Origin of the sequence: Collimonas sp. OK412 (genome assembly GCF_900112135.1) — a bacterium.
GTDB classification, from domain to species: domain Bacteria; phylum Pseudomonadota; class Gammaproteobacteria; order Burkholderiales; family Burkholderiaceae_D; genus Collimonas; species Collimonas rhizosphaerae.
Map to the genome: position 1 here is coordinate 1 of NZ_FOLC01000033.1, position 42,199 is coordinate 42,199.

Sequence of the window (42,199 nt, forward strand, 5' to 3'; positions counted from 1 at the left end):
CAAGCGTATTTACGCGCGACGCAAGGAAACGGTGGAACGCAGCTTCGCCGACGCCAAGCAATTGCATGGTCATCGCTACGCAAAGATGCGTGGCTTGCGCAAGCTTGCCGAGCAATGTCTACTGGGGGCTGCTTGCCAGAATATGAAGAAGATCGCGCTGCTGCTGGCGCGGCTTTTAGCTTCTTTAAACGTCCATTTCGACCGCACATACGCCTTGATGCGCCATTTCCTCTTGCATGACGCTTTCTTCTGCCGATCGCCTGTTTTTTAAGCCCACGCCTTAATTCGACCCACAAAAAATAAAACCCACCAAAAAATGGTGGGTTCGTCAGCAACCTGAGCCCCGCTCAGTTAATGAGCGGGGCTTTTTCATCATCCAAGCAAAACCAAGGTCTTACTTGGCGTTCACCAGTGCAACCGTGGTGTCCAGCATGCGGTTCGAGAAACCCCACTCGTTGTCGTACCAGCTCGACACCTTCACCAGGCGGCCGGAAACCTTGGTCAGCGTGGAGTCGAAATTCGACGACGCCGGGTTGTGGTTGAAATCGACCGACACCAGCGGCTCGACGTTGTAAGTCAGCAGGCCCTTCAAGGCGCCGTTTTCCGAGGCATCTTTCATGATCGCGTTGACTTCATCGACAGTCGTGTCGCGCGCGGCGACAAACGACAGGTCGACCAGCGAAACGTTGATGGTCGGCACGCGGATCGCGAAACCGTCCAGCTTGCCGTTCAGCTCAGGCAGCACCAGGCCGACCGCTGCCGCAGCGCCGGTCTTGGCCGGGATCATGCTCATGGTGGCGGAACGGGCGCGGCGCAAGTCTTCGTGATAGACGTCGGTCAGCACCTGGTCGTTGGTGTAGGAGTGAACGGTAGTCATCAGGCCGTTCAGCACGCCGATCTTGTCGTTCAGCGGCTTGACCAGCGGCGCCAGGCAGTTGGTGGTGCAGGAAGCGTTGGAGATCACGGTGTCGCTGGCTTTCAGCACGCCATGGTTGACGCCGAACACGACGGTGGCGTCGACATCCTTGCCGCCAGGCGCCGAGATGATGACTTTCTTGGCGCCGCCCTTGATGTGGGCGCTGGCCTTTTCCTTGGTGGTGAAGAAGCCGGTGCATTCCAGCACGACGTCAACGCCCAGCTCGCCCCATGGCAGTTCGGCCGGGTTGCGCTGCGCCAGCACCTTGATGCGGTCGCCGTTGACCACGATGAAATCGCCGTCGACCGTGACAGTGCCAGGGAACTTGCCGTGGGCGGTATCGTACTGGGTCAGGTGGGCATTGGTTTTTGAGTCGCCGAGGTCGTTGATGGCGACGATCTCGATGTCATGCTTTTTGCCGCCTTCGTAATGGGCGCGAAGGATGTTGCGGCCGATGCGGCCATAGCCATTGATGGCGACGCGGATAGTCATGCTTTTCTCCTAAGGTATTAACAATGAATTTATTGCAACTACATCACACACGTTTCAACTGACCCTAATGGTACGCCAGCCATAGCCGGCTTCCTGCAAATCCAGGCCGTCCCAGCTGAACGGCTGCTCCACCAGCAGCTCGGCCCCCAGCATTTCGTAAAACTGCCGCGCCTGGCGGTTTTCCGCCAGCACCCACACCAGCATGTTGTTGGCGCCGGCGCTGGCCAGCGTTGCCGCCACGTGGGCCACCAGGCGGCGGCCGATGCCGGCGCGCTGCACCGACGGTTCCAGATAGATGGCAGTCAGCTCGGAGTCGTAGCCGAGCTTGGCTTCCTTGAGCGTCATGCCGGCTGCAAACCCGAGCACCTCGCCATCGACTTCGGCCACGAACACATTGGCCGCACTCGACGTCGCCGACAGGATGCGGCTCCAGATGGCGGTGCTGTCTTCAACCTTCATGCCGTCCAGGTAGTCATCTGGAATGATGCCGCGGTAAGTGGCGCGCCAGCTGTCGATGCGCACTGCCGCGATCACCGACGCATCGGCGACCGTGGCGCGGCGGATGACGACATCGCCAACGATGTTGGTGATGTCGAGACCCTTGGCCTTCTTGACTTCCCTTACATTCATGCCAGTATCAACTTGGTCTTGGCGACGACGTTTTCAACAGTGAAGCCGAAATGCTTGAACAGTACAGGAGCCGGAGCCGATTCGCCGAAGGTGTCGATGCCGACCACCGCGCCTTCCAGGCCGACATACTTGTGCCAGAACGCTGTCACGCCCGCTTCGATCGCCACGCGCGGCAGGCCGCGCTGCAATACGCTGGCCTTGTAGGCCGCTTCCTGGCGGTCGAAGACATCGGCGCAAGGCATGGACACCACGCGCACTGCAATGCCTTCCTGGGCCAGCGCTGCCGCGGATTGCATCGCCAGTTCCACTTCGGAGCCGGTAGCGATCAGGATTGCCTTGGCGTCCGGCGCATCTTTCAAGATGTAAGCGCCGCGCTTGATGGCGGCGATCTGGGCCGCATCGCGTTCCTGGTATTGCAGGTTCTGGCGCGAGAAAATCAGCGTGCTTGGGCCGTTCTTGCGTTTTACCGCCTGCTCCCATGCTACCGCCGATTCAACCGTGTCGCACGGACGCCAGTTGTCCAGCTGCGGAATCAGGCGCAGGCTCGACACGTGTTCGACCGACTGGTGGGTCGGGCCGTCTTCGCCCAGGCCGATCGAATCGTGGGTGAACACGAAGATCGAACGGATCTTCATCAGCGCCGCCATGCGCAGTGCATTGCGGCTGTAGTCGGAGAAGGTCAGGAAGGTAGCGCCGAACGGGATGTAGCCGCCGTGCAGGGCGATGCCGTTGATCATGGCGCTCATGCCGAATTCGCGCACGCCGTAGTTGATGTGGTTGCCCGGCTGGTCGGCACGGACCGGCACCGATTCTTTCCAGTTGGTCAGGTTGGAACCGGTCAGGTCGGCCGAACCGCCGAGGAATTCCGGCAGCACCGGCGCCAGCGCCTGGATTGCGTTCTGGCTGGCTTTGCGGGTAGCGATGGTTTCTTTCTTGGCGACGCAGCTGGCGACATAGTCGCTCGCGACCTGCTCAAAATTGCCCGGCAGCTCGCCCTTCATGCGGCGCGTGAATTCAGCGGCCTGCTGCGGATATTCGGCAGCGTAAGCGGCGAACAGCGCGTTCCAGTCGCCTTCGAACTGCTTGCCTTGCGGCTTGGCGTCCCAGGCGGCGTAGACGTCTTCCGGGATTTCAAACGGCGGGTAAGTCCAGCCCAGGGCTTCGCGCACAGCGGCGATTTCCTTGTCGCCCAATGCCGCGCCGTGCACCTTGTCGGTGCCGGCCAGGTTCGGCGAACCCTTGCCGATCACGGTCTTGCAGCAGATCAGGGTCGGCTTGTCGGACAGCTTGGCCTGGTGGATGGCGGCGCTGACAGCTTCGACATTGTGGCCGTCGACGGCGCGGATCACGTTCCAGCCGTAGGCTTCGAAACGCATCGGGGTGTCGTCCTTGAACCAGCCTTCGACGTGGCCGTCGATCGAGATGCCGTTGTCATCGTAGAGCGCGATCAGTTTCGACAGGCGCAGCGTGCCGGCCAGCGAACAGGCTTCGTGCGAAATGCCTTCCATCAGGCAGCCGTCGCCGACGAACGTGTAGGTGTAATGGTCGACCACCGGGAAATTGGCGCGGTTGAATTCCGCCGACAGCAGTTTTTCCGCCAGCGCCATGCCGACCGCATTGGTCAGGCCCTGGCCGAGCGGACCGGTGGTGGTTTCTATGCCTGGCGTGACGTCGACTTCAGGATGTCCCGGCGTCTTCGAATGCATCTGGCGGAAATTGCGCAGTTCGTCTATCGGCAGGTCGTAGCCGGTCAAGTGCAGCAAGGCGTACTGCAGCATCGAACCATGACCGTTCGACAACACAAACCGGTCACGGTTGAACCAGTGCGGATTGGCCGGATTATGACGGTAGTGCTTGGCCCACAAGGCGACTGCGATTTCTGCCATGCCCATCGGCATGCCGGGATGGCCGGAGTTGGCTTTCTGTACAGCGTCCATTGCCAGCGCGCGGATTGCATTGGCCATCTTGGTAGTCGGGAGTGTGGAAGTCATGGTGTGAGCAGGTAGGCAGCAGTTGAAGATCGGTTGGAAAGCGGTTGACGGGCGAAAAGCAGCGAAACAGCCCACAAAGGCCGATATTTTACCAAAATGCAGTCGATTCCGGTTCAAATCGGCGCATCTCTCCCGTGCTGGGGCGGTAAAATGCTGCCGCACCGCATGAAGCGCGTGACCGCACCGAAGCCGGATCGCGTTGTTTTGTTGCAATTCTCACATCCAATCACCTGTCCCCAATATCTTTCCATTGATCGCACCATGCAAGGTTTACATCTGACGGCTGACTGTTACGACTGCAGCTGCTCCCCGGGCTTGTTGCTAGACCCGATCCAGCTGCGCGAGTTCGTCATGGAACAAACCCTGCGTTCGGGGCTGACCGTGGTCGGAGAAAAATTCCACCCGTTCCAGGCCGCCGACGGCAGCGCCGCCGGCGTTACCTGCGCCCTGCTGCTGGCCGAATCGCACCTGGCGATCCATACCTGGCCCGAACGCCAGGCGGTGACCCTGGACGTGTATGTCTGCAATTTCACGGAAGACAACAGCGCCAAGGCCAGCGGCTTGCTGGACGCCCTGGTCGCCGGCTTCGCGCCGGCCCGCTGGCAAACCCACCGCCTGCAACGCGGCAGCGGCGCCGACAACCAGACCCTGGCGCTGGAGCAGCTCACGCCCCATACCGCCTACGGCACGCAACTGGCGCCGCCGCTGGTGCAACTGCAATCGCCGTTCCAGCGCATAGAAATCGCCGAGTCCGCCGAATTCGGCAAAGTGATGCGGCTGGACGGCGCCTACATGACTTCCGAGCGCGACGAATTTTTCTATCACGAATGCCTGGTCCATCCGGCCGCGCTCAGCCACCCGCACCCGCGCCGCGCCTTGATCGTCGGCGGCGGCGACGGCGGCAGCAGCGAAGAACTGCTCAAGCATCCGTCGATAGAACAGCTGACCTTGTGCGAAATAGATCCTGCGGTGATCCAGGCGGCACGCCAGCACCTGCAATCGGTCCATCGAGGAGCGCTGGACGATGCGCGGCTGCGCCATGTCGCCCAGGACGGTTTTGCCTACGTACAGGAAGCGGCGCTCGCCGCTGCTGCCAACCTGCGTTACGACCTGATCCTGCTTGACCTGACCGATCCGCAAGGCGCCGACGGCGGCGCGCTGGCAGCCGATTGCTACACCCTCGGATTCCTGCATGCCTGCCGCGCCTTGCTCAACCCGGGCGGCGCGCTGGTGATGCACCTGGGCAGCCCGTTCCACCACCCGCAACGATTCGCGTTGCTGCGCCAGCGTCTCGGCAGCGTCTTCAGCAAGGTCCATCCCTATACCGTGCACGTGCCGCTGTATGGCGCGCTGTGGGGCATGGCGATTGCCAGCGACAGCCTCGATCCGCTGCAGCTGGACAGCCGGGCGGCGGCAAGCCGCTTGCGGGAAAGAGCACTGGGCGAACTCCAGTACTACAACGAAAATGTCCATTCGGCACTATTCGCCTTACCCAATTTCGTGCAGAATCTGGGCGCTTAGTGGACTGTAACAGCCGATTCAGGAGTGAAGGGCGCGTACCCGGCACGCAGGGCAAGGCGCACAGCGGAGCAATAGCGAGCTATTGCGAGCATGTGCAACGCCGCCATGCGGGTCGGGTACGTGACAGGCACTTCTGAATTGGTTGTTACAGTTCACTAGCATGTTGCTGCAAATTCATCGTTGCCTGATATGGAGAGCGTCTTGCCAACCACCGGTCTTTTGAAGCAAATCCCCGAAACTGCCGCGCCACCGGCCCGCAAGAGCCGCGCCGTGCCGCTGGTGCTGGCGGCCTCGGCGCTGATCGCAGGCTGCAGTCCACGACAGGCGCGCGACGAATACGCCAGCCAGGACGATTGCAAGAAAGACTGGGGACGTCCCGAGCTGTGCCAGCCGGCATCGGGCGGCAGCTCAGGAGGCAGCCACGGCGGCACTTACTACGGCCGCTACTACGGTCCCAGTTACGACGAAGGCGAACGCGCAAGCGCGCAACGCAGCGCACGCAGCGGCGGCAACAGTTTTGGCTTGACTGGCAGCGGCGGCGAGAGCAACCACTCGGTCGGCCGCAGCGTGTCGCGCGGCGGCTTCGGCGGCGCCCACATCTCCTCCGCCGGCGGCTGAACATGATTCGCGAAAGCCTGACGCCGCGCAGCAACTGGCAAGAACAATTCGAATCGCTCGGCTTTACCTACCACTCGATCGACGACCTGTATTGGGACGAGCGCTACGCCTATCGCTTCACCGCGGCGCAGATCGATGCGGTCGAAGACGCCACCAGCGAATTGCACCAGATGGCGCTGCAGGCGGTCGAGCATGTGATCGCGCACGAACGGCTGGAACAGTTCGCCATTCCGCAGCCGTTCTGGGCGCTGGTCGAAGAAAGCTGGCGCGAAAAAGAATTTTCCCTGTACGGACGCTTCGACTTGTCCTGGGACGGCCGCAGTCCGCCCAAAATGCTGGAGTACAACGCCGATACCCCGACCGGGCTGGTGGAATCCAGCGTGGCGCAATGGTATTGGCTGCAAGACGTGTTCCCGCAAGCGGACCAGTTCAACTCCCTCCATGAAAAACTGATCGCCCAGTGGCAAACCCTGGCCCGCGACCATCACAGCAAAGGCTTACTGCACTTCGCCTGCATCGGCGGCCATGAGGAGGACGAAGGCAACCTGGCTTACCTGCGCGACACCGCAATCCAGGCCGGTTTCGCCACCAAACAGCTAGCCATCGAACATATCGGCTGGGACGACCGGCACGCGGAATTTGTCGACGACTTCGACCTGAAGATAGACAACCTGTTCAAGCTTTATCCGTGGGAATGGCTGTGCCGCGAAGCGTTTGCCGAACACCTGCTGGCGCGGCCGCTGCGCCTGATCGAACCGGCCTGGAAGATGGTGCTGTCCAACAAGGCCATCCTGCCGGTGCTGTGGGAACTGTTTCCCGGCCACCCCAACCTGCTGCCGGCGTTCTTCGACGCCTGGCGCATCAGCGGCGATTTTGTGAAGAAGCCGCTGTATTCGCGCGAGGGCGAAAACATCACGATCTATGCCAGCGGCGAAGTCCACCACCAGCCGGGCCAATATGGCGCCGAGGGCTATATCTACCAGGCATTTGCCGCGCAGCCGAAATTCGACGACGGCATCACGCCAGCCTACACTTCGGTCGGTTCCTGGGTGGTAGGCGACACCCCGGCCGGCATCGGCATCCGCGAAGACGTGTCGCTGATCACCAAGGACACCAGCCGCTTCGTGCCGCATTATTTTGTCGACTGACGATCAAACAGCAAATTTGAAGCACGTTCCCTCCCCTTGATACCAGGAGCACTGATCTTATGAACTTTCTCCCCGTCGGCCTGCCGGCCTTCCTGTCTCACTTCGGACTCGCACTGTTGCTGGTGGCGATATTTTTCGTGGTGTATATTTTCATCACGCCCTATCATGAACTGCGCCTGATCCGCGCCGGCAATCACGCAGCCGCCGCCAGCCTGGCCGGCGCCTTGCTCGGCTATATCGCGGCCTTGGCGTCAGCCATAGCGAACAGCGTCAACCTGCTCGACATGCTGGTGTGGGGTGTGGTGGCCCTGGTGGTGCAGTTGCTGGCTTTCCTGATCGTCAAGCTGCTGCTGCCGACGCTGCTGGCCGATATTCCCGAAAACAAGATCGCATCCGGCGTCTTTCTTGGTACAGTAAGTCTTGGCCTGGGCTTGTTGAATGCCGCCTGCATGACTTATTGATTAAGGATTTTCCGTGCCTCGTTTTTACGTTCCTACCCCGCTCGAAATCGGCCAGCAGCTGGCGTTGCCGGAAGCCGTCGCCCATCACCTGCTGGTGCTGCGGCTGGGGCCGGCGGCGCCCGTCACCCTGTTCAACGGTGAAGGCGGCGAATACACCGCCACCATCAGCAGCATTGAAAAAAAGCGCGTCGGTGTCGAGATCAAGACTTTCTCGCCGCGCGAGGCGGAGCTGCCGTATGCGATCACGCTGGCCCAGGCGCTGCCGGAGTCGTCGAAACTGGACTGGATCATCGAAAAAGCCGTCGAACTCGGGGTCGCGGCAATCCAGCCGCTGGCGGCGCAGCGCTGCGTAGTGCGCCTCAACAGCGAGCGCGCCGAGAAGAAACAGAACCACTGGCAAGCGGTGATCGTCGCCGCCGCCGAACAGAGCGGCCGCAACCGCCTGCCTACCCTGTCCAGCCTCAGTCCTTTCAACGACTGGGTCCAACAGCAGGACCTGCACAAACGCATCCTGCTGTCGCCGCGCGGCGAGCAATCGCTGTCGGACTGGGCGCGCCACCAGCCGCCGCAGGCGCTGGCGCTGCTGATCGGGCCGGAAGGCGGGTTCACGGAAGCCGAAGAAAACCTGGCCTGCAGCCAAGGCGCGCTGATGTTGTCGATGGGACCGCGGATCCTGCGCACCGAAACCGCCGGCCTGGCGGCGCTGGCCGCGATCAACGCGATCTGGGGCGAGATGTAGTTTCGTCAACCCGGCGCTTGCCTCTATCGATCCTACAATTTGTTCTAAGCAAAAATATAAGCGCTGGCTAGAATGGTAAACGCAGTCAAGACACAATCGTTTTCAGTTGCGCAACTACTCAAAGCCCTTAGCCCGTTGTAAGATCGATCTTCTCAACTGCTTTGTATTTACAGAGCAGCAACCTGCCTCGACGGCTGACGTTGTATCACGCGTTCATTATTGACGCATTATTTACTCAGGAGAATATTATGGGATTGCTGGATTCGGTACTTGGCGCAATCGGTGGCGGCGGCCAACAGCAAGCAGGTGGAAATAATACGCAAGCCCTGTTGATCCAGGCTGCATTGCCGATGCTGCTCAAAGCGCTGCAAGGTGGTGGTGCGGGCCAGGCTGCCGGAGCGGACGCCGGTTCCGGCGGCGGCCTGCTCAGTGCATTGGAAGGCGCCGGCCTGGGTTCGGTGGTGCAATCATGGATAGGCACCGGCCAAAACCAGCCTATCTCGCCAGACCAGGTGCAACAGGCGCTGGGCGGCGGCCACCTGCAGGAACTGGCGCAAGCGGCAGGCATTTCGCCAGCAGAAGCAGCCGGCCACCTGTCGGAGATCCTGCCTGGCCTGGTGGACAAGCTGACGCCGCACGGCGAAGCCAGCCCTGCTCCTGGCGGCGTCGATCTCGGCAGTTTGCTGGGCGGCCTCCTGGGCGGCAACAAACCGGCCTAAGCAAAACCAGGCTATCTCTGATTGAGAAAAATCGCCCTCCGGGGCGATTTTTTTTGGCCATGGCAATCCCGGATTCCTGATTCAGTATCCAAAATTCAATAAAATGGCTGTTTTATCAATTAAAAATCGTGCAATCCGCTGCGGTTCGACTTCCGTGCAGGGGCAAGAGGCCGAAAGCATTTATAATGCAGGGTTTTGGCAATAAATATTCCGGTCACTTCAATGAAGGTATTTCGCGGACTTCCCAACGCCGAATCGCGTGCGCCTTGCGCGCTCACTATCGGCAACTTTGACGGCGTGCATCGCGGCCACCAGGTGCTGCTCGCGCACGTCCGCAAGGCTGCCACTGAACTGGGGCTGGATGCCGCGGTCATGACGTTCGAGCCGCATCCACGCGAATTTTTTGCGCAGCGCGCCGGCCAGCCGGGCAATATGCCGACCCGTGTCGCCAACCTGCGCGACAAGCTGCAGTCGCTGTCCCAAGCTGGCATAGACCGCGTGATCGTCGAACATTTCAACGCCAGCTTTGCCGCCATGTCGCCCCAGGATTTCATTGAGAAAGTACTGGTCGAGGGCCTGCATGTGAAATGGCTGATGGTCGGCGAAGATTTCTGCTTCGGCGCCCGCCGCGCCGGCAATATCGCGACCTTGATCGAGGCCGGCAAGAAATACGGCTTCCAGGTCGAGACCCTGCCGACTGTCATGAACGACGGCGCACGGGTATCGTCGTCGGCGGTGCGCGCTGCACTGGCGGCCGGCGATTTCAGCCACGCACGGGCGCTGCTGGGCCATCCGTACTCCATCTCGGGCCATGTGGTGCATGGCAAGAAGCTCGGCCGCACCATCGGCTTCCCGACCCTGAACCTGCGCGTCAACCATAAACTGCCGGCGCTGTCCGGCATCTTCGTGGTCAACGTCCATGGCCTGGCCGACCGGCCTTTGCCGGCGGTCGCCAGCATCGGCATCCGCCCCACCGTGGACGACAGCGGCCGGGTGCTGCTGGAAAGTTATATCCTCGACTTTACCGGCGATTGCTACGGCAAGCTGATACAGGTCGAGTTTTTGCAAAAACTGCGCGACGAAGAGAAATATGTCGATTTGCCGACCCTGACCGCCGCGATTACGCGCGATGTCAGCAATGCACGCGCGTATTTCCGCCAGCACGGCCAGCATGACTTGTCGGCGGTTTCGGCCACCGATCGAATTTGACGCTGTCAGCAATTCCTCGCGCCTTGCCTGCGCTTATGCCTACATATATGCCGGCCCCACAGAATTCCACTGAAGAAAATTATGTCCGACCAGACCAGCAAACCAGAAAACAATAAACCGGCGAAACCGCAAGGCAAGCCGCAAAATAAGCCGCAAAGCAAATACCCGGTCAACATGACCGAGACGCCTTTCCCCATGCGCGGCGATCTCGCCAAGCGCGAGCCGCAATGGGTCAAGCAGTGGCAGGAAAAGAAAGTCTACGAACGGATCCGCAAAGCTTCCAAGGGCCGCCCGAAATTCATCCTGCATGACGGCCCGCCCTACGCCAACGGCGAGATCCACCTGGGCCACGCCGTCAACAAGATCCTCAAGGACATGATCGTCAAGGCCCGCAACATGGCCGGCTTCGATGCGCCTTACGTGCCCGGTTGGGATTGCCACGGCATGCCGATCGAGATCCAGATCGAAAAGAAATACGGCAAGAACCTGCCGGTGGCCGAAGTGCAGTCGAAAGCGCGCGCTTACGCCAATGAACAGATCGACCTGCAAAGAAAAGACTTTATCCGCCTCGGCGTGCTGGGCGAATGGGACAACCCGTATCTGACCATGGCCTTCGGCAATGAGGCCGACGAACTGCGCGCCCTTGGCGCCATCCTGGAAAAAGGTTATGTGTACCGCGGCCTGAAACCGGTCAACTGGTGCTTCGATTGCGGTTCGGCCCTGGCTGAAGCGGAAGTGGAATACCAGGACAAGCGCGATCCGTCGATCGACGTCGGCTTCCCGTTCGCCGAGCCCGAAAAGCTGGCTGCGGCCTTCGGTCTGCCATCGCTGCCGACCAATAAAGGCTACGTGGTGATCTGGACCACCACGCCATGGACCATCCCGTCCAACCAGGCGCTCAACGTCCATCCGGAAGTCGACTACGCGCTGGTGCAGACCGCGCGCAACGGCGAAGCGCTGCTGCTGATCCTGGCGCAGGACCTGGTCGAAGACGCGCTGCAGCGGTTCGGCCTCGAAGGCAAAATCATCGCCACCTGCAAAGGCGAAGCGCTGGCGCTCATCAATTTCAAACATCCGCTGGCCGACAGCGATCCCGGCTACAACCGCCTGTCGCCGGTCTACCTGGGCGACTACGTCACCACCGACAGCGGCACCGGCATCGTGCACTCGGCGCCGGCCTATGGCATCGAAGACTTTATCTCCTGCAAGGCGCATGGCATGAAGGATGACGACATCATCAGCCCGGTCATGGGCGATGGCAAGTTTGCATCCTGGCTGCCGTTCTTTGCCGGCATGACCATCTGGGAAGCGTCCAAGCCGATCTGCGCCAAGCTGGAAGAAGCCGGCGCGCTGTTCAAGCTGGTCATGTTCGACCACAGCTACATGCATTGCTGGCGCCATAAGACGCCGATCATCTACCGCGCCACGTCGCAATGGTTCGCCAGCATGGACAACCTGCCGAAGGACGGCCACCCGAGCCTGCGCGCAACCGCCCTGCAAGCGATCGAGGACACTGCCTTCTTCCCGGCCTGGGGCAAGGCGCGACTGCACGGCATGATCGCCAACCGTCCCGACTGGACCCTGTCGCGCCAGCGCCAATGGGGTGTGCCGATGGCTTTCTTCGTGCACAAGGAAAGCGGCCAGCTGCATCCGCGCACGCCTGAACTGCTGGAACAGATCGCGCAGCGCGTCGAGCAAAGCGGGATCGAAGCCTGGCAGGCGCTGGATCCGAAAGAGCTGCTGGGCGACGACGCCGTCAACTATGTCAAGAACAGGGACACGCTGGATGTCTGGTTCGATTCCGGCTCTACCCACCAGACGGTATTGCGCGGTTCGCACGCCAGCCAGCTGCAGTTCCCGGCCGACCTCTACCTGGAAGGCTCGGACCAGCATCGCGGCTGGTTCCACTCCTCGTTGCTGACCTCGGCCATGTTGAATGGCCGCGCGCCGTACAACGCCCTGCTGACGCACGGCTTCGTGGTCGACGGCGAAGGCCGCAAGATGTCGAAGTCGCTGAAGAACGGCGTCGAGCCGCAAAAGGTGGCCGACTCGCTGGGCGCGGAAATCCTGCGCCTGTGGGTTGCCTCCAGCGACTATTCCGGCGAAATCACCATCTCCGAAGAGATCCTCAAGCGCGTGACGGAATCGTACCGCCGCATCCGCAACACCTTGCGCTTCCTGCTGGCCAACACCTCGGACTTCAATCCGGCAACCGATGCGGTGCCGATCGCCGAGCTGCTGGAAATCGACCGCTATGCGATCGCCAGCATGGCGCAGCTGCAGGCCGACATCCTGAATCACTACGAGACCTACGAATTCCATCCGGTGATCTCGAAGCTGCAGATGTACTGCTCGGAAGATCTCGGCGGCTTCTATCTCGATATCCTGAAAGACCGCCTGTACACCAGCGGCGTCAGTTCGTCGGCGCGCCGCTCCGCGCAAACCGCGATCTGGCATATCACCCAGGCCCTGCTGCGGGTGATGGCGCCGACGCTGTCGTTCACGGCAGAAGAAGCCTGGTCGTTCTTCGCCAGCCCGGAAGCATTTGCCGCCAGCGATGAAACCATTTTCACGCAGACCTATTACACGCTGCCGGAAATCAGCGACGCCGCGGCCCTGATCGAAAAATTCAACGCCATACGCGCGGTGCGCGCAGACGTCACCAAGCAGCTGGAAGAAGTGCGAGTGGCAGGCGGCATCGGTTCTTCGCTGCAGGCGGAGGTGGAAATCAAGGCGGCCCCGGCCAAGCATGCGCTGCTCGGCAGCCTGGGCGACGACCTGAAATTTGTCTTGATCACCTCCAGCGCTACAGTGTCCGAAGTGGCGACGGAAGCCGAAGAAACGATCGTGGTCACGCCGTCGGCGCAGCAGAAATGCGAACGCTGCTGGCATTACCGGGCCGACGTCGGCAGCCACCCGGAACATCCGGGCCTGTGCGGACGCTGCGTCGCCAACCTGTTCGGCGGCGGCGAAGACCGGCATTTTGCTTAAGCGATGAAGTAGGTTAACCAGGCGCGGCTTGCAATCGGCTACAAGCTTGCAGGCTGCGCATTTTGCCACATAGTTAAGAATCGACATGGCCACAAAAAAACGCTCTTCCGCTTCATCTTCTTCCAGCTACGGCCTGGCGCCATGGCTGGCTATCGCCGCGCTGGTGCTGCTGATCGACCAGCTGACCAAGATCACCATCGTGCGCCTGTTCAGCTACGGCGAATCGCAGCCGGTGACTTCCTTCTTCAACCTGGTGCTGGTGTATAACAAGGGTGCCGCGTTCAGCTTCCTGTCCACCGAGTCGGGCTGGCAACGCTACTTTTTCACCGCGCTCGGCATCGCCGCCGCGCTGTTCATCACTTTCCTGCTGAAACGCCATGCCGGACAACGCATGTTCTGCACTGCGCTGGCGCTGATCCTGGGCGGCGCCATCGGCAACGTGGTCGACCGCATCGCCTACGGCCACGTGATCGATTTCCTCGACATCTACGTGCGCAACTGGCACTGGCCGGCTTTCAACATCGCCGATAGCGCGATCTGCGTCGGTGCGGTATTGTTTGTCATTGATGAGCTGCGGCGCGTAAACAAGTAAGCAAGTAGCCAATACATAACGTTTCCAGGAGCAGGCATGGATCTCGCTGGTAAAAAAATCGTGCTGGGACTGACCGGCGGCATCGCCTGCTACAAGGCGGCCGAATTCGCGCGCGCGCTGATCAAGGCCGGCGCTTCGGTGCAAGTGGTGATGACCGCGGCGGCAACCCACTTCATTACCCCGGTCACCATGCAGGGCTTGTCGGGCAAGCCGGTGTTTACCGATCAATGGGATGCGCGCATCGGCAACAACATGCCGCACATCGACCTCACCCGCGACGCCGACGCCATCGTGATCGTGCCCTGCTCCGCCGACTTCATCTTCAAGCTGGCACATGGCGCCTGCGACGACCTGCTGTCGACGCTATGCGTGGCGCGCCAGGCGACGCTGCCCTTGCTGGTGGCCCCGGCCATGAATGTCGAGATGTGGCAAAACGCGGCAACCCAGCGCAACCTGGCGCAACTGCTGGCCGACGGCATACAGCTGCTCGGCCCTGACGCCGGCGAACAGGCTTGCGGCGAAGTCGGCATGGGCCGCATGCTGGAAGCTCATGAGCTGCTGACGGAAGTGATCGCCTCGTTCCAGCCCAAGCTGCTGAAAGGAAAACGGCTGCTGCTGACCGCAGGCCCGACTTTCGAACCGATAGATCCGGTGCGCGGCATCACCAATCTCTCATCCGGGAAAATGGGCTATGCCGTGGCCCGCGCTGCTTACGAGGCGGGAGCCGAAGTCACCCTGGTATCCGGCCCGACCGCGCTCGCCACACCCTACGGCGTGCGCCGCATCAGCGTCCAGACCGCGCAGCAGATGCACGATATCGTGATGGCGCAGCTGGCCGGCGCCGACAGCCGCACCGATGTCTTCGTCGCCGTGGCGGCTGTAGCCGACTGGCGGGTAGCCAACGCCAGCCCGCAGAAACTGAAAAAGAATGCCGACGGCAGCGCGCCTGAACTGGTGTTCGAGCAAAATCCCGATATCCTGGCAGCAGTTGCGGCATTGCCGAAAGCGCCTTACTGTGTCGGTTTTGCGGCCGAATCGGAAAACCTGCTGCAATATGGCGAGGCCAAGCGGCTGCGGAAAAACGTGCCGCTATTGGTGGGCAATATCGGCCATGACACGTTTGGCAAGGACGATAACCAGCTGGTATTGTTTGACGCCAGCGGCCACACCAACCTGCCGCGCGCCGGCAAGCAGCAGCTGGCGCGCCAGCTGATTGCAGCAATCGCCGATCGTCTTGTTTAGCGTCTGCATGCCGCTGCCGGTTTCAACGCCGGCGGCTTGCATCGAAAAATCCGCGGCAGCTTGATGAACACCGGGCAGGATTATTCCTGCCATGCCTGTTGCACCAGCCTCTATCATTTCACTTATAGATTGTTACAAAATTCAATGAATATCATCGACGTCAAAATTCTCGACCCGCGCATGCAAGATCAACTGCCGGCCTACGCCACCGAAGGCAGTGCGGGCCTCGACCTGCGCGCCTGCCTGGATGCCGCGCTGACGATCAAACCCGGTGAAACCCACCTGATCCCGACCGGCCTGGCGATCCACATCGGCGACCCGGCTTACGCGGCGATGATCCTGCCGCGCAGCGGCCTCGGCCATAAACACGGCATCGTGCTGGGGAACCTGGTGGGCCTGATCGACTCTGATTACCAGGGTCAGCTGATGGTTTCTACCTGGAACCGCGGAACGACCGAATTTACCCTTAACCCGATGGACCGGCTGGCGCAATTGATCATCGTGCCTGTAGCACGTGTCCGTTTTAATGTCGTAGCCGATTTCGAGAGCAGCGAACGCGGCGCAGGCGGCTTCGGCAGCACCGGAAAACATTGATGGAGAAATTGATGAGATTGACGCGTAACAATGGATGGCAGGGAGTCATGCGCTGTGCAACGCTAACGCTGCCAGTACTGTTGCTGGCAGCCTGTGCCACGCAGGAGCCTGCCGGCACCCAGCCGCAAACCGTGCCAGTCCCTTCCAAACCCGCTGTGCCTGCGCCGCCGCCGCAACAGGCGGAATTGAAAGCCTTGATCGGCTTGCAGGACCGCTTGTACGACGTCGCCGCGCCTTTGCTGGTGAACAATGCCCTGCTGTGCCGGAACAATGCGCGCAACCTGCTGGGTTTCACCGCCAAGACAAAATATTCCTATACCTCTGAATTCATTGACGCGGCCAGCTCTCTCGGCCTGAGCGACCAGCTGCAAGTGACCGGCGTGCTGGCCGGCAGCGGCGCCGCCAAGGTCGGCCTGCAGCGCGGCGACCTGCTGGTCAGCATCCAGGACAAGCCGGTGCCGACCGGCGCCGACGCCGAGCGCCAGACTGCCTTGCTGCTCGGTCCGCTGGTCAACGGCCGCAACAGCATCAAGGTCACCATTGCGCGCAGCGGCGGCAACCAGGTCCTGAACATCCCTTTGACCCGTGCTTGCGCCTTCGGCATCGAACTCGGCAATACCGAGAATGTGATCAGCTATGCTGACGGCCGGCGTGTGCTGATCAGCAGCGGCATGATGAAATACACCAAGAGCGACGATGAACTGGCGCTGGTGATCGCCAAGGAAATGGCGCACAACACGCTGACCCACCCATCGCGCCAGCGCAATACCGCCACCATGACCGGCGTCATCGACAACCTGATCCGCCTGAAGCCGGATACCGCCGCGCTGAACGGCATGGCCGGCGTCAAGCCGTACCCGCAGCAACTGGATGCGGCGGCCGACAAGCTGTCGCTGTACATGGTTGCGCGCGCCGGCTACAAGGTCGACGATGCCGCGGCTTTCTGGCAGCGGCTGGCGAGCAGCTATCCGGCCAGCGTGCTCAACGGTTATACCGCGATCCATCCCGGCACGGACTATCGCCTGTCGGCGATCCAGCAGGCGGTTTCGGATATCCAGGCCAAGCAGGCGACCGGAACCACCATACAGCCATGACCAGACGCTCCATCGTTGCGGCGATGGAGCGCTGCCCAATGCCGAATGCGGCGGCGACCATAAAAAAAGCCTGAATCACTTGCGTGCATTCAGGCTTTTTTAACATGCCAGGCAAACGCCCGGCAGTATCGGCTTGCTTATTCGACTTCGACAGTTTCTTCAGGGGCCGCAGGCGAGGACGAATCCTTTTCTGCAAAGTCCAGGCTGATCAGGTCCTTGTCGTCAAGATCGACAGTTACGCGGCCACCGGTCACCAGCTTGCCGAACAACAGTTCGTCGGCCAGCGCCTTGCGGATCATGTCCTGGATCAGGCGCGCCATCGGCCGCGCGCCCATCAGCGGGTCGAAGCCCTTCTTGGCCAGGAACTTGCGCAAGTTTTCGGTGAAGATCGCTTCCACCTTCTTCTCGTGCAGCTGCTCTTCCAGCTGCATCAGGAACTTGTCGACCACGCGCAGGATGACTTCTTCGTCCAGTGCATGGAAGCTGATGATGGAATCGATGCGATTACGGAATTCCGGCGTAAACATACGCTTGATATCCGCCATCTCATCGCCGGCTTCTTTCTTGTCGGTAAAGCCGATCGAACGTTTTTGCAGGCTTTCCGCGCCGGCATTGGTGGTCATGATGATGATCACGTTGCGGAAATCCGCCTTGCGTCCGTTATTGTCGGTCAATGCGCCGTGGTCCATCACTTGCAGCAGGATATTGAAAATGTCCGGGTGGGCTTTTTCGATTTCATCCAGCAGCAGCACCGCATGCGGTTTCTTGGTCACGGCCTCGGTCAGCAAACCGCCCTGGTCGAACCCGACATAACCCGGCGGCGCGCCGATCAGGCGGCTCACCGCATGACGCTCCATGTATTCGGACATGTCGAAACGGATCAGGTCGATGCCGAGGATGAACGCCAGCTGCTTGGCCACCTCGGTCTTGCCGACGCCGGTCGGACCGGAGAACAGGAAGGAGCCGATCGGGCGGTCGGTCTTGCCCAGGCCGGCGCGCGCCATCTTGATCGCCGACGCCAGGGCATCGATCGCCGGATCCTGGCCGAACACCACATTGCGCAAATCGCGGTCTATGGTTTGCAGTTTGCTGCGGTCGTCCTGGTTGACCGACTGCGGCGGAATCCGCGCAATCTTGGCGATGATGTCTTCGATCTCGCCCTTGCCGATCGTCTTTTTCTGCTTCGACTTCGGCAGGATGCGCTGCGCCGCACCAGCTTCATCGATCACGTCGATGGCCTTGTCAGGCAGATGGCGGTCGTTGATGAAACGCGCCGCCAGTTCAGCCGCGCTGGTGAGCGCGGAGGCCGAATACTTGACGCCGTGGTGTTCTTCAAAGCGCGATTTCAGGCCGCGCAGGATCTGCACGGTTTGCTCTACCGTCGGTTCGTTGACGTCGATTTTCTGGAAACGGCGCGACAAGGCATGGTCTTTTTCAAACACGCCGCGGAACTCGGTGTAAGTGGTCGCGCCGATGCATTTCAGCTGGCCGCTGGACAAAGCCGGTTTCAGCAGGTTCGAAGCATCCAGCGTGCCGCCCGAGGCAGAACCGGCGCCGATGATGGTGTGGATTTCATCGATGAACAGGATGCCGTTCGGGCTGTCTTTCAGCTGCTTGAGCACCGCTTTCAGGCGCTGCTCGAAATCGCCGCGGTACTTGGTGCCGGCCAGCAGCGAACCCATGTCGAGCGAATAGACGATTGCATTTTGCAGGATTTCAGGAACATCGCCCTGGGTGATGCGCCATGCCAGCCCTTCTGCAATCGCGGTCTTGCCGACACCGGCTTCGCCGACCAGCAGAGGGTTGTTCTTGCGGCGCCGGCACAAGGTCTGGATCACGCGTTCGACCTCGTACTCACGGCCGATCAGCGGATCGATCTTGCCTTCGGTCGCCAGCTTGTTCAGGTTTTGCGTGAACTGGTCAAGCGGACTTTCCTTGGCCTGGCCTTCGGCCTGCACTTCTTCCGCACCTTCGGAAGATTTCTGCGCGTCGGCCTGCTGGTCCTTGCGCACTCCGTGCGAGATGAAATTCACCACGTCGAGCCGCGTCACGCCTTGCTGGTGCAGGTAATACACCGCGTGCGAATCCTTTTCGCCGAAGATGGCGACCAGCACGTTGGCGCCGGTCACTTCCTTCTTGCCGTTGGAAGCCGATTGCACATGCATGATGGCGCGCTGGATCACGCGCTGAAAACCAAGGGTCGGCTGGGTGTCCACTTCATTCGAACCCGGCACCGTCGGTGTGTTGTCGCCAATGAAGATGGTCAGCGTCTTGCGCATATCATCAATGTTGACCGCACACGCACGCAGCACCTCTGCCGCGGACGGGTTGTCTAGCAGAGCCAGCAGCAGGTGTTCAACCGTGATGAACTCGTGCCTTGCTTGTCGTGCCTCGACAAACGCCATGTGCAAACTTACTTCCAGTTCCTGCGCAATCATGCTTCCTCCATCATGCATTGCAGGGGATGCCCTGCTTTGCGTGCGTGCGTTAATACCAGTTCAACCTTGGTGGAAGCGATATCTTTCGGATATACCCCACACATGCCTTTGCCATCGCGATGCACCTTCAACATTATCTGCGTTGCGGCTTCACGATCCTTGTTGAAGTATTCCTGCAGGATGGCGACCACGAACTCCATTGGAGTGTAGTCGTCATTGAGCAAAAATACTTGATACATGGGGGGCGGCTTGAGCTTTTGCTCTTGTCGCGTCGCTACTGTCCCGTCTTCGTGCTTGGTTACCATGCGCCTATTCTAAAACCTTCCGCCAAATGCGCAACGCGCGACACAGAATAAAATATTGCTTATAACGATATTACGCGTTTTCCGATTGCTATGCAGATGACGATAGAAGAGATTAAATCAAGAGCAAAAAAACGGCCGAAACCAGAAAATTAATTGCACAAAGGAAATTACTTGACTTTTTTATTTTTAACGCGAACAATGACATTCATTGATAAGCGTGTTTCAGCTTGTTAATAGAAGTGAGCAAGTTCTAGAAGGGGCAGCGTTACGCGAGGCTTCTTGCTTTTACGGCTCGTGTGATTGTTATTATTTGAAAGACGCTATTTTATGGCAACAGGTACAGTCAAGTGGTTCAACGATTCTAAGGGCTTCGGCTTTATCACTCCGGATGACGGCGGTGAAGATTTGTTTGCACACTTTTCCGCAATCCAGATGAACGGCTTCAAGACCCTCAAAGAAGGTCAAAAAGTCCAGTTCGAAGTCACGCAAGGCCCTAAAGGCAAGCAAGCTTCTAACATCCAAGCTCCTTAATTTCGCTTTGCGTCATTAAGCCGCTTTTGTAAAAAACCTCACCGTGGTGAGGTTTTTTTATAGGTACGGCCCGCAACAGCACGAAAAAAAAGCCAGGACACGTCCTGGCTTTTTTGCAACAACTGACAAAATTACATGTTTTCGATCAGCACTTCGCCGAAACCGGAGCAGGAAACCTGGGTTGCGCCTTCCATCAGGCGGGCAAAGTCGTAGGTGACCTTTTTCGAGGTAATCGACTTTTGCATCGATTCGATGATCAGGTCGGCAGCTTCGACCCAGCCCATGTGGCGCAGCATCATTTCCGCCGACAGGATCAGCGAACCCGGGTTGACATAGTCCTTGCCTGCATACTTAGGCGCTGTACCGTGGGTTGCTTCAAACATTGCAACCGAATCCGACAGGTTGGCGCCCGGCGCGATGCCGATGCCGCCGACTTGTGCCGCCAGGGCGTCGGAAATGTAGTCGCCGTTCAGGTTCAGGGTGGCGATCACGCTGTATTCGTTCGGACGCAGCAGGATTTGTTGCAGGAATGCATCAGCGATCGAATCCTTGACGATGATTTCGCGGCCAGTCTTCGGGTTCTTGAATTTCGCCCATGGGCCGCCGTCGATCAGTTCAGCGCCGAATTCCTTTTGCGCCAGGGCATATGCCCAGTCACGGAAGCCGCCTTCGGTGAACTTCATGATGTTGCCCTTGTGGACAATGGTCACGGATGGCTTGTCGTTGTCGATAGCGTACTGGATCGCCTTGCGCACCAGGCGCTCGGTGCCTTCGCGCGAAACCGGCTTGACGCCGATGCCGGAAGTGTCAGGGAAACGGATCTTCTTGACGCCCATTTCCTTGATCAGGAATTCGATCAGTTTCTTGGCGCCGTCGCTGCCTTCTTGCCATTCGATACCGGCGTAGATGTCTTCCGAGTTTTCGCGGAAAATCACCATGTCGGTCTTTTCCGGCTCACGCACTGGCGAAGGTACGCCCTTGAAATAACGCACCGGGCGCAGGCAGACGTACAGGTCCAGCTCTTGGCGCAGGGCCACGTTCAGGGAACGGATGCCGCCGCCGACTGGCGTGGTCAACGGACCTTTGATCGAAACGACGTAATCCTTGATTGCAGCCAGGGTCTCTTCCGGCAGCCAGACGTCAGGACCATACACTTTGGTCGACTTTTCGCCGGCGAACACTTCCATCCAGCTGATCTTGCGCTTGCCTGCATATGCCTTGGACACCGCGGCGTCCACAACCTTGATCATGACCGGGCTGATATCGACGCCGGTGCCATCGCCTTCGATGTAAGGAATGATTGGATTGTCAGGGACGTTGATCGAAAAATCGGCGTTGACGGTGATTTTTTTGCCTTCAGCAGGCACTTTGATATGTTGGGACATCTGTGTACTCCGGAGTTGAGGAGGTAAAAACTACCAGTGCGGTTGGATTTGAAACACGGTTGGTCTTATATAAGACATAAGACAAGCATTCCATATTATGCACTAGTATTTTACTAGACGCTATGTTTTTGCGACACCGGCACCGTGCTTCCTCCATGGCGAAGCACTATACTAGCGCCATGTCTCTGATTCTGTTCAACAAACCATTTCAAGTGATGTGCCAGTTCTCGGCCCACCCCGGCCGCCCTACGCTGGCCGACTACATCAAGATCCCCGATATCTACCCGGCCGGACGGCTCGATGCCGATAGTGAAGGATTATTGTTACTTACCGATGACGGCCAGCTGCAGCACAACATCAGCCATCCGGCGGTGAAGCAGCCCAAGACTTACATGGCGCAAGTAGAAGGCTTGCCGACCGAGGCCCTGCTGGAGCGCTTGCGGCATGGCGTCGATCTCGGCGACTTCCGCAGCAAGCCGTGCCAGGCGCGCCAGATCGAAGCGCCCGATTGGCTATGGCCGCGCGATCCGCCGATCCGCCAGCGCCACGACAAACCCACCAGCTGGCTGGCGCTGACCCTGACCGAAGGCAAGAACCGCCAGGTGCGGCGCATGACGGCGGCGGTGGGATTGCCGACCTTGCGCCTGGTGCGGGTGGCGATCGGGCAGGTGTCGCTGCAAAGCCATCCGCTGTGGCCGGGCGAGTCGCTGGCGATCGATCCCGCCGATCTGACCACCTTGAGGAAGTAGCAGTCGATACAAATTGATACAAGTTTCTGGTCTTTTTAAAAAAGAGTGTCAACCATACGTTTCCGAGGGTCGTTAATTGCAGTGATTCAAGTGAATCATCGATTGATTAACTCGCTAACTGGATGGATTTGAAAATGAAAAAACTGATCGCTGTTCTGATTGCTGGCCTGTTCGCTTCTTCCGTTTTCGCTGCCGACGCAGCCCCAGCTGCTCCTGCAGCACCTGCTGCCGCCTCCGCTGAAGCATCGGCGCCTGCAGCCAAGAAGACCACACACAAAGTCAAGAAGGCTAAGAAAGCCGCTAAAGCAAAAGCTGCAAAAGCTGAAGCTCCAGCAGCCGACGCTGCTCCTGCTGCCAAGTAATTCGGCATCAGTTTCGACAAAAGGCAGGCACGTCCTGCCTTTTTTTACGTCCTGAAACAATTAATATCAGTAGCCGGCGCCCCTCTGCCGATTTGCCTCTCTGTATAATCTCCCGATCCTAAAGGAGCATTATCGACATGAGAATAATTCGCCCAGCCTACCTCGCAGCCACCGCTGCCATCATCGCAAGCTTTACTGCAGCTGCACTGCCGGCCGCGGCCCAGGAAATCCAGCAGCTCCCGGCCACTCCCCTGAATATCGGCATCCATGTGATCAAGGCCGAAGTGGCGCGCAGCGAAGAACAGCGCGAACAGGGCCTCATGTTCCGCAAGAAAATGGGCGCCAACGAAGGCATGGTGTTTGTGTTCGAGACTCCTGCGGGCATCTGCATGTGGATGAAGAACACCCTGATTCCGCTGTCGGTGGCGTTCATCGACGCCAAAGGCGCGATCCTGAATGTCGAGGAAATGAAGGCGCAGACGCTGGATTCCCATTGCGCCCAAGGCGCGGCATCTTATGCGCTGGAGATGAACAAGGGCTGGTTCAAGGAAAAGAACATCAAGCCCGGCACCGTGATCCAGGGTTTGCCTCAGCTATAAACAAGCGCGAGAGAAGCAGCGGCCGGACGCCGCTGCGAGTGAGCATGGCAAAAACAAAACAGAAAAACCCTGCATGACGACATGCGTCATGCAGGGTTTTTCTTAATCCGGCAACAACTCAGTAAAAAACGCCAGCCTGGCTGACGTTCAATTACCGGCTCTCAGTTACCAGCTTAGGCAGCCAGCGCCTTCAGAGCTGCGTTCAGACGGCTCTTATGGCGTGCAGCCTTGTTCTTGTGGATGATTTTCTTGTCCGCGATACGATCGATAGTCGATACGGAGTTTTGCAAGACCAGCGCCGCTGCAGCCTTGTCGCCGCCAGTGATTGCCTTGCGGGCAGCTTTGATAGCTGTGCGCAGGGTCGAACGCTGGCTGGAGTTGTGCAGGTTTTGCTGAACTGCTTGACGAGCACGCTTACGTGCTTGTGCGGTATTTGCCATTTATATTTCCTAAAACGAGGTCGGGAATGCTAACGCGGCAAACCAGACCGCGGCGCAGAATTCTGTAAAGCCACGGATTATAACCAGTTTTTGACGAACAGGCAAATCCCCCTTGCTTTGAAAGCAATTCTGTCGCAAGAAAGCACCATTATCAGAGTGGCAAGCCGATATTATGATTGCCACGGGAACGATCCTGCCCGGACTTTATCACAGTCAATGTTTGCCGGAAGCAAGCCAAACCCGGTGCCAACTCACGCTTTTCCACCTCCTGAGAAAGCTGCGGCAGGCGATCTGCTCCAGCTATAATGCCGCTCCATGAACTTGCATAAAACGCTTGCCACCGTCTCTGGCATGACCATGGTGTCGCGTGTGACGGGCCTGATTCGCGAAATCCTGTACGCGCGCGCATTCGGCGCCGACGGTTATACAGACGCCTTCGCCATCGCTTTCCGCATTCCCAACCTGTTGCGCCGGCTGTTTGCCGAAGGGGCTTTTTCACAAGCGTTCGTGCCCATCCTGGGCGAATACAAGAACCAGAAAGGCGAAGCCGCGACCAAAGAACTGGTCGACCACGTCGCCACCGTGCTGACCTGGGCCATGCTGTTCACCTGCATCATCGGCATCCTGGCCACCCCGGTGCTAGTGTATTTCATCGCCACCGGCCTGAAAGACAACAAGGAAATATTCGACGCCTCGGTGTTCATGACCCGGATCATGTTCCCTTATATCGGCTTCATGTCCTTTGTAGCGCTGGCCGGCGGCATCCTGAATACCTGGCATGAATTCAAGATCCCGGCCTTCACCTCGGTGCTGCTCAACCTGGCTTTCATCGTCGCCTCGCTGTTCGTTGCGCCTTATATGCAACACCCAATCTATGCAATGGCGTTTGCGGTGCTGGTCGGCGGCGTGCTGCAAGTGGCGATCCAGGTGCCGGCGCTGCTCAAGGTCGGCATGCTGCCGCGGATTGCGCTCAGTCCCATGGTCGGCTTGCGCGACCTGGGCGTGCAGCGGGTGCTGAAAAAAATGGGGCCGGCGGTGTTCGCCGTGTCGGCCGCCCAGCTCAGCCTGCTGATCAACACCAACATCGCCTCGCGCCTGGGACATGGCAGCGTATCTTTATTGACCTACGGCGATCGCCTGATGGAATTTCCGACAGCATTGCTGGGTGTGGCGCTCGGCACCATCCTGCTGCCTAGCCTGTCGAAAGCCAATGCAGACAAAGACCATGGCGAGTATTCATCGCTGCTGGATTGGGGACTGCGCCTCACCTTCCTGCTGGCGCTGCCGTCCGCGGTCGGCCTGGCAACCTTGTCAGTGCCGCTGACGGCGACCCTGTTCCAGCACGGCAAATTCGACGCCGCCTCGGTGGCCGTCACCAGCCAGGTGCTGATTGCCTATGGCGTGGGCCTGATCGGCCTGATCGTGGTGAAAATCCTGGCTCCCGGTTTTTATGCCAAGCAAGATATCCGCACGCCGGTCAAGATTGCCGTCGGCGTATTGATCGCCACACAATTGATGAACTACCTGTTCGTGCCGGTGTTCGCAGTGGCCGGCCTGGCGCTGTCGATCAGTGTCGGCGCCTGCCTCAACGCCGGGTTCCTGCTATGGAGCCTGATGCGGCGCGGCATCTACAAGCCGGAAGCAGGCTGGATCCGCTATTTCATGCGCCTGCTGGGCGCCCTGTTCCTGATGGCCGCCGTTGCGCTGTGGTGCGGCCAGCAATTCGACTGGACCGGACCGCACACCAGCTCACTGGCGCGCATTGCCGCCCTGTCCGTGGTGTTGGCTGCCTGTGGCATTACTTACTTTGGAGCACTATTGGCGATGGGATTCCGATTCCGCGATTTCAAGCGGATTGCGCGTTAACTGGATCGCACAGTAGAAAATAGTTTGCTAGGATAGAGTCATGACGATCACATCCTTAGAGTACTTTACTTCGCTGGTGAAACAAGCCAACGATGTCCCGTTGTTCGAGGCCGCCCTGGCGATCGCGCAGGATGTATATCCGAAGCTGGATTTCGATGCGCCGCAGAACGAGCTGGACCGGCTGGCCAATACCTTGCGGCTGCGCCTGCCGGCGGATGCCTCGGCCATCCAGAAACTGCGCCTGCTGAACCAGTTCTTCTACCAGGAGCTGGGATTCGCGATCAACGTCAATCATTATTACGACACCGACAACAGCTACCTGCACCGGGTGATCGTCAAGCGGCGCGGCATCCCGATATCGCTGGCGCTGGTCTACATGGAACTGGCGCAGCAGATCGGCTTGCCGGTCAAAGGGGTGTCCTTCCCAGGACATTTCCTGATGAAGCTGACAGTGCCCTCGGGCGATATCATGATCGATCCAGCCAACGGCGCCAGCCTGTCGCGCGAGGAACTGGAAGAACGGCTGGAGCCTTACCTGCCGACAGAAAACGACGAGGAAAGAGCGGCCAGCCGGCTATCGCTGATCAGCTACCTGCAAATTGCCCACCCGCACGACATCCTGGTGCGCATACTGCGCAACCTGAAAGCCATCTACCAGCAAAGCAACCACTGGCAGCGGCTGCTGGAAGTGCAGCAACGGATCCTGATCCTGCTGCCGGGCGACGCTGTCGAACGGCGCGACCGCGGACTGGCGTTTGCGCAACTGGATTGCCCGCAAGCAGCCTTGGACGACCTGGAACATTATCTGGCGCAGCGGCCGCTGGCAGCCGATGCGGCCGCCTTGCGCGTGCAGGTGGCGGAACTGCGCGAGGCTTGCAAGCGCTTGAATTGATTAATTGACGTTGGCCGCGGGCCACTCGCTGCGCAACAGCGAGAGCATCAGCATGTCGTGATGCCGGCCACCCCAATGCCCAACCTGGCGCATGCACCCTTCGTCGACAAAACCGAGCTGGCGCAGCAGCTTGAGCGAACCCAGGTTGTCGGGATGGACCATGGCCTCGATACGGTTCAGCGCCATCTCGGCGAAACCCCAGGTCATGACGGCGGTCAGCGTCTCGCGCATGAAGCCCTGTTTCTGGGCCGACGCCGAAAGTTCGTAGCCGATCATGCATTTGCGCCAGTTCCGGTCCCAGCGGAACAAGCCGCACGAACCCAGCAACTGGTTATTTCCCCTGGCTTGGATGCCCCAGCGGGTCCCCGGATTTTCATCCAGGCGGAAACTGGCAAAACGTTTGATCAAACCCCTTGCTGCTTCCAGGTCCTGCAAGGGGTCCACGCCAAACCAGCGCATCAGCTCAGGATCTCCATGCATGGCCAATATCTGTTCTGCATCGCGCTCGATTATCTCGCGCAGGAGCAGGCGTTCGGTCTGGATGACGGGGAAAGCCGGGGCTTCGCTCATTGCTTAACCATGTCCTTCAATGAAAGGTTACGTAGATCTCGAATGAAGGCGCGGCCTTCCCTATCACCACAAAACACCTGCTTATCCCTTGCTGCGCGCCTCGATCACTTCCCACTTCTCCAGGCTCTCCAGCAGCAAACCGTCGATTTCTGCGAAGCGGTCGTTGAGGCGCTTCACTTCGTCCGGCTTCTGCTTGTACAGGTCGGGATCGGCCAGCTGGCTGGAAATGGCTTTCTGTTCCGCTTCCAGCTTGGCGATCAGCAGCGGCAATTCTTTCAGCTCTTGCTGTTCCTTGTAGCTGAGTTTTTTCTGCTTGACGGCAGGCTCTGCCTTGGCTTCCACCTTGGCTTCGCTCTTGGCCTTGGCGATCACCGCCGACTGGCTTGGACGCACGCGCTCCCAGTCGGTGTAGCCGCCCACATATTCGCGCCACATGCCGTCGCCCTCGGCGGCGATCACCTGGGTCACCACGTTGTCGAGGAAGGTGCGGTCATGGCTGACCAGGAACACCGTGCCGCTATAGTCTTCCAGTAATTCTTCCAGCAGTTCCAGCGTATCGATGTCGAGGTCGTTGGTCGGTTCATCCAGCACCAGCACGTTGGCCGGCTTGGCGAACAGGCGCGCCAGCAGCAAGCGGTTGCGTTCGCCGCCGGACAACGATTTGACCGGCGAACGGGCGCGCTCCGGTGCGAACAGGAAATCGTTCAGGTAAGTCATCACGTGCTTGCGCTGGCCGTTGATCTCGACCCAGTCGCTGCCCGGCGCGATGGTGTCGGCCAGGCTCGCGTCTTCGTTCAGCTGCGCGCGCATCTGGTCGAAATACGCGATCTGCAATTTGGTGCCCTGCTTGACCGTGCCGCTGTCGGGCTGGTCTTCGCCCAGGATCAGTTTCAGCAGTGTGGTTTTGCCGGCGCCGTTCTGGCCGATCAGGCCGACCTTGTCGCCACGCATGATGGTAGCGGTGAAATTATTCACGATGACCTTCTCGCCGAACGCCTTGTTGACATCGGTCAGCTCGGCCACGATCTTGCCGGAGCGTTCGCCCGAGGACACGTCCAGCTTGACCTGGCCCTGCTGGTCGCGGCGCGCGCTGCGCGCCAGGCGCAGGGCTTCCAGGCGGCGCACCCGGCCTTCGTCGCGGGTGCGGCGTGCTTGCACGCCCTTGCGGATCCAGATTTCTTCCTGCGCCAGGAATTTATCGAACTTGGCGTTCTCTACCTCTTCGATTTCCAGCTGCTCGGCCTTGCGTACCTGGTAGGCCGTGAAATTGCCTGGGAAGGACAGGATGCGGCCGCGGTCCAGTTCAATGATGCGGGTAGCGACGTTATCCAGGAAACTGCGGTCATGGGTAATGAACAGCACGCTGCCCTTGTAGTCGCGCAGCAAACCCTCGAGCCACATGATCGAGCTGAAATCCAGGTGGTTGGTCGGTTCGTCGAGCAGCAAGACATCAGGCGCGCTGACCAGGGCGCAAGCCAGCGCGACGCGCTTTTGCATGCCGCCCGAAAGCTGCCCCATCAGCAAGTCCTTGTCCAGGTTAAGACGGTCCAGCGTGGTCTCGACCTTATTGGTCAGGCTCCAGGCGTCGGCCGCATCGAGCTTGCTCTGGATCTCGTGCATGCGCTCCATGATGGCGTCGTCGTTATCGCCGCCGAACTGGCCGGTCAGCGCATCGTATTCGTTCAGCAGCGCCTGCATCTCGCCCATGCCGGACGCTACCGCGTCGAACACTGACATCTCGGATTCGAAATGCGGTTCCTGGTCGACGTAGGCGATCTTGATCCCTTGCTGCATCACCATCAGCCCGTCGTCCAGCCTGGACACGCCGGCGATGGTTTTCAGCAGCGACGACTTGCCGGTGCCGTTGCGGCCGATCAAGCCGACCCGCTCTCCCGATTCCAGGGAAAATTCCGCGCGGTCCAGCAGCGCAACGTGACCGAATGCGAGTTGCGCATTGGTGATAGAAATGACAGCCATAATTTGGATGAAACCAGAAAAAGAAAGATCTGCAGCAGCGCTACAACGGCTTTGTGCAGTCAATTGGATGAATGAACCGCACATTGTACCTATACTCGTGCCGCCTAGTCGTACATTTGTCGCAGCCCACCCTTTGCCAAGCCCACTTCATGCCCGTCGCCAGCGGTGATTTCGGCTAGCAGGCCGCATCAATAAAATATTTCCATAAACGTATTGCCGTATAGGAATTTTAACCCTATATTATTTCCACATGGAAATATCCATCCACGAGACGGACACATGCCATGGCGTAATTTATCTGACCCGGTTTTTATAATAACAATGTTGCAAAAACAAGGGCAGAAGCGCCTCGCTTTTGCCTATCACATTCATACGACAGGGAGAAAGCCATGGATCCATTGCTAGGCCAATTATTGGCGCCGAAATATGACGCTGCTCTGGTACTGCTGTCATACATGATTTCATTCTGGGGCGCGCTGCTGGCCTTGCAATGCGCCAAATCCATGTTTCGCAAGGATGGCTCGCTGGACCTCGGCATGACCGTCTGCGCCGCAGCCTCGCTGGGCGGCATCGGTATCTGGTCAATGCACTTCCTGGCCATGCAGGCGTATCGCCTGACCGTGCCGATTGCCTATGACGTGGTGCTGACCGCGGCTTCGCTGCTGGCCGCCATCGTCATTTCCGGCATTGCGCTCTACCTGGCCGGCAGCCACGGCAAATTCAAGGTATCCGGCTGGCTCGCCGGCAGCCTGCTGGCCGGCGTCGGCGTGTGCGTGATGCATTACATGGGGATGTACGCGATGAACCTGCGCGCCACCATGCTGCTCAACCCGACCATCGTCGTGATCTCGATCGCCATCGCCATCGCCGCCGCCTCCGCGGCGTTGTGGCTGGCGTTCAACCTGACACGGCTGCTGCACCGCGTGGTAGCGGCGCTGGTGATGGCGCTGGCGGTGTGCAGCATGCACTACGTCGGCATGTACGCCGCCAACATGATCTGCACCAGCAACGCGCCGCTGATCCCGCTCAAGATCGGCGGCAACTACCTCGACGTGTCGGTCTATGCCGTCGCCGGCCTGCTGTCGCTGTGCATTTTCTGGGTGGTCCTGGGGCGCAGCATGGATGAAAACAAGCTGGCAGAGACGCTGCGCTGAGCAACCAGGGCGGGCTAGAGGTCAAAGCCCTTCATGACGCCGATCGTCATCAGGTCGGCGTCATTCTTGTTCCTGAACGTGACTACGCGGCCGAAACTGGCGAAGCCTCTCAGCTGATGGCCGAGGTCACGCCCGACCTGCAAGCTGACCAGGCCGTTGACTTTCCAGTCGTTCGAGTCGCGTTTATTGACGGCCAGGTAGGGCCCCACGCCGGCGCTGATGTCCCAATGCTCGGCGACAGGCTGCACATACCAGCCCTGAGCGGCAAACCCGTGCCGGTTCACCCGCACGCCATCATCCCCTTCTTCAATCGCGGAAACCGAAGCGGCCCACGGGCCGTAGTATTTCTTTGCTTCCAGCGCATAACTCAGGCGCTTGCCTGGTCCCGACTGGTTGGTCTGGGCGAAACCGCCCAGCGCCGCCAGCCATAAGCCGTGATTGCCGCCATCATCGGGCGCGCTTACGTGGGCTGCGCCGAAGTCCTTGCCGAGGCCGACCAGGAAAGCATCCGAGGAAGGCGCGCCGGGCGTCAATACGTGGTTGTAGGCCAGCCGCAAGCTGAGGCCGGGCGAATACTGGTCGAGATGCGCCAGCAACGCCACGGAAATCAAGCCGCCCAGGCGCGCATCGTCTTTTTCCGTGCCGTTGACGGTGGTCCGGTTCATGCTGAAATACGGGCCCGCCCCCAATTCAAGGTCAAAACTGGGGCGCAAGTTCTGGCGGTAGACCATTTGCATGGCGTAACCGTCGCGGTGATTGTTGTCGGGATGGCCTTCGTTGTAATACACATAGTCCAGCCGGGTGCTGGCGCCTGCCGGCAGGTGGCCGCCGGCCGCCAGTCCGAACAGGTCGAGGGCCGGTCCGAAGCGGATTTCCGCCGCGCGCCAGCGCATCGGCTTCTGGCCGTCCAGGCTGGTGCCGTACAGGATGCCGTTGCCGAGCGCGGCCGAGGCGTAGTAACTATCGCCGGCCGGCGCCAGCGGTGGCAAGGCATCCTCTGCCTGGGTGATGGGATGCCAGCAAAGAAACATGGACGCCAGCGCAAAATTTCGGATTACTCTGTTCTTCTTAGACATGGCAGCCTCCGTTATCGATCAGACATTGTTTTACGGCTTGCTCAAGATTGCCTATATGTGACCAGTAAATAACGCCATCGTTTCATCTCTTGACTTAGGGAATAAATATTCCCATAATCAGCCCATGTCAAATTCCTTATCAAACCCGGTCACTACAGACCGTGTCAATTTTTCGCGCGGCCGCGGCAGGCCGCGCGAATTCGACATGGACCAGGCGCTGGACAAGGCGGTACGGGTATTCAGCGAGCGCGGCTACCACGGCACCACTGTGTGCGACCTGACGCAGGCCATGCAGCTTGCTTCGGGCAGCGTCTACAAGGCGTTCAAGGATAAAAAAAGTGTCTTCCTGGCAGCGCTCGACCATTACAAAACCGTACGCGATACGCAGCTGCGGGCAGTGGTCGGCGCGGGTGCGACGGGAAAAGAGCAGGTGCGCCTGGCCTTGGCTTTTTATGCCGAAGCGTCGCACGGCGCCTGCGGCCTGGAGGGTTGCATGGTGGTTGGCAGCGCAGCGGAACTGGCCACCTTTGACCAGGATGTTGCGCAATGGGTCACCGCAGCGCTGACCAGGAACGAAGTGTTCATCGGCACGCTGATCCGGCACGGCCAGGAAGACGGCTCGATCCCGCAGCAGATCGATGGCACGGCGACCGCCCGCATGATGCTGTGCGTGATCCAGGGCATGCGCGTGGTCGGCAAGACCGGCCGCACCCGGGATGAGATGGCCGTGCTGGTAGATATTGCAATGAAGACACTCGCCTGATTTTTTTATCAATTTAGGAAATGTTTATTCCCTTTTTAAGGATTACCGATGACCACATTTACCGCTAGCGCCGAGACCAGTTCCGATCCGGCAGCCTCGGCCTGGATGATGCTCCTGCTGGCGTTCGCCTGCGGGCTGATTGCCGCCAACCTTTATTACGCCCAGCCCTTGGCCGGACCGATCAGTGTGGCGCTGGGCCTGTCGCCCGGCGCCACCGGACTGATCGTCACCCTGACCCAGATCGGTTATGGCATAGGACTGCTGTTTATCGTCCCGCTCGGCGACCTGCTGGAAACGCGCCGCCTGGTGCTGATCCTGATCGGCCTCGCCATCCTGTCGCTGCTGGCAGCCGCATTGTCGACGCATCCGCTGCCCTTCTTCGCCGCCACGCTGTGCATCGGCCTCGCCTCGGTTGCAGTGCAGGTGCTGGTGCCGTATGCCGCGCACCTGGCGCCGGAAGCGGAACGCGGCCGGGCCGTCGGCAGTGTCGTCAGCGGCTTGATGCTGGGCATCATGCTGGCGCGTCCGGTGTCCAGCTTCATCGCCCAGTTTGCCTCTTGGCACGCGGTGTTTTTCCTATCTGCGGCAGCGATGGCGCTGCTGGCGCTCATGCTCCGCCTGGCGTTGCCGCAGCGCAAACCGGTTTCGACCATTTCCTATGGCAAGCTGCTGGCCTCCATGGTGCATCTGATGCGCAGCACGCCGGTGCTGCGGCGCCGTGCGTTCTATCAAGCCTGCATGTTCGCCGCCTTCAGCCTGTTCTGGACCACTACCCCATTGCTGCTGGCGGGGCCTGAATTCGGGCTATCGCAAGGAGGCATTGCATTGTTCGCCCTCGCGGGCGTGGCCGGCGCCATTGCCTCGCCCATCGCCGGCCGCTTCGCGGACCGCGGCTGGACCAAGGCCGCGACTGCATTCTCAATGCTGGCCGTCGCCGGCGCCTTCCTCATCACGCACATCGGCGCCCACGGTTCGCCGCTTGCCCTGGGCTTGCTGGTAGCCGCCGGCATCCTGCTGGATTTTGGCGCGACCACCAACCTGGTGCTGGGACAGCGCGCCATCTTTGTTTTGGGAGCCGAATATCGCAGCCGCCTCAACGGCCTCTACATGGCGACCTTCTTCGCCGGCGGCGCGCTCGGATCGGCGCTGGGCGGCCTGGCTTTCGCCCATGGCGGATGGGCCATGGCGTCGTGGCTGGGGTTCGCGTTGCCGGTCATTGCATTGCTCTACTTTTTCACCGAGCCGCGCTAGATTTTTCCAAAAGATTTGCTGTCGCCTGCGGTTATTCGCAGCCTACACGGCAATCGCCCAGAAAGTGATGCTGAGACCGGCCTTGGCCCCGGTTTCTTGACGGGAGCGGATCAGGCAAGCGCAGCTTTAACCAGCGTCGCAAGAGTCGTCGTCGGTCGACCGATCAGCCGGCTCAGCTGATGGCCGTCATCAAACAGCCCGCCTTTTGATACCCCGGCATCAGAATCCGACAGTAAACCGGCTACGTGCTCAGGCAAGCCTGCGCCAAGCAGCGCTTCCTTGAAATCGGCCTCCGGCAGGTTTTGGTAGACCACTGCCTTGCCCGACTGGCGAGCGATTTCAGCCGCAAGTTCGGTCAGCGTGTAGGCTTCGTCGCCAGCCAATTCGTACACCTTGCCCGCCTGGCCGGCGCCGGTCAGTACAGCCGCGGCTGCAGCGGCGTAGTCGGCACGTGCCGCCGATGCGATCTTGCCTTCGCCGGCGCTGCCGATGTAGACGCCATGCTGCAAGGCGGTGGGCACGCTGGCCAGGTAGTTTTCCGTATACCAGCCGTTGCGCAGCACTACATGCGGCAGGCCGGATGCCCTCAGCAGCGCTTCAGTTTCCTTGTGTTCGGCAGCCAGGCCCAATGGCGAAGTATCAGCCCGCAAAACGCTGGTATAGGCTACCAAGCCGACACCGGCGCGTTTAGCCGCATCAATCGCATTGCGATGCTGCGGCAGGCGCTGCCCCACTTCGCTGGATGAAATCAGCAGCAGCTGGGCGGCGCCCTTGAATGCAGCGTCGAGCGTCGCTGGCTGGGCATAATCGGCCAGCCGCACTTGCACGCCCAAGGCGGCCAGGTCGGCAACTTTTTCAGGAGTGCGCACCGCGGCAACGATTTCGTTTGCCGGCAGCTTTTTAAGCAGTTCTTTGATGACAAGGCGGCCCAGTTGGCCGGAGGCTCCAGTTACGACGATCATGGTCAAATTCCTTTATGTGCAAGAGAAGAACTGGCACAATATCACTCAAACTTACATTTAGTAAGTACCAACATAAAGGTAAGTATCCTTCCCATGAGCAATGACGCCAACAGCCCGATAGCGGCAACCATACCCCTCTCCGCCCAGATGACGAGAGGCGACTTGTTTACCGGCAAATGCCCGTCACGCGAGGTGCTGACGCACGTCACCAGCCGCTGGGGAGTGCTGATCCTGGTCGCGTTGCTGGGCGGGACCTATCGTTTCAGCGATTTGCGCAGGAAGGTTAACGGCGTCAGCGAAAGGATGCTCGCGCAGACGCTGCAATGGCTGGAAGCCGACGGATTCGTGCTGCGCAAATCCTACCCGGTTGTTCCGCCCCATGTGGAATACAGCCTCACCCCGCTCGGGCTGGAAGTTGGGAAAAAAGTGGAAGCGCTGGCTGACTGGATTGAAGAGAGCTTGCCGCAGATTATGGAGGCTCGGCGGCTCGGCGCCGATGCATAAGGCAAAATCAGATCATCCTGGGCGGCTTCGTCCCACCGATTTCACATTAGTCGAATTTCACCAAATTCAACACCGCCAGCGGACCGCCGGGAAACTGCACTGCCCTTCCTTCGTTGACGCCGCCCAGGTCGATCGGTGCAAAGCCCAGCCGCGCGATCAGGTCGCTTACCGTCTTCTTCGCGTCGGCATCCGGTCCCGACAGGAATAACACGCGGCGGCCGCCATTGGCTTGCGGATCTGCATCCAGCACGGGCGCGACCAGGTGGCCGAAAGCCTTGACCACGCGGGCGCCTGGCGCCAGGTCTGCGACTACTTCGCTTGATGCACGACCGCCCAGGTTGACGGCCTGGAACGACGGCACTTCAACGGCATTGTTGGCATCGACCAGGATGCGGCCGTTCCACGGACCGAGGTCCTTCAGCGCTGCCGGGATGCGGTCCCAATTGACTGCTACGAATACCAGGTCTGCCTGGGCTGCTTCTTTCACGCTGACAGCCTTGATATTCGGACCAAGTTCGTCAGTCAGGGCTTGCAGCGACTGCGGGCCGCGGCTGTTGGCGATGGATGCTTCAATGCCGTTTTGAGCGAGTTTGCGGGCAATGGCTGAGCCGATGGCGCCAGCGCCGATGATTGCGATGTTCATGATGTTTCCTTTGGATGAGGTGGAAAAGTTGTCTTGCTGAGTTGAATCTTAGGTGTTTCCAGTTTATAGCGTTAGTAGATAGTTGCTATAATCAGTTTCAAGCATTACTTGAAAGCTCAATCATGGAAACCCTCGCCAACCTGGAATCCTTCGTACGCAGCGCCGAGACCGGCAGCTTTTCGTCGGCAGCACGCCGGCTGGCGCTGACGCCGGCAGCAGTCAGCCGCAACGTCGCGCAGCTGGAACGCAACCTCGGCATCCGCCTGTTCCAGCGCAGCACGCGCGGCCTGACCCTGAGCGAAGCGGGAGAGCGTTTCCTGCAAACAGTGCAAGGCGGCCTCGACAGCATCCAGGGTGCGATTGCCGATATCACGGTCAATGCCGGGCAACCGGCTGGCGTGCTCAAGCTGAGCGCCGCGCCGGGCTTTGGCATGGACTACCTGTTGCCGCTGATGCCGGCCTTTCTCGAACGCTACCCGGCAGTGACGCCGGACTGGTACTTCGATAACCGTCCGCTGGACCTGATCGCCGGCGGTTTCGACGCGGCTATCGGCGGCGGTTTCGACCTGCCGCCAGGCATGGTGGCGCGTGAGCTGGGAAGGATGCATTTGATTGCCGTGGCATCGCCAGAATTCATGCGAGGCAAACGCCGCCCCAAGGATCCGGCCGGATTGGCAGAACTCGCCGGCATCGTGATGCGTTCACCGCTAAGCGGCCGGGTACGTACCTATGTCATGCGCAACGGCGCCGGCGCTGAAATGGCGGTGGTGCAGAAACCAGTGATGACGGTCAGCGGTCCGGATGCGATCTTCCCCGCTACGCTGTTGGGCCTCGGTGTCGGCATGGTTGCCGTGCCACATGCCCGGCCGCATCTGGAGAGCGGCACGCTGGAGCGGCTGCTTCCGGACTGGTATAGCGACATTGGGCCGATTTCGCTGTATTTCACCAGTCAGAAACTGTTGCCGGCCAAGACGCGCGCTTTTGTCGATTTCGTCACAGAAGCGTTCCGCGCGCAGAAGCTGGCGCAAGTGCTGTCTGTACATGGCCGCAGGTGAAAAAATGGAGCAGCCCAGCCAACAGGTTTCAGAGCCGCCACGCTCATGCATCCGAGCTGGATACTGCTATGATTTCCTTTTTTGGGGTCCTGTTATGCGATCGCTTCATTTTTCGCAAGACGGCACGCTATGAAGACATTTCCGACGATTGCGGTCTTCCTTCGAAGCATGCTCATCCGGCGCCGGCTTGAGGTAGCGCACCCGGTAATCTGCATGTTGTGCCGACGCCTATTGCGTCATGGCGTAACCCAGCGAGCAAAATCCAATGACTACTTTCAGCTTTCTTGACGATTACAGCGAGGGGTGCCACCCCGATATCCTGCAGGCTCTCCTGGAGTCCAATCTCATCCAGCACGCCCCATACGGATCCGACACTTACTCCGAGGAAGCTAAGGCCAGCATCCAAAGCCACTTGGGGGGAGTCAGGGCCGATATCCACTTTGTGGCGAGTGGAACGATGGCGAACATTGTGGCGATTTCCAGTTGCCTGCGTCCCCACGAAGCAGTGATAGCGGTCGGCTCGGGACATATTGTGGTCCGAGAGGCTGGCGCCATCGAGGCGACCGGCCACAAACTCATTGTCGTTCCCGCCGTGAATGGCAAGCTTACGCCAGCCAACATTGAGGCGGCGCTGGCCGGTAATGCGCATTTCCCGCACATGGCCAAGCCTCGGCTACTCTATCTGTCGAATGCGACAGAGACTGGCACGGTCTATACGCTGCCGGAGTTGCGTGCGATTTCCACTTTGGCCAAGCAACGGGGACTCATCCTCTTCGTTGATGGAGCGCGATTGGGCGCGGCTCTCTCGTCGAACAAGAGTGATGCCACGTTGGCCGATATTGCATCCCTGGCCGACATTTTCTGGATTGGCGGAACCAAGGCGGGTGCGCTCCTGGGTGAAGCGCTGGTGGTGTGCAACCCATCTCTCAAAGAAGACTTCGCTTTCCACATGAAGCAGCGCGGCGGCATGTTGGCCAAAGGGCGCCTATTGGGCATCCAGTTTCGCGAGCTTTTCGGGACCAAAAAACTTTTTTTCACTATGGCCCGCCATGCGAACGCCATGGCTGAAAAGCTGGCTGCAGGCATCTCGTCCGCGGGCTACTTGCTAAGCGCCGAATCAGAGACGAACCAGGTATTCCCCATACTGCCGAACTCCGTGATCTCAATGCTGCAAGGGGGCTTTCAGTTCTATGTCTGGGAGGCACAGGGACCGGACAGTTCGGTGATTCGCCTGGTCACTTCGTGGGCAACGGAAGAGCGTCATGTCGATGCGTTTCTATCGAAGCTGCCGCCCGCGTGAAACTGCCAATAATTACGCCCTCTCGCATCACCCTTGATGAAGCGCTTCCATAAACCAGAGGTGAGAAACGTGCTCTTGTCAGGCCGAAGCAATACCTGCCTCTGGCACCACGGTCAAAAAAATGCCCGCCAACCTGTCGGTTGCGGGCATGAAGGTACATCGGGGTTGGGGATACCGTCATGGTAAGTGACGGCCCAAGTATAAAGCGGACTTGATTCAATAACATTAAGACGACATGAAGATGGGCCCAGGCAGGCGACAAAAATATTGTCAGTGTCTTTTTTGCGGAATTTTGCCGAGTTGCGCAAAAAACCGGGGATAACTGACTATAACTGTCCTATCCGACCCTTACTGGGTTTTTCTCCCGCCGACGAAGCATTGATTCGAGATTCCTTGTTGCGCCATCTCGGCGGCTAGTCCTGTAACTTGGCACGAAACAGAATATCTCTAAGGATATGGTCATCGTCGAAAGCGATTTTTAACGCATAGCCTAGCACCGTCAAATTCACTTTTGTTCCGTACGTTGCAAAATGACCGGCGTCGGAATCGAACCTGAATTCGCCCGCTAATTGATGAAACTGTTCCTTAACGATTGCTTGCGCAACTGAGTTCCAGTCGCGACCGTTACCGACCCAGCCTTCCTTCGCTCGTTCCTTAAAAATGGGCGCTTTAGCTTCAAAATCAGGGGCGAACAAGACTAACGCTGTGCAATTGCCTTCAATAAGCATGAATGGCCAAAACGTTGTAATGTCAGCGGACTCTTTTTCTTTTTGTTGTAGACAAACTCTTGCTGACTCTTGGGCCAGGTTGGCTATTGCGTCGATCTTCATTGAACACCTCCACTGGACGTAGCTATCCGGCCCGTCCCTTGCTCTGCTTCACCACCACGGATCAGGCATTGATTCGTGGTGCTTTGTTACGCCATATTGTCAGTGACTTGTAGGTATTGAACTCCCGGGTGTATAGCCGATGTTTACTTCTCCAAGGTTAATGAATGGCAACCAGTGAAGCGGCATATTCGAAAGGCTTTTTGTATTCCGGCAAGCTGTAATGCGCGTCATTGCCCATTTTTGTTAGTCGGCTTTTGAATGCCAAGAGATTCGCCGTCGCATCGGATCGCTGACGAAGGAGGAAATAACATGCTTCGCTGACGACAGATTTAATGGGTGAGTCAACATTTTGTCCGTACAGGGCGAGGACTGCCAGTGCTTGAATTTTATTGACGTATTCGCTAATCATTTCTTCTTCGATATGCACGTCCATAGCGAACTCCCAAAACCGAAACAATAGATAAAATGACATTAATTCATCTTAGTAATCGGAATGAAATTTGTCCATGGTTCTGATCGGCTTTAGTAAAATTTATAAATACCGTACGGTAATGCGGGTCAACTCTCTAGCGGCATCGCGTGACCCCGCACGCGCGCAAAATGCGTCGCCGAAATTGGCAATTCAAAAAAACACATTATTGTGGACGTCATATCCAGACATTTTTAGAAGCGCTGCGTCACCGCGTCCGCCTCCCAGCTAGTAGTCACCAGTTCGCGGCTGACGTATTGGCTGCCGTCGTTACCAGTTGCGTATCGCCGACGGCTCGCCAACTCACGTTGGGCAGCCATCCTCCCAGCTTATTCGAAGCACATCTTGTTTTTAATCACCTTGCATTTTCTGACTATTGATGCATTGTTGTTTTGCGTAAATAGTCGCGTGGGAACTGCGCAACAGCATAGCTAAATGATTTCGATTGTTATCTTTTTTACTAGCTTTTTTTGTCATAGAAGATTTAATATCAAATCGTCTCCATACAAAAAAAAAGAGGTGACGACATGGGATGGTTTAACAAATTGGTGACCAAATATATTCTGACGCCGGAAAAAATGGCGGAAAATGAATTACGCGATACACGCTTGGGGTTGTATCAATCAGAAAGGCAGTTGCTGGAAGCGGAAATGCGAGTCGATTATTATCGCAATGTCCTAAGCTTCCTCGAAGCGATTACCGTCGACGGCGTAGAAAGTGTCGCCGAATCGCAGAGACCCAAACTGTCCTTACAACCGCAAGGACCGCAGCGGCATACACCAGATTTGGGTTCTTATCGCGGCACAGCCTGAGCTCCGGCTCGCACGGGTTTCATGCGGCGCAAACGATCACGCATGGATCGCTGTTCATGTTTATTCGTTTTCGCCGCAACTCGTGTCGCAACTCCCGCGACGGCTGCAATAAAGAACTGATTACGCATATCGAGCAAGCTTGATTGCGGTCGGCCGCTGCCACCCGTTGCGAAACGGTAGCTCGCGTCGTCACGCCTAGGCCCGCACGCCTGCGGCGCGTTAGCATTCCCAAATCAGAAAGCGGCGATGCTCGGAAAAATCGCCTGCAAAAAAATCTCAAAATCGAGCAGGATGAAAACCAGCTGTCGGTCGGATTCTTTGGCCGCATAGCGCGCATCGCCCGCGTGCATCAGGAGAGATTGACGGATACGCAGGAGCGACAAATATCAATCAAGCACGATGTGATTGGCTGGAAGAGCAATTGAAATTGCTGCTCCAATCGACGAAAAAGAAATCGCTCCGCTTGTGATTCTGGACGCCTTACCACCTATCACTTGTGACAGTATTTTGCTCACTCTAACTCTGCTAACGTCGCAAATGTAGCTCTGGCTCCCTGCAGATGAATGTTTTGCCAATGGCGCCGCTGGTAAATCACGCTACAAGTCACGTACGGCGCGAACCATTCAAAATAGGAGTCTCTTATGTCTCGATTCATTCCTGCCGGAAGTTATCAAAAAACAGCCTCACATATCAATTCGAACCTTTATGGCAAAGCGCGGCGTCGCGATCAATCGTGGATTGCATCTGGATTCAATATCTCCAGCCTATCTGGCGGCCTTGTAAATTATGATGGCGCACTGCAATCGGAAAACGATTCTCTCCCCGTCACCGGCTTCATTCCTAACGGCAGCTACCAACAGACCACGGAAAATATCGCCGTCGCGTTAACGGCATATTGCCAAAAAAGAGACGGCAGCTGGCAATGGGCTTCGCTGGACATTACCAGTTACAAGCAGGGCGACGGCGATATTGCGAATATCGATGGCGAGCTGAAGATTCAAAAATAAAGCTCCGTGAGCTATGGTGGGTGGCGCCACCATTTTCAAAAAATACAGAGATAAATTCAGAAAAGTTTCGTCACCACATCTGCATCCTGATAGGTAATAACCAGTTCTTTGTTAGTCCTTGGTTGGCCATGCGTACTGCCAATGCTGTATTTGATATCCAGGCTAATCATCGTAAACCCATCAAACACGCGGCGAATATCGGGATGGCCGTTAATGCTGTGCGACCCGTCCCGTCACATTCTCCGGTAGCATCGCGCAAATTTCGCCAACACACATTACTGTCTCAATAGCGAACAAAAATGCCATCGCCACGGCCGGATTTTTTGTTTGAACCTGCGCACCATCAAAGCCCAGCGCAAAGGCAATTCGATCACTCTCACCAGGTGAAATCAAACGATCGCGGGCGCCAGGACTGATAAGTCTACGAACATTCGTCGAGGGACTGGTTTCCATCCATTGTCACGCTTTGCAGCCCAAGCTGCGGCCAGGGCTTTAGTCGCGATGTATCTGAATCGCGTTGCCCCTGGACGTAGGGCTGAAAGCGGCAAACATTCCCATTTTTCTGAATGATGCCATTTCGCAATTTGTTCGTAAATGGTAACAGCGAACGCAGGAAATTACGGGTTTCCGTGGGAATCGCGAAAGGGAGGAAATCGTCAACAAGCCTTTAAATACGCGGCTTACGGCCAATTACAGGGAGTTGAAGAAAAGGGACTTGGTCCCGCCAACAGGAATCGGACCTGTATCTAGCGCTTAGGAGGCACTCGTTCTATCCATTGAACTATGGCGAGACAACGCGCAGCCGGGACCGGCTGCGGCGAAATTGTATCAGAGCCAGGGCTACTTGGTGTTAATCAAGTGATACAGCCCCCGCTTCGGCAGCTTTCTCAGCCCCTGGCGGCATCGCCGCAAGCCAGTCCCGCACCTGCTCGGCAACCTACGTGCCGGCATCCAGGGTCACCCATTAGCCGCCCCTTGTAAAGGGTACGAATTTAATACTCGCGATGTTCTGCGATAGGTCGATTCAATCGTGCCATCGCTGTGACGTCCGGTCGCTGAATTCGTGCCCTTTGCTTCGTAGTGTGGTTGCGTGAATCGCACCAGTCACCCATATGGATCAAGTGGATGCGTTGTTGCATTGCTCCACCCTGGCAGCGCAGCTGCCCCAGAAGCATCTCGGTACCGTCTTGCTTCCAAATGATGGGCAGATCTATGGCTCCCGCGTAGCGGCTCCAACCCTTGGTGGCTCGCAATCCGGACGACTCATTTCGTAACCGCGTACAACGATGGCAAACGACACAG

General features: G+C 58.6%; 43 protein-coding genes and 1 tRNA gene. 27 read left to right on the forward strand and 17 right to left on the reverse strand.

The features are described 5' to 3' along the window. Window positions 1-271: transposase (locus BM062_RS26040; RefSeq protein WP_254785217.1), on the forward strand; the 271-nt coding region annotated here is incomplete at its 5' end. A 123-nt stretch (window positions 272-394) separates the two neighbouring features. On the opposite strand, the gene gap is transcribed toward BM062_RS26040, so the two are convergent. Genes gap through tkt form a run of 3 tightly spaced genes read right to left on the reverse strand, consistent with a single transcriptional unit; the run spans window position 395 to window position 4,029 of the window. Continuing rightward, on the reverse strand, window positions 395-1,408 hold the full coding sequence (gene gap / locus BM062_RS22460; protein WP_014007231.1) for a type I glyceraldehyde-3-phosphate dehydrogenase: 1,014 nt from the start codon (window positions 1,406-1,408) through the stop codon (window positions 395-397). A gap of 54 nt (window positions 1,409-1,462) precedes the next feature. After that, window positions 1,463-2,038: a GNAT family N-acetyltransferase gene (locus BM062_RS22465; RefSeq protein WP_092401199.1), complete on the reverse strand. Its 576-nt coding sequence runs from the start codon at window positions 2,036-2,038 to the stop codon at window positions 1,463-1,465. Continuing rightward, entirely contained in the window at window positions 2,035-4,029 is a 1,995-nt protein-coding gene (gene tkt, locus BM062_RS22470; protein ID WP_092401202.1) for a transketolase, read from the reverse strand. The genes BM062_RS22465 and tkt overlap by 4 nt, the downstream gene beginning before the upstream one ends. 261 nt (window positions 4,030-4,290) lie before the next feature. Between tkt and speE the strand changes: the two genes are divergently transcribed. The 12 genes from speE to BM062_RS22530 all read left to right on the forward strand — a co-directional run bounded on the left by speE (window position 4,291) and on the right by BM062_RS22530 (window position 16,957). Next, window positions 4,291-5,550, forward strand: coding sequence for a polyamine aminopropyltransferase (gene speE / locus BM062_RS22475; protein ID WP_092401300.1), 1,260 nt, complete (start codon window positions 4,291-4,293; stop codon window positions 5,548-5,550). Window positions 5,551-5,751: 201 nt separating this feature from the next. Further along, window positions 5,752-6,168, forward strand: coding sequence for a hypothetical protein (locus tag BM062_RS22480; RefSeq protein ID WP_139220165.1), 417 nt, complete (start codon window positions 5,752-5,754; stop codon window positions 6,166-6,168). 2 nt (window positions 6,169-6,170) lie between these two features. Further along, window positions 6,171-7,316, forward strand: a complete 1,146-nt coding sequence (locus BM062_RS22485) for a glutathionylspermidine synthase family protein (protein WP_092401208.1) — start codon at window positions 6,171-6,173, stop codon at window positions 7,314-7,316. A gap of 59 nt (window positions 7,317-7,375) precedes the next feature. Then, entirely contained in the window at window positions 7,376-7,777 is a 402-nt protein-coding gene (locus BM062_RS22490) for a DUF350 domain-containing protein (RefSeq protein ID WP_092401211.1), read from the forward strand. 13 nt (window positions 7,778-7,790) lie between these two features. Next, window positions 7,791-8,516 carry a 16S rRNA (uracil(1498)-N(3))-methyltransferase gene (locus BM062_RS22495; protein WP_092401214.1) on the forward strand — a complete coding sequence of 242 codons (726 nt, stop codon included), beginning with the start codon at window positions 7,791-7,793 and terminating at the stop codon, window positions 8,514-8,516. A gap of 248 nt (window positions 8,517-8,764) precedes the next feature. Further along, window positions 8,765-9,235, forward strand: coding sequence for a YidB family protein (locus BM062_RS22500; protein ID WP_092401217.1), 471 nt, complete (start codon window positions 8,765-8,767; stop codon window positions 9,233-9,235). 222 nt (window positions 9,236-9,457) lie between these two features. After that, window positions 9,458-10,444 (forward strand): bifunctional riboflavin kinase/FAD synthetase, encoded by a 987-nt coding sequence (locus BM062_RS22505; RefSeq protein ID WP_092401220.1) that lies wholly within the window; start codon window positions 9,458-9,460, stop codon window positions 10,442-10,444. Window positions 10,445-10,525: 81 nt separating this feature from the next. Continuing rightward, window positions 10,526-13,435, forward strand: a complete 2,910-nt coding sequence (ileS, locus tag BM062_RS22510) for an isoleucine--tRNA ligase (RefSeq protein WP_092401223.1) — start codon at window positions 10,526-10,528, stop codon at window positions 13,433-13,435. Between the two features lie 85 nt (window positions 13,436-13,520). Further along, the gene (gene lspA / locus BM062_RS22515) at window positions 13,521-14,027 is read left to right on the forward strand and encodes a signal peptidase II (protein ID WP_092401226.1); all 507 of its coding nucleotides are present in this window, start codon (window positions 13,521-13,523) and stop codon (window positions 14,025-14,027) included. A 36-nt stretch (window positions 14,028-14,063) separates the two neighbouring features. Next, on the forward strand, window positions 14,064-15,269 hold the full coding sequence (coaBC, locus tag BM062_RS22520; protein ID WP_092401230.1) for a bifunctional phosphopantothenoylcysteine decarboxylase/phosphopantothenate--cysteine ligase CoaBC: 1,206 nt from the start codon (window positions 14,064-14,066) through the stop codon (window positions 15,267-15,269). Window positions 15,270-15,413: 144 nt separating this feature from the next. After that, a complete protein-coding gene (gene dut, locus BM062_RS22525; RefSeq protein ID WP_092401233.1) occupies window positions 15,414-15,863 on the forward strand; it encodes a dUTP diphosphatase in 450 nt (149 codons plus the stop codon). An 11-nt stretch (window positions 15,864-15,874) separates the two neighbouring features. Then, on the forward strand, window positions 15,875-16,957 hold the full coding sequence (locus tag BM062_RS22530) for a M48 family metallopeptidase (protein WP_254785218.1): 1,083 nt from the start codon (window positions 15,875-15,877) through the stop codon (window positions 16,955-16,957). Between the two features lie 137 nt (window positions 16,958-17,094). On the opposite strand, the gene clpA is transcribed toward BM062_RS22530, so the two are convergent. After that, window positions 17,095-19,395, reverse strand: a complete 2,301-nt coding sequence (gene clpA, locus BM062_RS22535) for an ATP-dependent Clp protease ATP-binding subunit ClpA (RefSeq protein ID WP_092401238.1) — start codon at window positions 19,393-19,395, stop codon at window positions 17,095-17,097. Beyond that, window positions 19,392-19,700 carry an ATP-dependent Clp protease adapter ClpS gene (gene clpS / locus BM062_RS22540; protein ID WP_014007243.1) on the reverse strand — a complete coding sequence of 103 codons (309 nt, stop codon included), beginning with the start codon at window positions 19,698-19,700 and terminating at the stop codon, window positions 19,392-19,394. The genes clpA and clpS overlap by 4 nt, the downstream gene beginning before the upstream one ends. A 327-nt stretch (window positions 19,701-20,027) precedes the next feature. Here clpS and BM062_RS22545 point away from each other — a divergent pair, with 327 nt between their 5' ends. Then, window positions 20,028-20,231 carry a transcription antiterminator/RNA stability regulator CspE gene (locus BM062_RS22545; RefSeq protein WP_009665919.1) on the forward strand — a complete coding sequence of 68 codons (204 nt, stop codon included), beginning with the start codon at window positions 20,028-20,030 and terminating at the stop codon, window positions 20,229-20,231. A gap of 131 nt (window positions 20,232-20,362) precedes the next feature. Here the strand turns inward: BM062_RS22545 and icd are convergent, their stop codons facing one another. Next, window positions 20,363-21,616: an NADP-dependent isocitrate dehydrogenase gene (gene icd, locus BM062_RS22550; RefSeq protein ID WP_014007244.1), complete on the reverse strand. Its 1,254-nt coding sequence runs from the start codon at window positions 21,614-21,616 to the stop codon at window positions 20,363-20,365. A 179-nt stretch (window positions 21,617-21,795) separates the two neighbouring features. Here icd and BM062_RS22555 point away from each other — a divergent pair, with 179 nt between their 5' ends. The 3 genes from BM062_RS22555 to BM062_RS22565 all read left to right on the forward strand — a co-directional run bounded on the left by BM062_RS22555 (window position 21,796) and on the right by BM062_RS22565 (window position 23,326). After that, window positions 21,796-22,365: a pseudouridine synthase gene (locus tag BM062_RS22555; RefSeq protein WP_092401241.1), complete on the forward strand. Its 570-nt coding sequence runs from the start codon at window positions 21,796-21,798 to the stop codon at window positions 22,363-22,365. A gap of 134 nt (window positions 22,366-22,499) precedes the next feature. Further along, a complete protein-coding gene (locus BM062_RS22560; RefSeq protein WP_092401303.1) occupies window positions 22,500-22,727 on the forward strand; it encodes a hypothetical protein in 228 nt (75 codons plus the stop codon). A gap of 137 nt (window positions 22,728-22,864) precedes the next feature. Continuing rightward, entirely contained in the window at window positions 22,865-23,326 is a 462-nt protein-coding gene (locus BM062_RS22565; protein ID WP_092401244.1) for a DUF192 domain-containing protein, read from the forward strand. 173 nt (window positions 23,327-23,499) lie between these two features. On the opposite strand, the gene rpsT is transcribed toward BM062_RS22565, so the two are convergent. Next, window positions 23,500-23,766: a 30S ribosomal protein S20 gene (gene rpsT / locus BM062_RS22570; protein ID WP_092401247.1), complete on the reverse strand. Its 267-nt coding sequence runs from the start codon at window positions 23,764-23,766 to the stop codon at window positions 23,500-23,502. A gap of 315 nt (window positions 23,767-24,081) precedes the next feature. Between rpsT and murJ the strand changes: the two genes are divergently transcribed. Further along, window positions 24,082-25,632 carry a murein biosynthesis integral membrane protein MurJ gene (gene murJ / locus BM062_RS22575; RefSeq protein WP_092401250.1) on the forward strand — a complete coding sequence of 517 codons (1,551 nt, stop codon included), beginning with the start codon at window positions 24,082-24,084 and terminating at the stop codon, window positions 25,630-25,632. A gap of 40 nt (window positions 25,633-25,672) precedes the next feature. After that, window positions 25,673-26,524, forward strand: coding sequence for a SirB1 family protein (locus BM062_RS22580; RefSeq protein ID WP_092401253.1), 852 nt, complete (start codon window positions 25,673-25,675; stop codon window positions 26,522-26,524). On the opposite strand, the gene BM062_RS22585 is transcribed toward BM062_RS22580, so the two are convergent. Continuing rightward, window positions 26,525-27,094: a GNAT family N-acetyltransferase gene (locus tag BM062_RS22585; protein WP_092401256.1), complete on the reverse strand. Its 570-nt coding sequence runs from the start codon at window positions 27,092-27,094 to the stop codon at window positions 26,525-26,527. Between the two features lie 81 nt (window positions 27,095-27,175). Next, window positions 27,176-29,071 carry an ATP-binding cassette domain-containing protein gene (locus tag BM062_RS22590; RefSeq protein ID WP_092401259.1) on the reverse strand — a complete coding sequence of 632 codons (1,896 nt, stop codon included), beginning with the start codon at window positions 29,069-29,071 and terminating at the stop codon, window positions 27,176-27,178. 389 nt (window positions 29,072-29,460) lie between these two features. Between BM062_RS22590 and BM062_RS22595 the strand changes: the two genes are divergently transcribed. Continuing rightward, window positions 29,461-30,225 carry an MHYT domain-containing protein gene (locus BM062_RS22595; RefSeq protein WP_092401262.1) on the forward strand — a complete coding sequence of 255 codons (765 nt, stop codon included), beginning with the start codon at window positions 29,461-29,463 and terminating at the stop codon, window positions 30,223-30,225. A gap of 14 nt (window positions 30,226-30,239) precedes the next feature. On the opposite strand, the gene BM062_RS22600 is transcribed toward BM062_RS22595, so the two are convergent. Beyond that, on the reverse strand, window positions 30,240-31,301 hold the full coding sequence (locus tag BM062_RS22600; protein WP_139220166.1) for a hypothetical protein: 1,062 nt from the start codon (window positions 31,299-31,301) through the stop codon (window positions 30,240-30,242). 124 nt (window positions 31,302-31,425) lie between these two features. Here BM062_RS22600 and BM062_RS22605 point away from each other — a divergent pair, with 124 nt between their 5' ends. Both BM062_RS22605 and BM062_RS22610 read left to right on the forward strand, forming a co-directional pair. Continuing rightward, window positions 31,426-32,064: a TetR/AcrR family transcriptional regulator gene (locus BM062_RS22605; RefSeq protein ID WP_092401267.1), complete on the forward strand. Its 639-nt coding sequence runs from the start codon at window positions 31,426-31,428 to the stop codon at window positions 32,062-32,064. Window positions 32,065-32,112: 48 nt separating this feature from the next. Next, window positions 32,113-33,315 carry an MFS transporter gene (locus tag BM062_RS22610; RefSeq protein WP_092401271.1) on the forward strand — a complete coding sequence of 401 codons (1,203 nt, stop codon included), beginning with the start codon at window positions 32,113-32,115 and terminating at the stop codon, window positions 33,313-33,315. Window positions 33,316-33,425: 110 nt separating this feature from the next. Here the strand turns inward: BM062_RS22610 and BM062_RS22615 are convergent, their stop codons facing one another. Further along, entirely contained in the window at window positions 33,426-34,277 is an 852-nt protein-coding gene (locus BM062_RS22615; RefSeq protein ID WP_092401274.1) for an SDR family oxidoreductase, read from the reverse strand. Window positions 34,278-34,370: 93 nt separating this feature from the next. Between BM062_RS22615 and BM062_RS22620 the strand changes: the two genes are divergently transcribed. Next, entirely contained in the window at window positions 34,371-34,781 is a 411-nt protein-coding gene (locus BM062_RS22620) for a winged helix-turn-helix transcriptional regulator (protein WP_092401277.1), read from the forward strand. Between the two features lie 46 nt (window positions 34,782-34,827). On the opposite strand, the gene BM062_RS22625 is transcribed toward BM062_RS22620, so the two are convergent. Next, the gene (locus BM062_RS22625; protein WP_092401280.1) at window positions 34,828-35,424 is read right to left on the reverse strand and encodes an NADPH-dependent F420 reductase; all 597 of its coding nucleotides are present in this window, start codon (window positions 35,422-35,424) and stop codon (window positions 34,828-34,830) included. 122 nt (window positions 35,425-35,546) lie between these two features. On the opposite strand from BM062_RS22625, the gene BM062_RS22630 reads away from it, so the two are divergent. Both BM062_RS22630 and BM062_RS22635 read left to right on the forward strand, forming a co-directional pair. Then, window positions 35,547-36,479 (forward strand): LysR family transcriptional regulator, encoded by a 933-nt coding sequence (locus BM062_RS22630; RefSeq protein WP_092401283.1) that lies wholly within the window; start codon window positions 35,547-35,549, stop codon window positions 36,477-36,479. Between the two features lie 265 nt (window positions 36,480-36,744). Then, window positions 36,745-37,779, forward strand: coding sequence for a threonine aldolase family protein (locus tag BM062_RS22635; RefSeq protein WP_092401285.1), 1,035 nt, complete (start codon window positions 36,745-36,747; stop codon window positions 37,777-37,779). 413 nt (window positions 37,780-38,192) lie between these two features. Here BM062_RS22635 and BM062_RS22640 read toward each other — a convergent pair whose 3' ends face one another. Then, complete coding sequence (locus BM062_RS22640) at window positions 38,193-38,609, reverse strand: Imm51 family immunity protein (RefSeq protein ID WP_092401288.1); 417 nt, start codon at window positions 38,607-38,609, stop codon at window positions 38,193-38,195. A 157-nt stretch (window positions 38,610-38,766) separates the two neighbouring features. Then, entirely contained in the window at window positions 38,767-39,042 is a 276-nt protein-coding gene (locus BM062_RS22645) for a hypothetical protein (RefSeq protein ID WP_139220167.1), read from the reverse strand. A 563-nt stretch (window positions 39,043-39,605) separates the two neighbouring features. Between BM062_RS22645 and BM062_RS22650 the strand changes: the two genes are divergently transcribed. Continuing rightward, the gene (locus BM062_RS22650) at window positions 39,606-39,890 is read left to right on the forward strand and encodes a hypothetical protein (RefSeq protein WP_092401294.1); all 285 of its coding nucleotides are present in this window, start codon (window positions 39,606-39,608) and stop codon (window positions 39,888-39,890) included. Between the two features lie 233 nt (window positions 39,891-40,123). On the opposite strand, the gene BM062_RS25720 is transcribed toward BM062_RS22650, so the two are convergent. Continuing rightward, window positions 40,124-40,273, reverse strand: a complete 150-nt coding sequence (locus BM062_RS25720) for a hypothetical protein (RefSeq protein ID WP_175501130.1) — start codon at window positions 40,271-40,273, stop codon at window positions 40,124-40,126. Window positions 40,274-40,531: 258 nt separating this feature from the next. On the opposite strand from BM062_RS25720, the gene BM062_RS22660 reads away from it, so the two are divergent. Next, the gene (locus tag BM062_RS22660) at window positions 40,532-40,897 is read left to right on the forward strand and encodes a cyanovirin (RefSeq protein WP_092401297.1); all 366 of its coding nucleotides are present in this window, start codon (window positions 40,532-40,534) and stop codon (window positions 40,895-40,897) included. A gap of 210 nt (window positions 40,898-41,107) precedes the next feature. On the opposite strand, the gene BM062_RS25370 is transcribed toward BM062_RS22660, so the two are convergent. Both BM062_RS25370 and BM062_RS22670 read right to left on the reverse strand, forming a co-directional pair. After that, complete coding sequence (locus tag BM062_RS25370; protein WP_139220168.1) at window positions 41,108-41,350, reverse strand: hypothetical protein; 243 nt, start codon at window positions 41,348-41,350, stop codon at window positions 41,108-41,110. Between the two features lie 263 nt (window positions 41,351-41,613). Beyond that, a tRNA-Arg gene (locus BM062_RS22670) sits at window positions 41,614-41,688 on the reverse strand. Window positions 41,689-42,199 lie beyond the last annotated feature (511 nt).

Excerpts from the sequence above, each read along its gene's own strand:
- speE (WP_092401300.1), top strand. The coding sequence starts at position 4,291 with ATGCAAGGTTTACATCTGACGGCTGACTGTTACGACTGCAGCTGCTCC.
- BM062_RS22640 (WP_092401288.1), bottom strand. The coding sequence starts at position 38,609 with ATGAAGATCGACGCAATAGCCAACCTGGCCCAAGAGTCAGCAAGAGTT.
- BM062_RS22625 (WP_092401280.1), bottom strand. The coding sequence starts at position 35,424 with ATGAACATCGCAATCATCGGCGCTGGCGCCATCGGCTCAGCCATTGCC.
- BM062_RS22635 (WP_092401285.1), top strand. The coding sequence starts at position 36,745 with ATGACTACTTTCAGCTTTCTTGACGATTACAGCGAGGGGTGCCACCCC.
- clpS (WP_014007243.1), bottom strand. The coding sequence starts at position 19,700 with ATGGTAACCAAGCACGAAGACGGGACAGTAGCGACGCGACAAGAGCAA.
- ileS (WP_092401223.1), top strand. The coding sequence starts at position 10,526 with ATGTCCGACCAGACCAGCAAACCAGAAAACAATAAACCGGCGAAACCG.
- BM062_RS22605 (WP_092401267.1), top strand. The coding sequence starts at position 31,426 with ATGTCAAATTCCTTATCAAACCCGGTCACTACAGACCGTGTCAATTTT.
- BM062_RS22485 (WP_092401208.1), top strand. The coding sequence starts at position 6,171 with ATGATTCGCGAAAGCCTGACGCCGCGCAGCAACTGGCAAGAACAATTC.
- rpsT (WP_092401247.1), bottom strand. The coding sequence starts at position 23,766 with ATGGCAAATACCGCACAAGCACGTAAGCGTGCTCGTCAAGCAGTTCAG.
- BM062_RS22530 (WP_254785218.1), top strand. The coding sequence starts at position 15,875 with ATGAGATTGACGCGTAACAATGGATGGCAGGGAGTCATGCGCTGTGCA.
- BM062_RS22645 (WP_139220167.1), bottom strand. The coding sequence starts at position 39,042 with ATGGACGTGCATATCGAAGAAGAAATGATTAGCGAATACGTCAATAAA.
- murJ (WP_092401250.1), top strand. The coding sequence starts at position 24,082 with ATGAACTTGCATAAAACGCTTGCCACCGTCTCTGGCATGACCATGGTG.
- BM062_RS22565 (WP_092401244.1), top strand. The coding sequence starts at position 22,865 with ATGAGAATAATTCGCCCAGCCTACCTCGCAGCCACCGCTGCCATCATC.
- BM062_RS22620 (WP_092401277.1), top strand. The coding sequence starts at position 34,371 with ATGAGCAATGACGCCAACAGCCCGATAGCGGCAACCATACCCCTCTCC.
- coaBC (WP_092401230.1), top strand. The coding sequence starts at position 14,064 with ATGGATCTCGCTGGTAAAAAAATCGTGCTGGGACTGACCGGCGGCATC.
- BM062_RS22610 (WP_092401271.1), top strand. The coding sequence starts at position 32,113 with ATGACCACATTTACCGCTAGCGCCGAGACCAGTTCCGATCCGGCAGCC.
- BM062_RS22615 (WP_092401274.1), bottom strand. The coding sequence starts at position 34,277 with ATGATCGTCGTAACTGGAGCCTCCGGCCAACTGGGCCGCCTTGTCATC.
- BM062_RS22500 (WP_092401217.1), top strand. The coding sequence starts at position 8,765 with ATGGGATTGCTGGATTCGGTACTTGGCGCAATCGGTGGCGGCGGCCAA.
- BM062_RS22630 (WP_092401283.1), top strand. The coding sequence starts at position 35,547 with ATGGAAACCCTCGCCAACCTGGAATCCTTCGTACGCAGCGCCGAGACC.
- tkt (WP_092401202.1), bottom strand. The coding sequence starts at position 4,029 with ATGACTTCCACACTCCCGACTACCAAGATGGCCAATGCAATCCGCGCG.
- BM062_RS22660 (WP_092401297.1), top strand. The coding sequence starts at position 40,532 with ATGTCTCGATTCATTCCTGCCGGAAGTTATCAAAAAACAGCCTCACAT.
- clpA (WP_092401238.1), bottom strand. The coding sequence starts at position 19,395 with ATGATTGCGCAGGAACTGGAAGTAAGTTTGCACATGGCGTTTGTCGAG.
- BM062_RS22490 (WP_092401211.1), top strand. The coding sequence starts at position 7,376 with ATGAACTTTCTCCCCGTCGGCCTGCCGGCCTTCCTGTCTCACTTCGGA.
- BM062_RS22580 (WP_092401253.1), top strand. The coding sequence starts at position 25,673 with ATGACGATCACATCCTTAGAGTACTTTACTTCGCTGGTGAAACAAGCC.
- icd (WP_014007244.1), bottom strand. The coding sequence starts at position 21,616 with ATGTCCCAACATATCAAAGTGCCTGCTGAAGGCAAAAAAATCACCGTC.
- BM062_RS22595 (WP_092401262.1), top strand. The coding sequence starts at position 29,461 with ATGGATCCATTGCTAGGCCAATTATTGGCGCCGAAATATGACGCTGCT.
- BM062_RS22465 (WP_092401199.1), bottom strand. The coding sequence starts at position 2,038 with ATGAATGTAAGGGAAGTCAAGAAGGCCAAGGGTCTCGACATCACCAAC.
- gap (WP_014007231.1), bottom strand. The coding sequence starts at position 1,408 with ATGACTATCCGCGTCGCCATCAATGGCTATGGCCGCATCGGCCGCAAC.
- lspA (WP_092401226.1), top strand. The coding sequence starts at position 13,521 with ATGGCCACAAAAAAACGCTCTTCCGCTTCATCTTCTTCCAGCTACGGC.
- BM062_RS22545 (WP_009665919.1), top strand. The coding sequence starts at position 20,028 with ATGGCAACAGGTACAGTCAAGTGGTTCAACGATTCTAAGGGCTTCGGC.
- BM062_RS22650 (WP_092401294.1), top strand. The coding sequence starts at position 39,606 with ATGGGATGGTTTAACAAATTGGTGACCAAATATATTCTGACGCCGGAA.
- BM062_RS22560 (WP_092401303.1), top strand. The coding sequence starts at position 22,500 with ATGAAAAAACTGATCGCTGTTCTGATTGCTGGCCTGTTCGCTTCTTCC.
- BM062_RS22555 (WP_092401241.1), top strand. The coding sequence starts at position 21,796 with ATGTCTCTGATTCTGTTCAACAAACCATTTCAAGTGATGTGCCAGTTC.
- BM062_RS25370 (WP_139220168.1), bottom strand. The coding sequence starts at position 41,350 with ATGGAAACCAGTCCCTCGACGAATGTTCGTAGACTTATCAGTCCTGGC.
- BM062_RS22600 (WP_139220166.1), bottom strand. The coding sequence starts at position 31,301 with ATGTCTAAGAAGAACAGAGTAATCCGAAATTTTGCGCTGGCGTCCATG.
- BM062_RS22585 (WP_092401256.1), bottom strand. The coding sequence starts at position 27,094 with ATGAGCGAAGCCCCGGCTTTCCCCGTCATCCAGACCGAACGCCTGCTC.
- dut (WP_092401233.1), top strand. The coding sequence starts at position 15,414 with ATGAATATCATCGACGTCAAAATTCTCGACCCGCGCATGCAAGATCAA.
- BM062_RS22505 (WP_092401220.1), top strand. The coding sequence starts at position 9,458 with ATGAAGGTATTTCGCGGACTTCCCAACGCCGAATCGCGTGCGCCTTGC.
- BM062_RS22590 (WP_092401259.1), bottom strand. The coding sequence starts at position 29,071 with ATGGCTGTCATTTCTATCACCAATGCGCAACTCGCATTCGGTCACGTT.